This window comes from Alkalicoccus urumqiensis (assembly GCF_002993335.1).
GTDB lineage: Bacteria > Bacillota > Bacilli > Bacillales > Salisediminibacteriaceae > Alkalicoccus > Alkalicoccus urumqiensis.
The window spans coordinates 170,577-228,247 of record NZ_PVNS01000005.1 but is presented as its reverse complement, the minus strand read 5'-3'; the positions used below and the strand labels follow the sequence as shown (position 1 = coordinate 228,247).

Annotated in this window: 49 protein-coding genes (2 of these 49 cut by a window edge); 25 read left to right on the top strand and 24 right to left on the bottom strand. The window is 55.2% G+C overall.

Annotated elements, in window-relative coordinates; translation table 11 throughout:
* Positions 1 to 375: the 5' portion of a response regulator transcription factor gene (locus C6I21_RS07240; protein ID WP_105958772.1), read on the bottom strand. Its footprint begins 267 nt before the window's first position; only the first 375 of its 642 coding nucleotides appear in the window; its start codon is at positions 373 to 375; the stop codon falls past the left edge of the window.
* 407 nt (positions 376 to 782) lie between these two features.
* Complete coding sequence (locus tag C6I21_RS07235) at positions 783 to 1,895, bottom strand: hypothetical protein (RefSeq protein ID WP_105958771.1); 1,113 nt, start codon at positions 1,893 to 1,895, stop codon at positions 783 to 785.
* 237 nt (positions 1,896 to 2,132) lie between these two features.
* Here C6I21_RS07235 and C6I21_RS07230 point away from each other — a divergent pair, with 237 nt between their 5' ends.
* The 5 genes from C6I21_RS07230 to C6I21_RS07210 all read left to right on the top strand — a co-directional run bounded on the left by C6I21_RS07230 (position 2,133) and on the right by C6I21_RS07210 (position 6,171).
* Entirely contained in the window at positions 2,133 to 2,906 is a 774-nt protein-coding gene (locus C6I21_RS07230; protein ID WP_105958770.1) for a hypothetical protein, read from the top strand.
* Positions 2,907 to 4,142, top strand: a complete 1,236-nt coding sequence (locus C6I21_RS07225) for a glycosyltransferase family 2 protein (protein WP_105958769.1) — start codon at positions 2,907 to 2,909, stop codon at positions 4,140 to 4,142.
* A gap of 89 nt (positions 4,143 to 4,231) precedes the next feature.
* Positions 4,232 to 5,089 carry a hypothetical protein gene (locus C6I21_RS07220; protein WP_142393227.1) on the top strand — a complete coding sequence of 286 codons (858 nt, stop codon included), beginning with the start codon at positions 4,232 to 4,234 and terminating at the stop codon, positions 5,087 to 5,089.
* Positions 5,090 to 5,663: 574 nt separating this feature from the next.
* Positions 5,664 to 5,912 (top strand): type II toxin-antitoxin system Phd/YefM family antitoxin, encoded by a 249-nt coding sequence (locus C6I21_RS07215; RefSeq protein ID WP_105958767.1) that lies wholly within the window; start codon positions 5,664 to 5,666, stop codon positions 5,910 to 5,912.
* Positions 5,905 to 6,171 carry a Txe/YoeB family addiction module toxin gene (locus C6I21_RS07210; protein WP_105958766.1) on the top strand — a complete coding sequence of 89 codons (267 nt, stop codon included), beginning with the start codon at positions 5,905 to 5,907 and terminating at the stop codon, positions 6,169 to 6,171. The genes C6I21_RS07215 and C6I21_RS07210 overlap by 8 nt, the downstream gene beginning before the upstream one ends.
* A gap of 190 nt (positions 6,172 to 6,361) precedes the next feature.
* On the opposite strand, the gene C6I21_RS07205 is transcribed toward C6I21_RS07210, so the two are convergent.
* A complete protein-coding gene (locus tag C6I21_RS07205; RefSeq protein WP_105958765.1) occupies positions 6,362 to 7,285 on the bottom strand; it encodes a YusW family protein in 924 nt (307 codons plus the stop codon).
* 160 nt (positions 7,286 to 7,445) lie between these two features.
* Between C6I21_RS07205 and C6I21_RS07200 the strand changes: the two genes are divergently transcribed.
* The 9 genes from C6I21_RS07200 (at position 7,446) to C6I21_RS07160 (ending at position 20,928) form a co-directional block, all read left to right on the top strand.
* On the top strand, positions 7,446 to 8,372 hold the full coding sequence (locus tag C6I21_RS07200) for an AEC family transporter (protein WP_105958764.1): 927 nt from the start codon (positions 7,446 to 7,448) through the stop codon (positions 8,370 to 8,372).
* Between the two features lie 133 nt (positions 8,373 to 8,505).
* Complete coding sequence (locus C6I21_RS07195; protein WP_105958763.1) at positions 8,506 to 9,870, top strand: hypothetical protein; 1,365 nt, start codon at positions 8,506 to 8,508, stop codon at positions 9,868 to 9,870.
* A gap of 87 nt (positions 9,871 to 9,957) precedes the next feature.
* Complete coding sequence (locus tag C6I21_RS07190) at positions 9,958 to 10,998, top strand: helix-turn-helix transcriptional regulator (protein WP_105958762.1); 1,041 nt, start codon at positions 9,958 to 9,960, stop codon at positions 10,996 to 10,998.
* A 506-nt stretch (positions 10,999 to 11,504) separates the two neighbouring features.
* Complete coding sequence (locus tag C6I21_RS07185) at positions 11,505 to 12,692, top strand: cation:proton antiporter (RefSeq protein WP_181186147.1); 1,188 nt, start codon at positions 11,505 to 11,507, stop codon at positions 12,690 to 12,692.
* A 68-nt stretch (positions 12,693 to 12,760) separates the two neighbouring features.
* Positions 12,761 to 13,864 carry an ABC transporter substrate-binding protein gene (locus C6I21_RS07180; RefSeq protein ID WP_245411562.1) on the top strand — a complete coding sequence of 368 codons (1,104 nt, stop codon included), beginning with the start codon at positions 12,761 to 12,763 and terminating at the stop codon, positions 13,862 to 13,864.
* 3 nt (positions 13,865 to 13,867) lie between these two features.
* Complete coding sequence (locus C6I21_RS07175) at positions 13,868 to 15,883, top strand: iron ABC transporter permease (protein WP_105958760.1); 2,016 nt, start codon at positions 13,868 to 13,870, stop codon at positions 15,881 to 15,883.
* Between the two features lie 512 nt (positions 15,884 to 16,395).
* Positions 16,396 to 17,769: a copper amine oxidase gene (locus C6I21_RS07170; RefSeq protein ID WP_105958797.1), complete on the top strand. Its 1,374-nt coding sequence runs from the start codon at positions 16,396 to 16,398 to the stop codon at positions 17,767 to 17,769.
* A 64-nt stretch (positions 17,770 to 17,833) separates the two neighbouring features.
* Entirely contained in the window at positions 17,834 to 18,523 is a 690-nt protein-coding gene (locus C6I21_RS07165) for a class F sortase (RefSeq protein ID WP_105958759.1), read from the top strand.
* A 1,430-nt stretch (positions 18,524 to 19,953) separates the two neighbouring features.
* Positions 19,954 to 20,928 (top strand): nuclease-related domain-containing protein, encoded by a 975-nt coding sequence (locus C6I21_RS07160; RefSeq protein WP_105958758.1) that lies wholly within the window; start codon positions 19,954 to 19,956, stop codon positions 20,926 to 20,928.
* 350 nt (positions 20,929 to 21,278) lie between these two features.
* On the opposite strand, the gene C6I21_RS07155 is transcribed toward C6I21_RS07160, so the two are convergent.
* The 4 genes from C6I21_RS07155 to C6I21_RS07135 all read right to left on the bottom strand — a co-directional run bounded on the left by C6I21_RS07155 (position 21,279) and on the right by C6I21_RS07135 (position 25,721).
* Positions 21,279 to 22,274, bottom strand: a complete 996-nt coding sequence (locus C6I21_RS07155; RefSeq protein ID WP_105958757.1) for a FecCD family ABC transporter permease — start codon at positions 22,272 to 22,274, stop codon at positions 21,279 to 21,281.
* The gene (locus tag C6I21_RS07150) at positions 22,271 to 23,287 is read right to left on the bottom strand and encodes a FecCD family ABC transporter permease (protein WP_105958756.1); all 1,017 of its coding nucleotides are present in this window, start codon (positions 23,285 to 23,287) and stop codon (positions 22,271 to 22,273) included. Before C6I21_RS07150 ends, C6I21_RS07155 begins: the two co-directional genes overlap by 4 nt.
* Positions 23,288 to 23,788: 501 nt before the next feature.
* Entirely contained in the window at positions 23,789 to 24,868 is a 1,080-nt protein-coding gene (locus C6I21_RS07140; RefSeq protein WP_245411561.1) for an iron-hydroxamate ABC transporter substrate-binding protein, read from the bottom strand.
* A gap of 28 nt (positions 24,869 to 24,896) precedes the next feature.
* The gene (locus C6I21_RS07135) at positions 24,897 to 25,721 is read right to left on the bottom strand and encodes an ABC transporter ATP-binding protein (protein ID WP_425352479.1); all 825 of its coding nucleotides are present in this window, start codon (positions 25,719 to 25,721) and stop codon (positions 24,897 to 24,899) included.
* Positions 25,722 to 25,878: 157 nt separating this feature from the next.
* On the opposite strand from C6I21_RS07135, the gene C6I21_RS07130 reads away from it, so the two are divergent.
* Positions 25,879 to 26,922, top strand: a complete 1,044-nt coding sequence (locus C6I21_RS07130; protein ID WP_105958754.1) for an NAD(P)/FAD-dependent oxidoreductase — start codon at positions 25,879 to 25,881, stop codon at positions 26,920 to 26,922.
* A gap of 668 nt (positions 26,923 to 27,590) precedes the next feature.
* Here C6I21_RS07130 and C6I21_RS07125 read toward each other — a convergent pair.
* The 3 genes from C6I21_RS07125 to C6I21_RS07115 all read right to left on the bottom strand — a co-directional run bounded on the left by C6I21_RS07125 (position 27,591) and on the right by C6I21_RS07115 (position 30,254).
* Positions 27,591 to 28,757, bottom strand: a complete 1,167-nt coding sequence (locus C6I21_RS07125; RefSeq protein ID WP_105958753.1) for a PstS family phosphate ABC transporter substrate-binding protein — start codon at positions 28,755 to 28,757, stop codon at positions 27,591 to 27,593.
* 6 nt (positions 28,758 to 28,763) lie between these two features.
* Positions 28,764 to 29,738 carry a DUF4003 family protein gene (locus C6I21_RS07120; protein ID WP_105958752.1) on the bottom strand — a complete coding sequence of 325 codons (975 nt, stop codon included), beginning with the start codon at positions 29,736 to 29,738 and terminating at the stop codon, positions 28,764 to 28,766.
* Positions 29,739 to 29,867: 129 nt separating this feature from the next.
* Positions 29,868 to 30,254, bottom strand: a complete 387-nt coding sequence (locus C6I21_RS07115; protein WP_105958751.1) for a hypothetical protein — start codon at positions 30,252 to 30,254, stop codon at positions 29,868 to 29,870.
* 183 nt (positions 30,255 to 30,437) lie between these two features.
* On the opposite strand from C6I21_RS07115, the gene C6I21_RS07110 reads away from it, so the two are divergent.
* Positions 30,438 to 31,085: a lytic transglycosylase domain-containing protein gene (locus tag C6I21_RS07110; RefSeq protein ID WP_181186146.1), complete on the top strand. Its 648-nt coding sequence runs from the start codon at positions 30,438 to 30,440 to the stop codon at positions 31,083 to 31,085.
* Positions 31,086 to 31,087: 2 nt separating this feature from the next.
* Here C6I21_RS07110 and C6I21_RS07105 read toward each other — a convergent pair whose 3' ends face one another.
* Positions 31,088 to 31,741, bottom strand: a complete 654-nt coding sequence (locus tag C6I21_RS07105; protein WP_105958750.1) for an HAD family hydrolase — start codon at positions 31,739 to 31,741, stop codon at positions 31,088 to 31,090.
* Positions 31,741 to 32,250 (bottom strand): MogA/MoaB family molybdenum cofactor biosynthesis protein, encoded by a 510-nt coding sequence (locus C6I21_RS07100; RefSeq protein ID WP_105958749.1) that lies wholly within the window; start codon positions 32,248 to 32,250, stop codon positions 31,741 to 31,743. Before C6I21_RS07100 ends, C6I21_RS07105 begins: the two co-directional genes overlap by 1 nt.
* A 97-nt stretch (positions 32,251 to 32,347) precedes the next feature.
* On the opposite strand from C6I21_RS07100, the gene pepF reads away from it, so the two are divergent.
* From pepF to C6I21_RS07075, 4 genes are all read left to right on the top strand, one after another.
* Entirely contained in the window at positions 32,348 to 34,153 is a 1,806-nt protein-coding gene (pepF, locus tag C6I21_RS07095) for an oligoendopeptidase F (RefSeq protein WP_105958748.1), read from the top strand.
* Positions 34,154 to 34,492, top strand: coding sequence for a hypothetical protein (locus C6I21_RS07090; RefSeq protein WP_105958747.1), 339 nt, complete (start codon positions 34,154 to 34,156; stop codon positions 34,490 to 34,492). It begins immediately after the preceding gene.
* A gap of 845 nt (positions 34,493 to 35,337) precedes the next feature.
* Complete coding sequence (locus tag C6I21_RS07080; protein ID WP_105958745.1) at positions 35,338 to 36,657, top strand: TrkH family potassium uptake protein; 1,320 nt, start codon at positions 35,338 to 35,340, stop codon at positions 36,655 to 36,657.
* Between the two features lie 77 nt (positions 36,658 to 36,734).
* The gene (locus C6I21_RS07075; RefSeq protein ID WP_105958744.1) at positions 36,735 to 37,571 is read left to right on the top strand and encodes a hypothetical protein; all 837 of its coding nucleotides are present in this window, start codon (positions 36,735 to 36,737) and stop codon (positions 37,569 to 37,571) included.
* A 135-nt stretch (positions 37,572 to 37,706) separates the two neighbouring features.
* On the opposite strand, the gene C6I21_RS07070 is transcribed toward C6I21_RS07075, so the two are convergent.
* The 4 genes from C6I21_RS07070 to C6I21_RS07055 all read right to left on the bottom strand — a co-directional run bounded on the left by C6I21_RS07070 (position 37,707) and on the right by C6I21_RS07055 (position 43,301).
* Positions 37,707 to 39,062, bottom strand: coding sequence for a sensor histidine kinase (locus C6I21_RS07070; protein ID WP_105958743.1), 1,356 nt, complete (start codon positions 39,060 to 39,062; stop codon positions 37,707 to 37,709).
* Entirely contained in the window at positions 39,059 to 39,736 is a 678-nt protein-coding gene (locus C6I21_RS07065; RefSeq protein ID WP_105958742.1) for a response regulator transcription factor, read from the bottom strand. Before C6I21_RS07065 ends, C6I21_RS07070 begins: the two co-directional genes overlap by 4 nt.
* A gap of 69 nt (positions 39,737 to 39,805) precedes the next feature.
* On the bottom strand, positions 39,806 to 41,185 hold the full coding sequence (locus C6I21_RS07060) for a cell wall-binding repeat-containing protein (protein ID WP_105958741.1): 1,380 nt from the start codon (positions 41,183 to 41,185) through the stop codon (positions 39,806 to 39,808).
* Positions 41,186 to 41,258: 73 nt separating this feature from the next.
* Complete coding sequence (locus C6I21_RS07055; RefSeq protein WP_105958740.1) at positions 41,259 to 43,301, bottom strand: heavy metal translocating P-type ATPase; 2,043 nt, start codon at positions 43,299 to 43,301, stop codon at positions 41,259 to 41,261.
* Positions 43,302 to 43,448: 147 nt separating this feature from the next.
* Between C6I21_RS07055 and arcA the strand changes: the two genes are divergently transcribed.
* Positions 43,449 to 44,666: an arginine deiminase gene (gene arcA / locus C6I21_RS07050; protein ID WP_105958739.1), complete on the top strand. Its 1,218-nt coding sequence runs from the start codon at positions 43,449 to 43,451 to the stop codon at positions 44,664 to 44,666.
* A gap of 274 nt (positions 44,667 to 44,940) precedes the next feature.
* On the opposite strand, the gene C6I21_RS07045 is transcribed toward arcA, so the two are convergent.
* The 3 genes from C6I21_RS07045 to C6I21_RS07035 form a co-directional block, all read right to left on the bottom strand.
* The gene (locus tag C6I21_RS07045) at positions 44,941 to 45,156 is read right to left on the bottom strand and encodes a hypothetical protein (RefSeq protein ID WP_105958738.1); all 216 of its coding nucleotides are present in this window, start codon (positions 45,154 to 45,156) and stop codon (positions 44,941 to 44,943) included.
* Positions 45,157 to 45,371: 215 nt separating this feature from the next.
* Complete coding sequence (locus C6I21_RS07040; protein ID WP_245411560.1) at positions 45,372 to 46,622, bottom strand: hemolysin family protein; 1,251 nt, start codon at positions 46,620 to 46,622, stop codon at positions 45,372 to 45,374.
* 156 nt (positions 46,623 to 46,778) lie between these two features.
* Positions 46,779 to 47,501 carry a 3-ketoacyl-ACP reductase gene (locus C6I21_RS07035; RefSeq protein WP_105958736.1) on the bottom strand — a complete coding sequence of 241 codons (723 nt, stop codon included), beginning with the start codon at positions 47,499 to 47,501 and terminating at the stop codon, positions 46,779 to 46,781.
* Positions 47,502 to 47,619: 118 nt separating this feature from the next.
* On the opposite strand from C6I21_RS07035, the gene C6I21_RS07030 reads away from it, so the two are divergent.
* Positions 47,620 to 49,020, top strand: a complete 1,401-nt coding sequence (locus C6I21_RS07030; protein ID WP_105958735.1) for an MBL fold metallo-hydrolase — start codon at positions 47,620 to 47,622, stop codon at positions 49,018 to 49,020.
* A 108-nt stretch (positions 49,021 to 49,128) separates the two neighbouring features.
* Here the strand turns inward: C6I21_RS07030 and C6I21_RS16435 are convergent, their stop codons facing one another.
* Together C6I21_RS16435 and C6I21_RS07020 are read right to left on the bottom strand one after the other, a co-directional pair.
* Entirely contained in the window at positions 49,129 to 49,353 is a 225-nt protein-coding gene (locus C6I21_RS16435; RefSeq protein ID WP_105958734.1) for a hypothetical protein, read from the bottom strand.
* A gap of 205 nt (positions 49,354 to 49,558) precedes the next feature.
* Positions 49,559 to 49,855, bottom strand: coding sequence for a hypothetical protein (locus tag C6I21_RS07020; protein ID WP_105958733.1), 297 nt, complete (start codon positions 49,853 to 49,855; stop codon positions 49,559 to 49,561).
* A 178-nt stretch (positions 49,856 to 50,033) separates the two neighbouring features.
* Between C6I21_RS07020 and C6I21_RS07015 the strand changes: the two genes are divergently transcribed.
* The 3 genes from C6I21_RS07015 (at position 50,034) to htpX (ending at position 53,454) form a co-directional block, all read left to right on the top strand.
* A complete protein-coding gene (locus C6I21_RS07015; protein ID WP_105958732.1) occupies positions 50,034 to 51,017 on the top strand; it encodes a ring-cleaving dioxygenase in 984 nt (327 codons plus the stop codon).
* Positions 51,018 to 51,703: 686 nt separating this feature from the next.
* Complete coding sequence (locus tag C6I21_RS07010) at positions 51,704 to 52,450, top strand: DUF2087 domain-containing protein (RefSeq protein ID WP_105958731.1); 747 nt, start codon at positions 51,704 to 51,706, stop codon at positions 52,448 to 52,450.
* Positions 52,451 to 52,539: 89 nt separating this feature from the next.
* On the top strand, positions 52,540 to 53,454 hold the full coding sequence (htpX, locus tag C6I21_RS07005; protein WP_105958730.1) for a protease HtpX: 915 nt from the start codon (positions 52,540 to 52,542) through the stop codon (positions 53,452 to 53,454).
* A 499-nt stretch (positions 53,455 to 53,953) separates the two neighbouring features.
* On the opposite strand, the gene C6I21_RS06995 is transcribed toward htpX, so the two are convergent.
* From C6I21_RS06995 to C6I21_RS06985, 3 genes are all read right to left on the bottom strand, one after another.
* Entirely contained in the window at positions 53,954 to 54,358 is a 405-nt protein-coding gene (locus C6I21_RS06995; protein ID WP_105958794.1) for a carboxymuconolactone decarboxylase family protein, read from the bottom strand.
* A gap of 128 nt (positions 54,359 to 54,486) precedes the next feature.
* Positions 54,487 to 56,094, bottom strand: coding sequence for a thiamine pyrophosphate-binding protein (locus C6I21_RS06990; protein ID WP_105958793.1), 1,608 nt, complete (start codon positions 56,092 to 56,094; stop codon positions 54,487 to 54,489).
* 5 nt (positions 56,095 to 56,099) lie between these two features.
* Positions 56,100 to 57,671, bottom strand: partial view of a putative bifunctional diguanylate cyclase/phosphodiesterase gene (locus tag C6I21_RS06985; protein ID WP_105958728.1) — the 3' portion only. It continues 681 nt past the right edge of the window; the window shows 1,572 of its 2,253 coding nt (coding positions 682-2,253); its start codon lies off the right edge, out of view — the gene reads right to left on this strand; its stop codon occupies positions 56,100 to 56,102.

Below are 57,671 nucleotides of genomic sequence, written 5' to 3'. Positions count from 1 at the left end.
AAGCCGGGCCATTTCGTAGTGCATTTCCGGTTCGACAAGTATGTAATTTCTAAATAACGCTGCAAAACACTGCTGTTTATACTGAATGAATGTTTCCCAGCTGATCAGCCCGGCGATTTCTTTCATAAGAAGCGCGCTGCTCTGTTCGATCTGCTCCTTTGCAGGCAGGTACACAAAGCAGAATGCGGAATCCAGGCCGTCCTTATACAGAAGATACTGTTTCATCGGTGAATCGGTCTGCCACAATACCAGTCCTGGAGGATGATTGTACAATTCTGCTGGCTCGGCCAGCAGGTGCAGTTCGCAGGAGGTGGGGAGGGTGACAGAATCAAGCGTTTTCGTCCGGTCGTCTGCTATAAAATAAACGTGCTTCATAAAACATCCTCCTGATCAACGTCGTGTAAATGATTGGTTTCCATGCTCTTCATGGATACGTGCAGGTTTAGAACCTGCATAGAAACGTGCGGAGAGGAAAGTGCGGGGAAGCTGTGATTATCTGGAGGGGAAACTTCTTATGAGTAAAATGATGAAACGTAAATGGAATGAAAACTTACGAACGATCCTTATACATACCAAATGTGTAGGCAGATTATTTACCGAGAAGTATATAAAGAAGTGCACATATTGTCTATCGCTTATCAAAAGATATTAACAATAGAACAGAACAGCCTAGTTAATTTGTTTTACTTATTTCCAATATTTATAAAACAAGTGGGTTTGAGCTAATTTGATATGAAGAGAACCAGCTTCTAGTTAACTAAAAGCTGGTTCTATCCGGCGTATTATTTCCCGGGAAATATCCATTCCTGGACGAGAGGTGCCTTTGGGGGAGTGTCGTTAAGAAGGTTTTGGTGATGGGAGAGGTGCCAGGTTTTTGTAAGAAGGTGCATCCGCCGGATGGAGCGGCGCTGTTCCCGGGAAACCTGCTTCAGCTCATTGCGGAGGTCTGTGATTTTCTGCAGAAGCTGCTGCTCTTTTTTCAGCAGTACAGTCAGGCGCTCAAGCGCAGGCAGGTTTCTGCCGAACTGTCCGGCGAGCATCTTTTCTGTCAGCTGCTTGCGGAGCCGCTCGTTTTCCAACGGTGCCGCGCTCTGTACAAGCTCTTCTTCAAGGCTTTGTGCTTCTACTGTGTATGGATCCAGAAAGCCGGCCTTCTGAATTGCTGCTTCATACAGGCGGAACTGTGCAGCTGTGACGGCTTTTGCGAGCATTTCTTTCTGCAGCAGGAGTCGTTTTTCTTCTTCCTGGAGGTCTGTCACCATGTCAGATGCAGTTTCTGCCACCGTGCTGTGGACGTTCAGGCTTACTGCAAGCATACGGCTTTTTTCCAGCCGGCCGCGCCATTCTTCCAGGAATGCATACAGCTGATAATTTCTGCTGGAGCATGAATGAATAAGCGTTCTCGCTATCGAGAGAACGGCCTTCTGAGTGTCCGTCATCGGTTCTGAATGATCTGCATGAAGAAGAGGACGTACGGTTTCAGGAGATTCGCCGGCAAGTACATCGGCTAAGGCATTCAGCACGTTTTCATTCGCCATATCCGGATAAACACCCGGTATGATCCGCTGAACTTCCCCTTGGTTTCGGAAGGCAGCTTCCCGCAGACCGGTTTGATACAGCGCAGTGAGCGGTTCGTTTATGGACCACTGCCGCTCCCCGCAGGCATGAAGCAGATTATGTACCAGGAGATAGCAGTTTTTCTCCAGCTGTTTCCGATCTGCGCAGTACTCCCAGGAAACCTCCGCAGCTCTGCACCAGAAAAGAAATAAATCGACCTGTAAATACGCATCCGGATGCGCCGGGTCTATCTCCTTCTGATAGAGACGTTCCCATTCCTCACAAAGTGCCTCTCCGGATAATGTCCAGACCTTTTCTGCCAGCAGGGGAGTGTCCATTGCTCCACCGCCTTTCTCTAAGATGTAGTTAAGTCCTAGTATATAAGAATGGAAGGTAAATTGCCAGAATCATTAGTTAATTTATGTCAGGAATTAAAAATAAAGGCTGAGCCTTTTTACGCACTTTTACACAGATAAAAATAACTTCTAAAGGGTATACTAAGAAAAAAGACATGTTAAGACAAAAAACGACAAAAATGAACGTTCTTTTGTCTTAGAGGAAGGTGGCTGTCTGTTATGAATGTCAAGCGACTGTCGATGGTTCTGGCTCTGTTTAGTTTCTCCCTTCTGATTCACCTGACGCTGCCTTCCGTTTATACGGTAATTCACCTTGTCGTCCTGACCACAGCCGTCGTTTTAATGAGCGTCCTCCGGTCCGTCTGGAATTTCCTGCTGCTTCTCACCATTTCGCTGACCTACGGCTTCGGGCTGACGATTTTTGCTCTCCAGATGGCCTACTTCGACAGCCAGCAGTATCTGCTGATCCAGGCCCATCTGGCGCTCACGGCGTCGCTTCTCCTGTTATGGGTGCTCATGCATGAAGTAAAGAAAGGAGCGGAGGCTTATTCAGCTCTCCAGCTGCGCGTAAAAGAATTGGAAAAATTTGATGTGGATACCCGGGCCCTTTCCATGACGGAGTTTTTGGAACGCGGGGAGGCAGTAGAGGCCGGAATGAAACGCCGCGGAGAGATGAGCCGTCTCGTCCGTCTGACGCTTTCCGATCATATCCCTCCAACGACGCAGCGGGAAGTGCTGCAGAAAATTGTGCAGGAGGCGCTTTTAAGCGTCCGGGACTCCTACGATCTCGTCACCCGTCCGTCGGAAAACAGCGTTCTCCTCTGCCTGCAGAATACGAACGAAGAAGGGGAGCGGATTGTGCTGAAGCGGCTGGAAAAAAGACTGCACCGGCAGCTGAACTTCGTGCGTATGCCGGTCGAGGTCCACAGTGAAGCGGTCGTCGATTTCGCCGCGCAGGTGGATGCACTTCTGGCTGGACAGGAAGTGTCGTAGATGAACGTCATTCTGATCTTCATCATGTCGTTTTTCTGGCTGCTGCTCGTCTATTATTCGCTCGTCACGCTCGCCGGGGTGACGTACCGGATACGGAAACGCCCCCAAGCGGAAATGGCGTCGTATCCGTCGGTATCGGTGCTTATTCCGGCGCACAACGAGGGTGTGGTGATGACGGATACGCTTACGGCCATGAGCCGCCTTTCCTATCCCGGTGAGCTTCAGGTATTTCTGCTTGATGATCAGTCGAGTGACGACACAGGGGAGATCGGCCGTTCCTTTGCAGAAGCCTTCAGCCGCATTCATTATATTGCGGTCCCGGACGGATCGCCGAAGGGGAAATCCCGCGTCCTGAACTACGGGCTCTCCATCACGGATACCGAGTACTTTGTCGTCTTTGACGCGGACAACCAGCCGGAACCGGATGCGGTGAAACGTCTCGTGGAGAAAGCGGAAACGACAGACCGTGCGGCCGGAGCCGTCGGCTACGTGAAAACGCGGAATGCCGATACGAACTGGCTCACGCGGATGATCACGCTGGAGTTCCAGGTGTTCCAGCTTCTCATGCAGTGCGGGCGCTGGCAGATGATGAAAACCGGCTCGCTTGCCGGAACGAACATGCTTCTCCGCAGAAGCGTCGTCGAAGACATCGGCGGTTATGACATGAACGCACTTGCAGAAGATGCCGAGCTCACCATCCGTCTGACCGCTGCCGGCTGGCTTCTGCCGGTGGAGCCCGAATCACGCACGTGGGAGCAGGAGCCTGAAACCCTCCGCACCTTCATCAAACAGCGCACCCGCTGGCTCATCGGCAACCTGTACCTGCTGGAAAAAGTCTTTTTCACGAAAACCTTCTGGAAAAAACGCGCCTTTTACCACTCGATCCAGCACGTAACCGTCTATCTCTTTTTCGCCGTTCTGCTCCTGTTTTCGCACCTCTTCTTCATCGGAAGCCTGTTCGACCTGTTTGAACCCGTCTTCGCCGCACCCGTTCTCATGCTCTGGTTCATGAGCTACATCGTCTACACTTCCCAGCTCATCGGCGCACTTGTCATCGACCGCACCGTCACCCCGGTGAACGTTCTGACCGCACTCATCATGTACTTCACTTACGCCCAGCTCTTCGTCCTCCTGCTCGGACGCAGCGCCGCCATCTACCTGTGGAAGCGCCTCATCAAAAAGCAGGTCATCGGCTGGGACAAAACACGCCGCTTTAAAAATCGGCCGGTCGCCTGATGAAAACGACGCTGCTGTGTGCTGGCCTTCTGCTCACCGCTTTGGCTGTGTGGTTCTGGGTGACGCCGTCCGGGTGGGAGGCACGTGAAGTGGATAAGGTGATTCAGGATCATTATATGGAAGAAGACGGCCGCATCCGCTCTTACGGCACCCCGGATTCCGACGAATACCTGTCCGAATCCGCCGGTCTCTACCTGCAGTGGAAGCACGAGCGTGGAGACAGGAGCGGGCAGGCGGAAGTCGAAGAGATGATCCGCCGCGTTTTTCTGGTCGAAACAGAAGAATCGGCGTTTCTTCACTGGCGGATCGAAGGGGAGGAGAAGATTCCGGTCAACGCGTGGATCGATGACCGCCGCATCGCAGACTATACCGCAGATGAAGCGCTCCGCAGCGCGCTGCGGCAGACCGCCCGCGAGCATCAGCTCGCAGACGGCCTGCCGCTTGATTTCTATGACTGGGAGCAGGAGGCAGCGAGCGCCCGCGTCGTCCTGAGCTACGGGCCGTTTCCGGGAGAGGAGGAGGCGATGCGCCAAGTATATGAAGACGCGGCCATCGATCCGTTCTTTCCCGAGCGGTTTCTGCCGGAGAGCGGAGAATACGAACGGGAAGAGGAAGTGCACCTCGTCGATCAGATGCTCGCCGGCGCAGAAAGCGAAGCACTCGGCGTTTCCGCCGATCCGCTCTGGAACTGGACCGTGCAGATGTGGGAAGAGGAAGACAAGCTCCCCGGCCGCGCCATCCGTGCCACCGGAGCGCCCGCCTCCGAGGTGGAATCCGCCTCCGTATACGGCACCGCCGCCGTCTGGGCCGCGGCGCGCGGTGAGCAGGACCTCGCCCGCAGCTGGCAGGAGCGCGCGGAAGCCCTCGTCCGCGCTCCCGGAAGCTACGAAGACGTCCACTTCTTCGACCTCATCTGGAGCCAGCTCGCGAAAAAGGCACTGGAGTAGTGGGGGATGGCTTTGGCTGTTCCGGGACTGTGAAAAACGTCCGCTTCGACCGGAAGGGACGCTGGACGATACTGGTCAAAATGAAAAAGGAAACCTGGCCGGCTTTTACAGCCACTGAATCAGTATCGCCCATCGGCTTGTATATACCGTAGATGAGTATCCATAGAATGTGAGACCCTGCCGCTATCATTATTCGATTCGACTATCGACAAAAGGCGTCCCGGAAAATTCCGGAACGCCTTTTGTCATAGTGGGGAGACTCGGCGGCAGGAGGAGAGTCCCACAATGAAGGTGCGGAGTCCCATAACGGGAGCTCCGAGTCCGATAAGTCAGCGGTGCATTCCCATAAGAAAGGGGTGCGTTCCCACAAGGTCTGAAAATTCCCGTTTCGGCAGGGAATAGTCCCACTTCTCAGCCGATTTTCCTACAACGCACCGGCACATTCCCACTTCCCCATCCACCGGCAGCCAAGTCCGCTGCCCCCTATGCTGGGGCATTGCAGGCTTGTTTTTCTGCAGATATGTAGACGAATTGTACAATTAAATGTACAATCAAAGAAGAGGGGCTGATCACAATAAGTGTCATGAATTACTCCAACGCACGGAAGAATTTTAAGCAGCTGATCGAGAAAGTCAACGATGACAAGGAAGCCATTACGATTACGACCAAAGAGCGGAATGCCGTTCTGATTTCAGAGGAGGAATACAACCAGTATATGGAAACTATTTATCTGATAAGCAATCCGAGCAATGCGGACCGCTTATCCGAATCGATTCAACAATTAAACGATCAGAATACGACGACTGTGGATATCGATGAGTAAACTCAATGTTTTGTTTACGCATCATGCGTTTCAGGATTATCAATATTGGCAGACGAAAGATAGAAAAATGCTTACACGCATCAATCAACTGCTGAAACGCATCGAGCGGGACGGAGCGCTTGAGGGTATCGGAAAACCGGAAAAATTAAAAGGAAACCTGGCCGGCTTTTACAGCCGGCGGATCGATATCGAACATCGGCTGGTGTATACCGTTGATAAACAGCAGATCTGTGTGATTGCGTGCCGCTACCATTATTAGAATACCCCTGCTCCAAAAGGCTTTCCGGAATCTGCCGGAAAGCCTTTTGAAATCTGTAGAGGCAGATGGCTGCGGCAGAATGTGCCGCAGCGGTCATTCAGTGACTGCCTGAAAAAACGTCCGCTGCTCTCTAAACCCGCGCCCAAAACAAAAAAACAGCCCGCTTATCCGCGGGCTGCGTTGTTCGAACTTACTGCCATTCGTGCTTAAACTGAATGCTTTCGCTGCTGTCAAACTCGACGTCGAGATCCACCTTCTGCACCTCATCGGCATCGAGATCGAGCGCGCTGTAAAGCTGCTCCTTCAGCTCATCGATCGAGTGATCCATCGTTACATCAAGCGCACCAATCAGCGCCTCTACTTCTGAAAGGGCCTCGGCGCCTTCCACTTCACTGTCATCCCGGCGCTCGATTTCCGCCTCATTGTCGTCCGCTTCAAACTCATACTCCACGTCCTCGCCGTTCGTGAAATCAATGTCCAGATCCAGCTCGCGGATCGTGCCGCCGCCGCTGTACTCATGATCCACATCGATCTCCTCCCCGGAAGCCGTCTTCACATCGAGATCAAACTCCTCGACCTCCGACGGATCCGCGCCTGCCGCTTCAATCACTTCCTGCTTGATCTCCGCCATCGGACGGTCTGCCGCCACGTTTACATCCGCAAACAGCGACTCGATCTCCTGCGCTGCCGCATCCCCTGTCAGGCTCTCGCCGTCGTCACGTTCAATCTCCGAATCCCCGCGCTCATACTCAAACTCCCACTCGCGGTCATCGGTAAACTCCAGCTGCAGATCAAATTCTTCATAGGAAAACGACCCTGCTTCATTGTCCCCGGCAGTCTCTTCTCCGTCCGCGGCTCCATTATCATCTTCCGCAGCCGCCTCTACCGGCGCGTTTTCTTCAGCGGACGGCTCATTGCCGCCGGCGTCTGCCTCTGCATCTCCGGTGTTCTCTTCCGGTACGTCGTTTTCCCCGGATGTGCCTGCGGCTTCGTTTTCGGCCGTGTTGACGTTGGTGTCGATTGATTCGCTCTGGTTGTTCTCCGGCTCGACGTCGGCTGCTCCGCATGCGGCGAGCAGTGTGATGGCTGTGATTCCAGTGAGTACTTTTTTCATGTCAAATCATCCTTTCGTGATTGGTTCTAGGTTCACTGTACCTCCGGGGAGTGAGAGGACAATGAAGGGAAGATTAGAATTTGGTGAGAAAAGTCATCTGGAAAGAAACGGGAGGGAGGCGTAGAATAGAAGGAAATGTGTGTGGACGGGGAGTGGCGGTATGAATGCGTTAGGATTGATTCTTCTTGATATTCTGCTGCCGGTGTTTGTGATCATGCTGCTCGGGTACGTGATGCAGCTGAAATTTAAGATGGATCTGCAGACATTGGCGAAGCTGAATATTTATTTTGTTGTGCCGGCGTTTATTTTTGTGGAGCTGTACGACAATGACATTGCGCTCGGTCTGTTCGGACTCGTGCTGGTGTTTTTTATTGTGTATACCGTGCTGTTGTTTCTGGCGGGGCAGGGGCTGAGCCGCATGGCGGGGCTCACGCAGTCGCGCCGGATTACATTTACGAACAGCCTGATGTTTTATAATTCCGGAAACTACGGCGTGCCGGTCAATGACCTCGTGTTCCGCGGCGATCCGCTTGCGATGGGGGTGCAGGTCATCATGATGACGCTGCAGAATGTGTTTCTATTTTCGTACGGCGTCTTTTCGCTGCAGGCGGCGTCGATCGGGAAGCTGCGGGCGCTGCTCGGGTATTTGAAGATGCCGGTCATGTACGCGATGGTGCTCGGTGTGCTGCTCGGATGGCTCGAGGTGCCGCTCCCGGCGTTTGTCTGGACGCCGGCGGAGTATGTGGCCGATGCGATGATTGCGATCGCGCTGTTTACGCTCGGCGCGCAGGTCGCCTCATTTGAGTTTCTGCCGGTGCGGCTGTCGGTGTACGCAAGTGCCGCTGTCCGGCTGATTGCCGGTCCGGCGATTGCGCTCGTCATTCTGCTCGTTCTTCCAGTGCAGGGTATGCTTGCCCAGGCGCTGTTTATCGCGTCTGCGATGCCGACGTCGGTGAACAGTGCAATCATCGCGCAGGAATACCGCATGCACCCGAAGTACGCCGCACAGATTGTGCTGTTCTCGACGATATTCAGCGCAGCGACGGTGACGGTCGTCATTTACCTGTCCCGGGTGCTGTTTGCATAGCCGTGCACGCGGGTGTATACTTATATAGGAAATTTGTTGAAGAAGTGTGGGAAAACGGCGGTCCATTTACGTGGGCCGCTTTATGATGAGGGGCCGAAATCGGTTTCGGCACTGAAGGAAAGAAGGGACGTTTGTGTCATCGTGGAGAGATCGTCTGTACCTGATATACACCCCGGTGCTCGGGCTGTATATGATCAATGTGTTTATCGGACTGCCGCAGCTGGATGCGTTTCTTGCCGGCGCGGCCGTCATTCTGCTGGTGCTCTCGTTTCCGGGAGCGCCGCGTCTGTTTAAAGTGCTCGGCACGGGGTTTCTCGCTGCCGGTTTTTTGTTTCATTTTTCTGCAGGAGGCGGCATCACGGAGATTCCGTGGATGCTGACGGACAACTACAGCCTGCTGGCGCTCATTCTCATGCTGCCGTGGATGAAGAGCGTGTTTGAAAGCGGCCGCTTCGATAAGCGGATTTCGATGCTTCTGGAAGCAGGGGCTGCGGACCTCGGCCGGATGTACCCGCGCAGTCTGTTTACGTCGCTTCTGTTGACGTCGTTTCTGAATTTATCGGCTGCTCCGATCGCCCAGGGGCTGCTCCGGAAAAACTTAAAGGAGCTGCCGACAAAAGTGCGCAACGCGTTTATCAGTAAAGCGACGCTCCGCGGCAATGCGCTCGCGCTCGTCTGGAGTCCGCTGGAAGTGCTGATCGCACTCACGATCTCCATTACCGGCGTCTCGTACGTCGGCCTGCTGCCGTGGCTCATGCTGACGGCGGGGCTGACGTTTATGATCGATGTGTTCTGGGGCCGCTTCAAGTGGCAGCGCGAGACGCTTCCGCACGCCGGAGAAGCGCTGACAGATCAGAATCGGCGGCTGATGGTGCGGAAAATGGCGCACATGCTGACCGCACTGAGTGCGTTTCTTGCAGCGGTCATCACCGTCGGGAACGTGAGCGGCCTCGACTTTATTTTGACCGTCACGCTCGTCATTTTTCCATTTGCGATCGGCTGGGCGTTGGTCCTCGGCCGGACACGCCGTTTTCTTACGCTCGGCTGGACGAACTGGAAAGAAAAGACGAACCGGATGGAGCACTTTTTCGTGCTGTTTCTGACGCTGTCGTTTTTCGCGGAGGCGCTCGGGGAAAGCGGCGTGCTGGAGCTGCTGCGTGCGCCGATTGAAGGGTCGGCGGATATGCCGCTCGTCTTGTTTGCGCTCATTATGGGGAGCTTTATTTTCATGAGTCTGTTCGGGGTGCACCCGATTGCGACGATCGGTATTTTAAGCGGGGTGGCGCCGCTTATTATGGAATTCATCAGCCCGATGAGTTTCTCGGTGCTTTTAATTACGGCGTCGATTGCAACGCTGACGGTGAATACGTACGGGCTGTTTGCACAGATGACGGCGATGAATCTGAGTGAGAATCCGTACCGGATTTCGATGTACAACCTGCGTTTTGCGGCGGTGTACTGTCTTGTCGGTATGGGTGTGGCATTTTTATTGCTGTAAATTTCATCTGGGACTTTAATCTGCGCAGATGTATGCCGATATGAGTAATAATGTGCTACGTTTCAAGTAGATGGGGGTTTTTCCGGTATGCATCAATGGTTGTTAAAAGAGTGCGAGGAAGTGTTTCAATGGGCGTCAGGGACGGAAATTACAACCGGGATGGAAGGAAGAACGGTACTTCCGGCTCATGAAGGGGCGGAGTCATCCGGAATGCTGTGGCACCGGGCGTCGTCTTACTATATTTCGGCGGCGCTCCGTGCGGGCTATATTTTGATTGGGCCGATTGCGGTTGTCGGCGAGAAGCCGGAGGCGGTGCCGCTGGAATTGGTTCCGGACGGACATGCGGTGCCGGTGGAGATGGTGCTTACGGATGCGGAGCAGCTTCCGGCACTGTTCGCCGGTTTTCTGGAGTTGTATACCGGTTCCTATCCAGAGGAAGCGGAGGTGTTTCCCGGCCGGAAGCTGCTGGAAGAGCTGCGCCGGCTGCACCGCGAGTTTATCGAGTCCTACTACGTGCGTGCCTGCCAGTTTGATGAGAAAACGCTGGAGCTGCTTCAGGCGCTGTACCAGCATACGGACCGGACGGGAAGCCGTCTGTTTCACGCAAAAAACCGCGTCCGGACAGCCGGTGCGCTCTTAAGCCGCGCGGCATTGGAGAACGGTGCGGAGGCAGAGACGATGCTCGGCATTCTCGATACGGTGGCGGAGGATCTTGAAAAGGCGCGTGCGGAAGGGGAAGTGCTGCTTCTGGAAAAGCAGATGTATGCGCAGTACTACCAGCGGATGCATGAGGAGACGGAAGCAGACAATCCGGCGTTTATCGCCCGGATCCGCCGCTACATTGAGGAGCATTTAAACGAGCCGATTACGACGAGCAGCATTGCGGAGCAGATGAACCTGCATCCGAATTATTTATCGTCGAAGTTCCGTGCGCACAGCGATATGACGCTGATGCAGTTTATCCACCAGCAGCGGATCGAACGGGCGAAGCAGGAGCTTTTGGAAACGAACCGTCCGATTCAGGACATCGCGGTGTCGCTGCAGTACGGCAGCCAGCCGTACTTTACGGCAGTGTTCAAAAAACATACAGGAACGACACCGAAAAAATACCGAGCCCTGCAGGTGTAGGTGGGCGTTTGATGAGAGAGGAAGAAGCATACCGCTTCTTTCTTTTTTTATGTTCCGCGGTGCGTTCATGCGGAGACAGACAGGACGCTTATGCCACCGCGGGCTGGGAGACGCCCGCCATCTGATTGGATGCGGCGGGCGGTTTGGGCAGAGGGGCAGCGCCGGGTGCGGGCGCTGCCGGTGGATGGGGAAGTGGGAATGGGCCGGTGCGTAGTGGGAATACTCGCTGGGGAAGTGGGACTATTCTTTGCCGGAACGGGAATTTTCAGGCCTTTTGGGAACGCACTCCTTCCTTATGGGAATACACCGCCGGCTTATGAGACTCGGCGCTGCCGTTATGGGACTCCGCCCCTTCATTGTGGGACTCCATTGACCACCCCCTCACCCCGAACAACCGCTGCGGCCGGAACCGCCGCAGCCATCTGCTTCGGACGGCCGCCGGTTTCCTCCCCGCCTTTTCAGGGAAAGCTTCACGTAGAATCTTTCTTTCTGTGGAGGGACCGCCCGTGGATATCGTTCCGTACATTATTCTGCTTTTCATCGGATATCTCGTATTTACACTCGATAAACATAAGGAACTGCTTCCGGCGCCGCCCCTTCTGGCAGGCGTCGGTATTGTGCTCAGCTTTATTCCGGCGTTTTCCGGACTGTCGATTACGGCGGATACCATCTACCACGTGCTTCTTCCAGGGCTTTTATTCGTCGGGGCGTACCAGTTCCGCGCATCGCTTTTCCGCCGTTACGCAGGGAGCATTCTCTCGCTCAGTACGCTCGGGATCGTGCTGACGATCGGCCTCGCCGGAAGTGTGATTTATTTCATCGCCGGTCCGGCGGCGTCAGTGACGTTTTCCGGGGCGATGCTTCTTGCGGCAGTATTCATTCCGACCGATCCCGTCTCGGTCATTCAAATTCTCTCGCGCGACATGAACGACGAGCTCGTCGTCAGCGTCGTCGAGGGGGAAAGCATGATCAACGACGGAACGAGTATCGTCGCGTTCACGCTTCTGCTCGGCTGGTATACGAGCAGTGAGCAGACGATCATGACCGGACTGCTGGAACTGTTCCTCGCCACGATTGCAGCCACGGCGCTCGGCCTTGCCGCCGGCTGGCTTTTCAGTAAAGCCGTACATATTACGCACGACCGCCAGTATCAGATCATGCTGAGCATCGTCGTCGCGTACGCCGTTTTCCTCGGGGCGGAAGCACTTCACATGTCCGGGGTGATCGCTGTCGTGTGCGCGGGGCTCGTGCTGTCGCACACGTTTGAAGTGAGCGAAAAAGAGGATCACTTCCGCGAGGCGCTCGACGGATTCTGGGGGGTGGCCGAGGCGTCGATTCTGTCGATCCTGTTTTTGTTCATCGGCATCGCCGCCGCGCCGTTTTTAACCCACGGACTGTGGCTCATCTGCGCCGCCATTTTTCTCGTGACCGTCGCCGCGCGCTGGCTCGTCGCTGAAGGACTGCTGCGATTTCTGCCGATTACGCACCGGGCAGAGCCGATGGAGCGGTTTCTCATCAGCATCTCCGGCGTGAAGGGTGCGATTTCGATCTACCTCATCCTCAAGCTGCAGGAGGAGAGTGCCCCGAATATCGACATACTTACGTCGATCAGCTTCACCGTCGTCCTGCTGTCGCTGCTCGTGCAGAGCGTCGCCATCCACCCGGCCGCTGCGAAAATGGCAAAAAAAGATTGACGGATGCAGATTGGAATAGTACGATATAACGAGAATGAGAATCTTTATCAATGAGGGGATGACCAGTCGTGAAAAAATGGATGCTGCTTTCAACTGCTGCACTGCTCGCTGCATGCGGCGGAACGGACGAAGAATCGAACAACGGAGCGGAAAACGACGCGCCGGCCGAAGAAAATACGGCAGAGAATAACATGAACGAAGAGAACACCGGCGGCAATGAGAATGCCGATGAAGATGGCGGAGAAGAAGAGCCGTCGGAAAATAATACATCAGATGAAAACGAAGCGTCCAGTGACGGAATCACGATCAGTCACGCGCTCGGAGAAACCGAGCTTGAGGAAGAGCCGGAAACGATCGTGGCACTGGAGTGGACTTACGTGGAAGATCTGCTTGCACTCGGCGTCCAGCCGGCAGGTGTAGCGGATATTGAAGGCTACAACCAGTGGGTGAATATTGAGGAAGAGCTTAGTGGGGACGCAGTGGATGTCGGTACGCGCCAGGAGCCGAGTCTCGAGGAGATTGCGCGTCTGGAGCCGGACCTGATCATTACGGCGTCGTTCCGACATGAAGCGATCGCGGACAGCCTCGAGGAAATTGCGCCGACGGTGATGTTCAACCCGTACCCGGAAGAAGGGGAAGGCGGCCAGTATGAGGAAATGGAAACGACATTCAACGAAATCGCATCCGCTGTCGGCCGCGAAGACGAAGCGGAAACGGTGCTGAGTGATCTGGAAGATACGTATGCGGAAGCAGAAGAAGCACTTTCCGGCGTGGAGGCAGCAGAGAACGAGTTTGTCGTTTCCCAGGCATTCAGTGCCAACGAGCAGGCGACGCTCCGTCTCTTTAATGATAACTCGATGCTCATGTCGATCCTCGACCGCATCGGTATCTCCAACGCGTTTGAAGAGGACGAATTCCAGGTGTACGGCTACACGGAAACGTCTGTCGAAGCGCTTGAGCCTTACGGTGACGCCAATTTCATGCATATCGTTCAGGAAGATGACAACGTATTTGAAAACCAGCTCGCCGGCAACCCGGTCTGGGAAGGTCTTGATTTTGTAGAAAACGACCGTGTCTATGCGCTGCCGGGCGATACGTGGACGTTCGGCGGGCCGCTCTCTGCAGAGGTCATTGCAGATGAAGTGGTGAACGCGCTGACTGAGGAAGAGTAAACGATGCAGAAACAGGCAAAAGGGAGAGCTGCTCTGATCTTAGCGGTCGGGGCAGCTCTGCTGTCTGTTCTCGGAGCGGTTCATGTCCTCCAGGGAAACAATGCCGTTCCATTTTCCGTTGTGCTTGATGTCCTCGGCGGAAGCGGAGATACCGTGAATCATGAAATTGTCCGCGGCGTAAGGCTGCCCCGCCTCGTGGTCGGTATTCTGGCGGGCGCCGCGTTCGGCGCTGCCGGGGTGCTGTTTCAGACGCTGACGAAAAACCCGCTTGCGTCTCCCGCGACGCTCGGAGTGAATGCCGGGGCGTATTTTGTTGTTGTGGCAGGATCGGTGTTTCTTCCGTTTGCTGTAAATGGGTTTGTGCTGGCGCTTGCCGGCGGACTTTTTGCGGCGGTGATTACGTTCGCGCTCGCCGGCGGTATTTCCGTTTCGCCGGTGCGAATGGCACTTTCCGGCATGATTTTAACGCTCGCGTTTTCCGCCTTTACGTCAGTCATCCAGATTTTTTATGAGTACGAAACGGCCGGTCTCTTTTTATGGGGGAACGGCACACTGCTGCAGCAGAACTGGAACGGCACGCTGTTTATGCTGCCGTGGATCGTCGTTTCCGCCGTCGTGCTCGCTCTGTTTGCTCCGAAGTTTGATGTGCTTCTTCTCGGCGAAGAGACGGCGCGTGCGCTTGGCGAAAACTTAGTCTTTTTAAAGGTGCTCGTCTTTTTAGGGGCAACGCTTCTGACCGCGGCCGCCGTCAGCGTCGTCGGGCCGATCGGCTTCATCGGTCTGATCGCGCCGCACCTGCTCCGCATACTCGGGCTGTACATGCACCGCTGGCTTCTTCTCGGGTCGATGATCTGGGGTGCGGCCATTCTCATCGGTGCAGACGTTCTTGCGAGAATCATCGATCAGTCTGCCCGGGAACTTCCGGTCGGGGCGGTGACGGCGTTTATCGGCGCACCGTGGCTCATATGGCTGATCTGGAAGTACCGCGGCACATTTTTTGCCGGTGCCTCCAGGCGCTCCTCGCAGACGATGGCAAACCGGCCGTGGCCGTTTGCTGTAGTGCTGCCGCTTGCTGCGGCTGCACTTCTAGCGTCGTTTTTCTTCAGTACGGCGGTGAGCAGTCAGGGCTTCGCCATCGTGGAAACGTGGCGCGCGTTTACCGATCCGGAAGCGGAAAGTCTCCGTTTTCTCGTGTTTGATCTGCGTCTTTCCAGGGTGCTCGTCGCGGCGGTAGCCGGAGCGATGCTTGCCGCAGCAGGTCTGTTTCTGCAGAGCGTGCTGCGTAACCCGCTTGCTGATCCGTCCGTTATCGGAATTTCCTCCGGTGCCGGCGTCGGGGCAATGCTGATCCTGTTTGCGTTCCCGGCCGTTTCCGCCGTCTGGATTCCGGTCGGCGCTGTTCTCGGCGGGTGTGCGGCGGTTGCGGTCGTGCTTTTCCTCGCCTGGAGGATGCAGTTTCAGCCGGCGGTGCTTGCACTTCTCGGTATTGCCGTGTCGGCACTCGGCACAGCGGTGATCCAGCTGTTCGTCGTCCGCTACAACTTGAATGCAGCGACTGCCCTGACGTGGCTTTCCGGAAGCACGTACGCGCGCGGCTGGAGTGAACTGTATACGTATCTGCTGCCGCCGCTCATTTTGTTCGTACCGCTTGCAGTCTTTTATCTGAAAAAACTCGATCTGCTCGCATTTGGCGATGAGACGGCGACAAGCCTCGGGCTGGCGCCGCAGCAGACGCGGTGGACGGTGACGATTCTCGGCACGCTGCTTGCCGCTTTCGCCGTGTCCGCGGTCGGCACGATCGGCTTCGTCGGCCTCGTCGCACCGCATCTGGCACGGCTTCTCGCCGGAACGGACCACCGGCGGCTCCTGCCGCTCGCTATGGTGCTCGGCGCAACGCTTCTCATGGCCGCCGACGGACTCGGCCGGCTCGTGCTGGCGCCGAAAGAAATCCCGTCCGGCATCGTCGTCGCCCTCATCGGCGCACCGTTTTTCTTATGGCTGATGCGAAAACAGAAATAGCTGTATCCCGGTTTCTTCTATAAAAAGAAGAGCCGGGATTTTTTTGTTGGGGCAGATGTCGGCGGTCACCGGCGTGTGGAGGGGAGTCTCACAACGGAAGCGCGGAGTCTCATAACGGCAGCGCCGAGTCCCATAAGCCGGCGGTGCATTCCCATAAGCAGGGGGTGCGTTCCCACAAGGTCTGAGAATTCCCGCTTCGGCAGGGAATAGTCCCGTTTCCCCAGCGGGTATTCCCACTACGCACCGGCCCATTCCCACTTCCCCGTCCACCGGCAGCGCCCGCACCCGGCGCTGCCCCTCTGCCGGTTTTCAATCAGAGGGCGGGCGCTTCCCAGCCCGCGGTATTATTATGATAAATTTTTCATAGTGGAAAAACCGCTCTACACCGGCGTTTAGACCACTATTAATAAAAAAGAGAAAAAAGTTTTTTCGAAAAAAGTGATCCATTCGGACATCCGTCTCGTTAGCTTGGGTGAAAACAAATTAAATGAGGATGGTGTTCGAACATGAAAATGAATTGGAAGCGTACCCTGACAGTAGTACCACTGAGTGCGGCACTGCTTTTGCCGACAGCGACAGCATTTGCTGATGATCACGGCGATCACGGCGGAGACGGAAACAGCATGGAAAACGCACCGACGGTATCGTCACCGGCTGCGGACCTCCGCGCCACGCTTGATCAGTATCTTTCCGAACACGCCTACCTGGCCGTATTTACAATGCAGAAAGGCATCGACGGCTCTGAAGATTTTGATCAGATTGCCGGCGCCCTGCAGCAGAACACAGAAGACTTAACCGCAGCGATTGAGAGCGTCTACGGTGAAGAAGCCGGCAGCATGTTCCAGGAAATGTGGGAAAACCATATCGGCTTCTTCGTTGACTACGTGACTGCAACAGCCGAAGGCGATGAAGCCGGACGCGAAGAAGCACTGACACAGCTTGACGGCTACCGCGCCGATTTCTCCGAGTTTCTTGAAGGCGCTACCGATGAGCGGCTTGAAGCAGGCGCCCTCGCCGAAGGACTGCAGATGCACGTCGACCAGCTCGTCTGGGCATTCGACCAGTACAATGAAGGGGACTTCGACTCCGCCTATGACAACATCCGCGAGTCCATCCACCACATGTACGGCGTCAGCAAAGGCCTCTCGACCGCCATCGTCGACCAGTTTGACGAAGACTTCGAAGGCTCCATGGCAGACACACCAGCCGCCGACCTGCGCTCCGACCTGAACTACCTGTTCTCCGAGCACGCAGGCCTTGCCGTAACCACGATGCAAAAAGGCATTGACGGCGCGGAGGATTTCGAAGCAGCTGCCGGCGCGCTGAATGACAACACCGAAGGACTGACGGAAGCGATCAGCGGCGTTTACGGGGAAGAAGCAGGCGATGCCTTCAATGAACAGTGGAGTGAACATATCGACTTCTTCGTTGACTATGTAACAGCAACCGCTGAAGAAGACGAAGCGGGACAGCAGGAAGCGCTCGATAACCTCGCCGGTTACCGTGACACGTTCTCCCAGTTCCTGTCTGATGCAACAGAGAACCGTCTGGAAGCAGGCGCACTGGCCGACGGTCTGCAGATGCACGTGGACCAGCTCGTAGCAGCGTTTGACAGCTACGAAGCAGGCGACTATGAAACAACGTATGAGAACGTCCGTGAAGCTTACGGCCACATGTTCGGTGTCGGCGAAATGATGTCCGGCGCAATCGTGGATCAGTTCCCGGAAAACTTTGAGTCCGGGATGCCTTCTGAAATGCCGCGTACCGGTCTCGGCGGAACGAGTGAAGCAGCAGGCCAGACACCTTGGTACCTGTACAGCATCGCTGTGATCCTTCTCGCATCTGCGGTAGTCTTCATGACACGCCGTCCAAAAGTACAGCAGTAATTTTCCAATAACGACAGAGGGGGCGTTCCCTCTCTGTCTTTTTAAAAAATGGCAGGTGATAACGATGAAACGCTGGCTGTGGGCTGTGATGATCCTTTTTCTTGGAGCATGTGCAGCAGAAACGAATAACGAAACACAAGTGGAGAATACAGCAGAAGTAGACGAATCAGCGCCGGAGGAGGAGACTCTTTCAACTGGATCGGAGGACCAGTCAGCTGAAACGTCGTTTTCGCTCCCGCGTCCCAGTGAGCTCGCGGGCGCATCATCAGAGAGTGACATCATGAGTTACGAGCGTACCGGCATCGAGCCGCACCGTATCGAGATACCGGCGATCGGGGTGGACGCGGAGATTGAGGATGTTGGTCTGCTGCCGGGCGGGCAGATGGATGAGCCGTCGACGATGGACGGCGTTGCCTGGTATGAAGGCGGCTATCAGCCGGGCGAACAGGGCAGCTCGGTGATGGCAGGTCATATCGACAGCAGAACCGGCCCTGCGGTGTTTTTCGACTTGGAGGATCTGGAGGAGGGCGATGAGATTATCGTCACGGATGAGTCTGGGGAAGCCCGTGTGTTCGTCGTTCAGACGAGTGAAGCATACGACCGTGAAGACGCTCCCCTTCAGAAAATCTTCGGTTATTCGTACCGCAGCCAGCTCAATCTCATTACCTGCACCGGAGAATTCAACTCCGAAGCGGGCACCCATGATCAGCGGCTCGTCGTATATACCGTTCTCAAAGAAGACCTTCCATCCTGACGGGTGGAAGGCTTCTTTTTTGGATGAGGAGAGACTGCGGGCTGAGGAGCGCCCGCCATCTGCCAACCCCTTAAGGACCGCGGGCCGAACTGCCCGGCCCGCCATCTGCCGGAACGGGGAACGGGTTGGAGCAGAGGGGCCGCCGCGGGTTTTCGGCGGCCGGTGGTCCGAAGGGCTGGAAAGTTGGTCCGGTTTGGTGCGGAAGGTGTTCCGATTTTGGCTGGAGATGGTCCGTTACAAAGTGCTTGGTCCGATAAAGGTCGATCCTGTTCCGCTGCAGGGCCGCCGTGGTCCGATAGCGAGCCGTGCTGGTCCGCGGGCGGCAGTTTTTGGTCCGGCGTTTTCCAAATGACATGAAACTGCTGCTTCTATAAACCCAACTGCTTAATAACCACGGGCCGAACTGCCCGGCCCGCCATCTGCTTGAACGGGGAACGGGTTGGAGCAGAGGGGCCGCCGTGGGTTATCGGCGGCCGGTGGTCCGAGGGACTGGAAAGTTGGTCCGGTTTGGTGCGGAAGGTGTTCCGATTTTGGTTGGAGGTGGTCCGTTACGAAGTGCTTGGTCCGATAAAGGCTGATCCTGTTCCGCTGCAGGGCTGCTGTGGTCCGATAGTGAGCCATGCTGGTCCGCGGGCGGCAGTTTTTGGTCCGGTGTTTTCCGAATGACATGAAACTGCTGCTTCCGTAAACCCAACTGCTTAATAACCACGGGCCGAACTGCCCGGCCCGCCATCTGCCGGAGCGGAGAACGGTTTGGAGCAGAGGGGCCGCCGTGTGGTTTTCGGCGGCCGGTGGTCCGAAGGGCTGGAAAGTTGGTCCGATTTGGTGCGGAAGGTGTTCCGATTTTGGTTGGAGGTGGTCCGTTACGAAGTGCTTGGTCCGATAAAGGCTGATCCTGTTCCGCTGCAGGGCTGCTGTGGTCCGATAGTGAGCCATGCTGGTCCGCGGGCGGCAGTTTTTGGTCCGGTGTTTTCCGAATGACATGAAACTGCTGCTTCCGTAAACCCAACTGCTTAATAACCACGGGCCGAACTGCCCGGCCCGCCATCTGCCGGAGCGGAGAACGGTTTGGAGCAGAGGGGCCGCCGTGTGGTTTTCGGCGGCCGGTGGTCCGGGGGACTGGAAAGTTGGTCCGGTTTGGTGCGGAAGGTGTTCCGATTTTGGCTGGGGATGGTCCGTTACGAAGTGCTTGGTCCGATAAAGGCTGATCCTGTTCCGCTGCAGGGCTGCTGTGGTTCGATAGTGAGCCATGCTGGTCCGCGGGCGGCAGTTTTTGGTCCGGCGTTTTCCGAATGACTGCAGGCGCAAAGAAATTTAATTAAAAGTCACTGAAAAAAGAGGTGAGGAAAACAAGCAAAAGGCGAATGAACGTTTGCTTTTTGAGGTAATTTCTGTAAAATGAATATATCTACTTTAGAAAGGGGATTACTATGCAGCATACAATTCAGCACCGTCCCTTTATTCTTGATCAATTGAGAGCTTTGCTCCGGCGACTTCCTGTACATCATCCAAAGTATGAGGAAGTGCTCCAATTCTACAAAAGATTTGATGCAGGTTTTGCAGGTGAACAGTCTATCGGGTATCACTTGAATTTCTTGCGGGATCAGGCTTTTATTTATCAAGGACTTTCTCTGGAACTAAAAGAGAAGAACATAAAGTTTCAAGTCGATCTTATCCTGGTCACCCCCTATTTTCTGTATATAGGTGAGGTAAAAAATTATTCTGGAGCATTGCAGTTTGATTTGGAGCGTAGTCAACTCATTCGAACAATAGAAAATCGGTCTGAAGTTTTCGCATGTCCGGTGGCGCAGGTAGATCGCCATGCAAGACTTATAAAGCTTTGGCTGCAACAGCACAAAATTCCTTCTCTACCGATCATTCCCCATGTCATTGTTTCAAATAGACGAGCACAGATTGCTGCTCCCCCTCATCATCCCGGCATTTATCATAGTGATGGACTGCTAAAGCAGTTCGATAGATTAATTCAGACGTACCCTAAGCGAGTACTATCAAAAAATCAGCTAGCGAGGCTGGACAAGCAGATTCAATTAAGTCATGTTGATACCGGAACAAATCTACTGCAACGATTTGATCTTCACGTAAATGATATTTTAGGACCGCCGCGCTGCTCCTCATGCAGAAGCAGCCGATTTATTCCTGGTTACCAGACATGGTCCTGTCAAGATTGCCGAATAACCACTAGAAATGCTCATGTCTCATGTCTATATGATATTAGTTTATTAATAAATGAACCTCTAAAGCGTAAAGCCTTCAACCACCTTCTTGAACATCTGTCAAAACAGTCTATTTTACGATTGCTGCGTCAATATGCCGTTTATGATGGTAAAGGGTATGTGCTTTCACCAGAAAAATTTCCTGCTTCGGCAGGCAATACTAAAGTCTAGCGTGATGTAAAAAAGTTGAATTAAAGCGGATGGGCCGCCGTGTGGTTTTCGGCGGCCGGTGGTCCGAGGGGCTGGAAAGTTGGTCCGGTTTGGTGCGGAAGGTGTTCCGATATTGGCTGGAGATGGTCCGTTACGAGGTGCTTGGTCCGATAAAGGCTGATCCTGTTCCGCTGCAGGGCTGCCGTGGTCCGATAGTGAGCCATGCTGGTCCGCGGGCGGCAGTTTTTGGTCCGGCGTTTTGCGAACGACATGAAACTGCTGCTCCCATACCCCCAACACCTTAACTACCGCGGGCCGAACTGCCCGGCCCGCCATCTGCGAAACGAAAAAAGCCGCCCGGGGAGGCGGCTTTACGTGCGTTTTAACAGCAGGTAGACGAAGTACGGGGCGCCGATGAGGGAGACGACGACGCCTGCGGGGACGCCTTCTGGCGCGGGGGTATTGCGGCCGATGGTGTCCGCGGTGACGAGAAGCAGCGCGCCGATGAGCATGGCCGCCGGAATCATCCGGCGGTGGTCGACGCCGGTGAGCGAGCGCGCGATATGCGGTGCCATGAGACCGACGAACGCGATGCCGCCGGTAACCGATACGGCGGCAGCGGCGAGCGCAACCGCAGTTACAAGCAGGGTCACCTGCGTGCGGCCGACGGCGACGCCGGTTCCGACAGCGACACCTGTATCCAGGTAAAGCAGGTTCAGCTGCCGCGCCGCGTACAGTGTAAACGGCACGAGCAGCAGAAGCCACGGAGCGAGCGCCAGAACGAACGGCCAGTCCGTGCCCCAGATGCTCCCGGCGAGCCACTGGGCGATAAAGTCCACCTTCATCCGGTCTCCGCCGGAAATCAGAACGATCATCAGCCCCGACAGCGCAAGCGAGAAACCGACGCCCGTTAAAATGAACCGTACCGGCTCGAGTCCGGTGCGGCGGTCCCACGACGCCGCATAGATCAGAACCGCCGTGAGCAGCGCCCCGGAAAAAGCGATGACCGGTAGCACATACACAAAATTCCCGGGATCGAGCGGCATAAAGAGAAAGTAGACCGCGACGGCAGCGCCGGCTCCGGCATTGATACCGATTATGCCCGGGTCGGCAAGGTCGTTTTTCGTCAGGCCCTGCAGCACGGCACCCGCGACGGCGAGCGCGGCACCGGCGAGGATGGTGACGACGATGCGGGGCAGCCGCAGGTTGAAGAGAATAAAGTTTTCCTCAAACGTTCCCTGGCCGAGCAGCACCGGCACCATGCGGTCGAAGCTGAAGCTCGACGTGCCGAGCCCCATGCCGGCGAGCGTCATACCGAGGAGGAGGGCAGTAAGGACGAGCATGAGCGGAAGAAAACGACGTTTCATGCGGGTGTGCCTCCTTTCCTGCGGACGACCCAGAGGAAAAAGGGCAGTCCGAGGACGGCGACGAGCGCCGCCACGGGGGTTTCATAGGGTGCGTTGATGGTGCGGCCGGCGGTGTCGGTCAACAGCAGGAAGGCCGCTCCGGTAACGGCGGAAACGGGCAGCACGGTCCGGTAGTCGCGGCCGGTGAATGGACGCACGAGGTGCGGGATCATGAGACCGACGAAGGCGAGGTTTCCTGCAATGGCGACGGCGGTGCCGGCGAGAAGTACGACGATGAGAAACAGCATGGCTTTGACAACTTCGGTGCGCTGGCCGAGGCCGACCGCGACGTCTTCGTTGACGCTCAGCAGGGTGAGCTGGCGGGCAAGGAAGAGAGCTAGTACGAGCGCTGCGGCAATGACAGGCACGATAATCTGCAGCTGTGTCCAGTTCGTGCCGATCAGGCCGCCGGCGGTCCACATGGAAATGTCCTGTGAAATGCGGACAAGCAGGCCGAGGCCCTCTGCAGCCGCGGCAAAAAAAGCAGACACGGCTGCACCGGCGAGGACGATGCGGAACGGGGAGACCGGCCCGCGGGACGTATAGTTGATGCCGAAGACGATGCCGGCGGCGACGGCTGCACCGATCATGCAGACGAACATGATGCCGATATAATTGAGCTCCGGAAAGAAGGCAAGCGAGACCGCAAGCGCAAACGTGGCGCCGGAGGTGAGACCGAGCAGCCCCGGTTCGGCAAGCGGATTGCGCGTCATTCCCTGCATGATGGCGCCGGCGCAGGCGAGTGCGGCCCCGGTGACCGCGGCGCCGATTTCACGGGGAAGTCGGATCTCCTGAATGATGAGAGAGGCTTCCGTCTGCTCCTCTGCGAAAATGGCCCGGAAAATATCGGTGCTCGTTGTCGCTGCGGCTCCGAAGCGGAGCGATATGTAAAAGGATACGAGAAGGATGACGGCTGCGCCGGCAAAGGGAAGCAGCAGCCGGAGCACCGGCTTCTCAATGGATAATTTCGGCATACAGTCACCTCCAGAAACAAAAGTTAAAAGCCGCGGAACGGCGTGGAAGCATATGTCCACGGGTTTTCGGCAGCCGGTGGCTCAGGATTTCCGCTGTGGAGGAAGCACATCTGTGAAGATCGCAACGCCGGCAGAAAAAATCGCCATACGGACGCCGAAGACCGCCACAATAGGGGCAGACCGCCACGCCGGTGCCGAATATCGCCACACCAGAGGCGGACATCGCAACAGGAAGCGGAAACTCCGCCACACGAAGCGCAGAGACCGCAACGAAACCCATCAATCACCGCAGGCCGAACTGCCCGGCCCGCCATCTGCCGGAGCGGGGAACGGTTGAAGCAGAGGGGCCGCCGTGTGTCGGCGGGCGGTGGTCCGATCGGGTTAAATCTTGGTTCGCGGTTTTCGCAGCGGTGTTTTCAGGGAAGCATCATCCAGCAGAAAAGCCGCCGGCTCCACGCCAAAATCCCACGGCGCTTGTGCTGCCGTGGGATGGGAGAGGCCTTACTCGCTCAGGAATTCTTCTTCAAACACGCTCAGCTGGTGATCGAGGGAGGTGGCGTCGTTAAAGTAGAACGACTGTGCGTCGACTTCAATGACGTTGCCATCCTGGACCGCAGGAATGTTCTGGTACGTTTCGGTTTCCTGGAAGGAGTTGTCCTGGTCGGCTACTTTACTGACGACGATGTAATCACCGGCGTATTCCGACATGACTTCCGTAGAGAGGGCAAAGAATCCGTCGCTCTCAGAGACTTCCTGCACCGATTCCGGCATGCCGAGTTCCATTTCCTGATACAGAATTTCTGTACCGCGTGCCCAGTTATCGCCGAAGACATAAAGCTGTTTGTCAAAGTTTTCGAAGACGGTGACCGTGGCATCTTCACCGATCTCTGCTTTGATCTCCTCGCCGGTTTCAGAGGCGCGCTGCTGGAAGTCCTCCACCCAGTCGCGTGCTTCGTCTTCCTTGTTTACGAGTTTGCCGATTTCAATGTGCTGATCGAGGTAGTCGACCGCACCGTACGTAAACGTAACGGTCGGAGCGATTTCCTGAAGCTGATCGACGTTCTGGATGTTGGAAAGACCGACGATCAGATCCGGATCGAGCTCGATGATCTTTTCGAGATCTTCGTCTGTGACGGCTTCTGTATCTGCAAGCTCTTCTTCAAATACCGGGTTGTCCATCGACCATGTATCCGCGCCGACGACCGGTACGTCGAGTGCCAGCATGTCACCTACGTAAGAAGAGAGAACGACGACGCGCTGCGGATCCGCAGGTACTTCGACCGGACCGTTTTCCGATTCGTACGTAATCGTATCGCCGGAAGCATCGGCGCCGCTTTCGTCTGACTCATTATTTTCTTCCGTTTCTTCGCCGGTTTCCTCATTATCCGCGGCATTGTTTTCTTCTGCCGGTTCTTCCGCATCGTTATCCTCTGCAGGCTCGTTATTGGATGTATTTGTTTCTTCCGTTTCGTTCTGGCTGTTATTTTCCGCAGCGTTGGAGCTGTCGGTGTTTTCCTCCGCGCCGCATGCGGCAAGTGTTACCAGTGCCGCTGTGCCGGCAAGCATCATCATCTTTTTCATTGTCCCAAATCGTCCTTCCATTCGCTGATTAGTTGTTTACTGCCTGTTTCAGTGGAGCTGTCTGCTTCTGCTGCAGCAGGTGGTACGTCATGCACATCGGGCATCCGGTCATCGGATCTTCTCCGATAATCGCTTCGATTTCAAAGACGTGGCGGAGAATGTCACACTGGATGACTTCCTTGCTCGATCCGGCGTGGACAATTTCTCCCTCTTTCATCGCAATAATGTGATCTGAGAAGCGCGCTGCCTGATTCAAATCATGCAGCACCATGACGATCGTGCGTCCTTCTTCACGGTTCAGGCGCTGCAGAAGCTCGAGCACTTCCAGCTGATGCGCCATGTCGAGGTACGTCGTCGGCTCGTCGAGAAAAATCATCTCGGTATCCTGTGCGAGTGCCATGGCAATCCAGACGCGCTGGCGCTGACCGCCGGACAGTCCGTCCACCGGCTGGTCCGCAAAATCCGTCGTGCCGGTCATTTCCATCGCCCAGGCAATTTTCTCTTTATCGGTCCGCGTCAGCCGGCCGAAGCCGCGCTGGTGGGGAAAACGTCCATAGGAAACGAGCTCGTATACGGTCAGACCGCCGGCGCCCTGCTGCGTCTGCGGCAGAATCGCGAGCGTTTTCGCGAGCTCTTTTGTCGGCATCTGCGTGATTGAGCGGCCGTCGAGCGCCACGCCACCGGATTCCGGTGACAAAAGACGCGTACACGCCTTAAGGAGCGTCGATTTGCCACAGCCGTTGGAGCCGATGATGGTTGTGATTTTTCCTTCAGGAATGGAGGTCGTCAGTTCGTCGATGATCGGCGTCCCGCCGTAGCCTGCCTGAAGATTGCTCACCTGCATATGTGCCACGTGTGCGTCAGTCCTTTCTATGGATGAAAAGTTTATGTTGAAAATGATTCTCACTATCGTGTACAATAATTATAGTACGCTTGGTGAGAATGATTGTCAATGAGAATTTAAAATATAAAACGTCTTCCTATAGTTGATACGAAAGGGTGCGGCACACATGACGGTAACGGATATCACAGTGATCGGCGGCGGTCCGGCAGGGCTTTACGCCGCGTTTTACAGCGGAGTCAGACAAATGAGCGTGCGGCTGATCGAGGCCCAGGAGGAACTCGGCGGCAAAGTACGTCTCTATCCTGAAAAAATGATCTGGGACGTCGGCGGTGTTCCGCCCGCCCGCGGCAGCGAATTCCGAAAAAACCTCATTCAGCAGGGGCTCACCTTCGACCCCGAAGTCCACACCGGGACCACGGTCACCGACATCAAACGTCAGGAAAACGGGCAGTTTGAAATCATCACGCACGACGGCCGGTCTTTTGCATCGAAAACGGTCATTATCGCCGCAGGCAGCGGGATTATTAATCCGCAGCGGCTGACGATTGACGGAGCAGAACGGTTTGAGATTTCAAACCTTCATTATACAGTGCAGTCGCTTGAGACGTTCCGCGGGAAGAACGTGCTCATTTCCGGCGGCGGCAACGCAGCGATCGACTGGGCGAATGAGCTCGATGATATTGCAGGCCGCGTTATTTTATCGTGCCGCAGTGAAGTGATGAAGGGGCATGAATCGGAAGTAAATAAGGTGATGTGTTCCAACGTCGACTGCCAGTTCCGCACGTCGATTCACCGTCTGATCGCCAGCGAGGACGGGAGCCGCATCGCGCAGGTCGAGCTTCTCTGTGGGGAGGACGAGTACCGCACCGTGGACGTGGATCACGTTATCGTCAACCACGGCTACGAGCGGGAGCTCACGTTTTTAAATGATTCGACAATCGCACTGGAGCAGACCGGGCATCAGCGGATTGCGGCCGATGCCGACGGACGGACGTCGATTGACGGGCTGTACGCTGCAGGCGACGTCGTCGATTACAGCGGCAAGCTGAACCTTCTTGCCGGCGCGTTTCAGGACGCGGCCAACGCCGTGAACGCCGCCAAGCAGTTCGTCGACCCGGAAGCCGGCGCCAAAGGCATGGTCAGCTCCCACAACGAAGTATTTAAAAAACGAAACGAAGAAATGAAAAAACAGGAAGCTGCTTCAAAATAAGATGAAGCTTCTGTAAGAGTGCCCCCGGAAGACCGTTTACTGCGGTTCTTTCGGGGGCTTTTGTGTGGTTGTGGGGGAGGGAGGGCGCGGTCCGGGGTGATTGGAACGGGGAGAGGGAAGTTTCGCTGCGGTCTCCGACGATGGTGTGGCGGTGTTCTTCCTGCACAGCGGAAATCCTGAACTACCGGCCGTCGCTAAAACCAGCGGCGGCCCATCTGCCGCAGACCGTTCTCCGCTTCGGCAGATGGCGGGCGGGTTTGGCCCGCGGTGATTAAGGTGTTGGGTTTATGGAAGAAGAAGTTTCATGTCATTCGGAAAAAGCCGGACCAAAAGCTGCCGCCCGCGGACCAGCATGGCTCACTATCGGACCACGGCAGCCCTGCCGCGGAACAGGATCAGCCTATATCGGACCAAGCACTTCGTAACGGACCACTTCCAGCCAAAATCGGACCCCCTTCCGCACCAAACCGGACCAACTTTCCAGCCCCTCGGACCACCCGTCGCCGCCAAACCCGCGGCGGCCAATCTGCTCCAACCCGTTCCCCGCTCTGACAGATGGCGGGCGCTGCCCAGCCCGCGGTTAATAGAGCTTTTTGCTGCCGTCTGCGTCTGCCGTACAATCTCCACGTAAAAAAGCCGCCGGGCTTTCACCGGCGGCGGGAGGCACTTTAAGATTGTTCGTTTATCGGGACGTATCCACTCTGTTCGACGAGGGACTGGCCTTCTTCGGAGAGAATCCAGTCGAGGAGTTCGTCGATTTCCGGAGCGTCGTTTTCCGCGAGGCGGATCGCGTAAAATTCGCTCGTAATCGGATAGGCGCCGGATCGGATCGTGTCGTGCGACGGCGGTACACCGTTTACGTGCACCGGCTTCAGCGCATGATCCTCGGTCATGGAAAGCGCAAAGTGACGGAAGGAAAAGCCGATGGCACTCCGTTCACTTCTAAGAGACGCCGTTTCTTCCAGAATGCCGCCCATGCCGGCCGGGGTCCGGTCCTGCGGCGCTTCGGCGATCGGCGTTTCTCCCATAAAAGACTGCAGCGCTGTCTGGCTGCCGCTGCCCTCGGGACGCTGGAACGCGGTAATCGCTGCAGGAAGTCCGCCGAGTTCGCTCCAGCGGGAAATCTCCCCGCTGTAGATGCTGCGGATTTCTTCCTCGGACAGAGCTGTCACCGGATTACTCTTATGCACGAGAAACACAAACGCCTCGAGGCCGATGGGTGTCCGCTCCATCGTCACACCGGCTTCTGCCGCAGCTTCTTCCTGAGCCGCGGACGGAGCGGCTGTAAAAATGATATCCGTATTCCCGGCGATGAGCCGCTCGAAGGCGTCCGGCGTCTGCGTGGAAACGACAGTGCTCCGCGCGGGACTGTAAGGCATGTAGTCCCCTTTCGGATACACGGCCTCCACAAACGCCGCATACACCGGATAAAGCGCCGTCGCACCGTCGAGAGCGGGAGCATTTTCCTCGAGCTGCAGCGACGCTTCCGTGCCGAGCTGCGCCGGACGCCCTGTCTCAGAAAACGGCTCGTATTCGGTCAGTTCCACGCCGCGGGATTCGGCATCCACGTCCAAAGACACATCCAGAAGCGAAACCGACGCTGCATACAGAAACACAGCCGCGGAAGCACTGATCCAGACGACTGCAAGCTGCCGGCCGGATTCTGCCGTGAAAATAGAGAAAGCTGCTGCTGCCGTCACCGCGAATACCGCAAACAACACGGTGCCGCTCTCTGCGGTCTGTGGAAACAAAAGCATGGAGAACGGTATGATGAAATAGGAAAAGAACAAAATAACGAACAGGACACCTGTAAAAAGAAGCAGCTGGTTTCTCATCGCTGCCTAGCTGTTCGACGAGGCTGCTGCGGAGGCGGCGGCCATCGAAGAGATCATTGCAGCGTTCTGCGCCTGAATGACCGTATCCATCGCAGCATAAAGTCCGGCGTGAAGCGTCGAATCATCTTCAAGCATCCGGGATGTGACAAATGCGGCGGCTGTCCGTTCGTTCCAGTCACGATGCCAGCGGAAGCCCTGCAGTTTCTGGATGGCTTTCGCTGTATCATGAACTTCCTGGAAGGTGCCTTCCTCCATCGACGTAAGCGCCAGCATACCGGCTGCCGGATAGTGCAGGCGGCGGAACTTCAGACCGGTGTTTTTCCAGCGCTCCCGCGCGTCCACTGTCCGGCGGATGAGCTCCTCTGCTTCATGATCCGTGTCGAGAGAGAGAATATGACTCAAAAACTGAAGATCGTTGCCTTTCATAAACGATTCTTCTGCAAGGCGGGTGTAAAAATGTTCGACGCGTTTCATGATTTCCTCCGTCGATTCCGACCGGTGGGATAACAGCGTCGCAAGCGGGTAGTCCTGCTCGGACGTAATAAACGGATGTTCACTCTGCATCGCTTTGTACGTTTCCCGTACGGCTTCCGCCTGTTCGGAGAACGGCATTTTCCGGTCCGCCGTGGAAAGAAGCGTAAGGGCCGTGACATAGGTCATCTCGCCGCGCTTCAGCTTGTGCTCCACGAGCGCATCGTATACCTGCTTCATATGCTCTGCAGATTCCTTCGGTTCGTCAAACGTCGTATTCAGCACAGCAGCAAGCGTAAAGCGGCTGTTGGACCGCAGCGTGGAGAACATTCCTTTCCCCTCTTTCAGCTGCTCCGCCGTTTCGTTCAGTTCCTCATAGGAAAATGGCTTCTGTTTCATGACATACGTGCCGGCAATGTACATCAGCTGGGTGTCGCCGGCGACTTTCCAGCGCAGTTCTTTTTTCAATTCCTGAAAAATGGTTTCGTATTGTTCCAGCCAATCATTCATTCAGATCACGCTCCTGTACAAAGGTGGTGGTTATTTCTACGAAGCTTTCTTAAAAATGTTTCAGAAAAAGGAAATGCGGAACCAGTATAACATAAAAAAACCGCACCGCCGGGGGAGGGGCGGTACGGATTAAAACGATTCCGATGTCATTTCAGTTAAGCGGGTCATTTCCGTTTCCAGTTCGTAGAGAATGTTTTCCGGCTGTTCATCCGAATCCAGGTGGAGTCGGATTTCACCCTCCTGGTAAACGATCAGACATGGAAAGCTTTCAGCACCGAAGTGCTTCACGGATGCGGGTGCGTCGGATGCTTCGACGATGTGCGTCTGCATATCGCTCCGCTTTACGTCGAGAAGCGCATCATAGTATGGACGGTTCGTTTCATCGTGCTGATCTTCCACAACAACGATCGCATGAAGCTCACTCGACTCCTCGAGTTCGGGGATCTCATCATAGACAGTTTCATTTCCACAAGCAGCAAGCAGCAGTATCAGTAGTCCCGGGAGCCATTGCTTCATGTTGTTCACCTCGCCTCGTATTCCTTACTCTCTATCCTACTCCCTTTGAAAGGAATTTAAAGGGATGTTATCGATTTATCATCAAGATGTCATCGTATTGATATAATTCGGGACCAAATACGATGGGGGACCGGGACAAAATCTGCTATGCTTGAGAGTAGAAACATACGAAGGAGCCAACCAATGAATAAACGACGATCATTTACAGGAACCATTCTGATGGCAGCAGCTGTGATTCTACTTCTTGCCGGCATCGCCGCTGCGGCCGGTCTTTTCGATCAGGAAGAGGAACTCCGCCCGCTCGGACTGGAAGATGTACCGGAAGAATTCATTCCGGTTTATGAAGAGGCAGCGGAGGCGTACGATATTCCGTGGGAACTTCTCGCAGCAGTCCACCGCGTGGAAACGATCTTTTCTACGATGGACCCGCTGGAAAGCCCGGTCGGCGCCGAAGGTCACCTGCAGTTTATGCCGTGTACGTGGACCGGCTGGGGGCATCCGACGTGCGAAGATGAACTTGGGGAAGGAAACATCCCCGAACAAGAGAAGATGGACCCCGACGTCATTGCCCAGTACGGCGGCTACGGCGTCGATGCCTCCGGAAACGGCACGGCGGATCCTTACAATTTAGAAGATGCCGTCCACAGCGCGGCGAATTATCTGGCCGGCTCAGGTGCCGCCGAAGGCCGCTATGAAGATGCGATTTATGATTATAACCGCGCCTCCTGGTACGTCGAGGATGTCATGCACTACTTCCGGACGTTTGAAGCCGGCTACACCGCTGTTGAATTTGACGAGGTGGCGGTCGAACCGGTGGATATCGACAGCTGATTCTAGCCGTCGAGCGGATTCTCCTGACGGTAGAGCCAGAAGCGCAGCTCCTCCGGCGAGCGGAACACCGCGTCCGGCGTCAGGGTGAGCGGCTTCGGCGTAAAGCCGGGAAGCCAGTTGACCGCGCACGCCGTTATGCCGGCATTCTGACCGGCACCGATGTCCGCGTCGGTATCTCCGAGAATCATCGTCTCTTCTTTGGACGTCCGGAACTGCTGAAGCGCCCGGTCCACACATTCCGGGTCCGGCTTGGCACGCTCTGTTTCATCTCCGGCAATCGTCCAGTCGACGACGCCTTCCATATTCAGCTGCCGCAGCGAATAATCGAGGCCGCGGCGCGCCTTCCCGGTAATGATGCCGAGGAAAAAGCCAGCTTCCCGCAGCGCCGAGAGCATCTCTAGAATCGCCGGATCTGCCGTCACTTTCGGGTGAAGCGATGCGTACGTCTCATAAAAGCACTCCACGGCTTCTTCCGGATCCCCGTGCTTCGTATACGTCCGCAGAATCTCCGTCTCCGGCGGTCCGAGAATGTCCTCAATCTCCTCCTCCGACCACTCCACACCGTCCACCTGCAGAAACGCCTCCTGAAACGACGCAATACAGATCGGCAGCGTGTCGGCAAGCGTCCCGTCAAAATCAAACAGAAGCAGCTTCATCAGGAACGATCCTTTCTTACTTCACGAACCATGTGCGCCGCTTCCGGCAGAATCAATTTCGTCATGCCGAGGCGCACCGCCCCCCTCGAACCTGGAAGCGAAAACACGACCGTGCCGTTTACGACTCCGGCAGCCGCCCGGCTCAGTACGGCCGCAGATCCAATATCCTCCGTGTAGCTGAGCATCCGGAAAATTTCCCCGAATCCGGGAATTTCCTTCGTAAACAGCGGAACGACCGTTTCAATCGTCACATCCCGCGCCGCGATGCCCGTCCCCCCGTTTAAAATCACGACATCCTGCGTCCCGCACGTGGATAAAACGGCGTTCTCAATCGACGCTTTCTCATCGGTGACAACGGTCCGTGATTCCACCTGGTGTCCGTTCTCTTCGAGCAGTGTTTCGATCAGCTGTCCGCTCTTGTCCGTCTCCTTTGTACGCGTATCACTGACGGTGATCACCGCCGCCGTGACCTGGGACGGGGCTTCCTGTTTATGGGCTTCCACACTCATGAAAAATCCTCCTTTGATGATTGCGTATGTATAGAATAGGGTATTATCTTATAATAACCATTTTTACACAAAAGGGACAGAGAAAGGAAGGGTACATATGACAGTCAGACAGCGGCACGAGGTGGCAGAAGCGGAAACGTGGGACCTGCGGGATCTGTTCCGGACGCCTTCGAACTGGGAGGCGGCAGTGGAAGAGATTCCGGAGATTCTCCCGGAAGTGACGAAGTGGAAAGGATTCGTGACTGAAAGCGGCCAGAGCCTGCGGGCCGCGCTTACGGCGAGAGAGGCAGTGATGGTCCGCCTGCAGCGGATCACGCACTATGCGATGCTCGGGGAAGCAGGAGATGCGGCGGATCCCGAAAACCAGGAGCGCGCCGCACGGGCGTCATCGCTTGCTGCGTCGGTGCATGCCGAACTGCAGTTTATCGATAATGAGATCATGACGCTCGATGAAGATACGCTTGATGAATTCCTCCTGGAAGACAGGCAGCTGAGAACATTTGAACGGTATCTCCGGCACCAGATGCAGAAAAGAGCCTATCAGTTACCGGACGCGGCGGAAGCCGTTTTCGCAGGGATGGGGGAAGTGCTGGATGCGCCGTACGGCATTTACGAACGGAGCCGGACGTCGGACCTTGTGTTTCCGGATATTCCGCTGGAAACGGGCGGAACGCACCCGCTGACGTACAATTCGTTCCCGGAGGTGGAAGCGTCGCAGGATACGGCGTTCCGGCGCACAGGAACCGATGTGTTTTACGGGGCGCTCGGCGGATACGAGTCCACGTATGCGGCGGTGTATCAGACGGAGGTGCGCAGGCAGGTGCTGGAGGCGCGCATGAGAGGATATGATTCGGTGACGGAGATGCTTCTCATGCCGCAGCAGGTGACGCCGGAGCTGTATCACCGCCAGCTGGATACGATTTTTACGGAGCTTGCGCCACATATGCGCCGGTTTGCGCGTTTGAAAAAAGAGGTGCTCGGGCTGGAGGCGATGACGTTTGCGGACTTAAAGGCGCCGCTTGATCCGGATTATGCGCCGAAGATGTCGTTTGAGGAGGCATCGCGGACAATCGTGGAAGCGCTCCGTCCGCTCGGTCCGGACTACGGGGCGTTGATGGAGCGCGCGGTGTCGGAGCGCTGGGTGGATTATGCGGATAATGCAGGCAAGCGTTCCGGGGCGTTCTGTGCGAATCCGTACGGCGTGCATCCATATCTGCTGCTGACGTGGCACCAGTCGATGCAGGATGCGTTTACGCTTGCGCATGAGCTCGGCCACGCAGGGCATTTTGCGCTTGCATCCGAGCATCAGCGGGCGGCGAACGTGCAGTCTTCGCTGTATTTCATCGAGGCGCCGTCGACGCTGAATGAGCTTCTTTTGAGCCGGTATCTGCTGGATCACGCCGAAGATGAGCGGATGAAGCGCTGGGTGCTGCTTCAGTCGCTCGGCACGTATTACCACAATTTCGTGACACACTTATTGGAAGGCGAATTTCAGCGCCGCGTGTATGCGCTGGCGGAGAAGGATACGCCGCTTACAGCCGTCCGTTTAAATGAGGTGAAGCTCACTGTGCTCCGCGAATTCTGGGGGGACGAGGTGGAGATCCCCGACTATGCCGGCCGGACGTGGATGCGGCAGCCGCACTACTACATGGGGCTGTATCCGTACACGTATTCTGCAGGCCTCAGCATTTCCACGGCAGTGATGAAGCGGATGCAGGAGGATCCGGATACCGCAGAACAATGGCTGGAAGTATTGAAAACCGGAGGGTCGAAAACGCCGCTCGAGCTCGTGGAAGACGCCGGTCTCGATATGGCGGCAGGCACTCCGATTCAGGAGGCGGTCGACTATGTCGGCTCCGTCATTGAACAGCTGGAACATGCGTTTACAGGAAAGGATGAGTAGATGAAGCAACTAGGAAAAGCAGCACTTATCGGCGCGGGAATCGCCGCGGTACTTCTTACCGCCGGCGCAGCAGCAGGTATCATTAATGTCGTGCTCATCGTTCTCGCTGTCGCAGCAGTGGCTGCGTTCATACCATTGATCGTGCTTGCCTTTACGTCCAAGTCGATGCCGAAACCGACAGTGTACGGAACAGGGAAGCCGAACAGCATGACGACGGTCAGCCGGGCCGAGGCGTCCGGGGAGGACCCGAAAAAGCTGGAGCGTGCCGGCTTCTGGGCCGTCATCGGCGGCGCCCTGCTTCTCGGTATGTTTGCCGGCATGATTATGATCTTAGCGTAAGAACGGACCGCCTTCGAACGAGGAGGCGGTTTTTTCAGAGTACAAGAAAGTATAAAATTCGAAGCCTCTTCCGAGCTGGGACGCCAAGGGTTATAGTATTTCAACGTTCTGTTCTATGTGCCGTTTGTTTTTGTTAATGGAGCTTCTCCGCTTTTCGGCAGAAGCTTGCCGTGGGCTTGTCTTCAGCTATTTCTCATGGCCTGCGCCCTGAGAAAGGATCTTCAGACTGCGCTTGATCCCACCGGCGTCTCTGCCGAACGCTTCGAAGCGTAGTAAAATAAAGGTGAAATACAAATGATCCGCAGCGGGATCGATGTCTATAAGGCCAGGATGACCTCGTACAATTCGATTGAATGACAGTATTCGCTGTGCAAAAGGGATCGCTTCTAGCAAGTGTTTTTTTCTACCTGCCGAAACCGGAGGCCGTCGACTCCGGGAGGATCCGAACGAGGCGAAAATCCATGCCGCGTCAAGCGGCTGAAAGCGCGAGCGGAGCCGGCCTATGGTTTAAGGCGCAGGGCAGCGAACTTCTGCCATGCGGCGCGGACGCGCGGAGCCGTGCTGCTTGTAATAAAAGCGTTGTACGGCTGCAGGTGCACACAGGAAGCGGGAACCTATTCAACAAATCTCTCTTTTCTTTTAAGACCAGGCGGTTTCTGCCTGATTTATTTAAGTTTCTGCAGCAGCGTTCGTTTCGGCCTCCGGAAGAGCACGTTCTCGGAACGTCCGCTGCAGCCATCTTCCTGCAAAAAGTAAGGAAAGCAGACAATTTCCGCAGAAAAAAGATAGACAGCTGGAAGAAACAGGAGTACATTGAGTAAAACATAGAGAAAGAAGGCGTCGTCATGCTGAAAAAGCGCCGTCCCATAAATCCGCCGCAGGTATTGGCTGCAGGGTTTATTCTAAGTCTTTTCGCCGGCTCTCTGCTATTGTGGCTTCCTGTTTCGGTCACCGGATCCATTGCTTACATCGACGCCTTGTTTATGGCTGCCTCCGCCGTTACTGTAACAGGGCTCGGCGTGGTGGATCCGGGGACGACGTTTACACGGTTTGGACAGATTGTGCTGATGGTGCTCATTCAGCTTGGAGGACTTGGATTCATGTCTTTTGCGGTCCTTCTCGTGCTGGCTCTCGGCAAAAAGCTCGGTTTACGGGAGCGGATGCTGGTGAAGGAATCGTTCAATCAGCCGACGATCGGGGGCATGGTCCGCCTGGCGAAAATGCTTCTTCTGTTTACAGCCGTGCTGGAAGGGGCAGGAACGGTCCTTCTGGCCATCCGCTGGGTACCGGAGTATGGCCTTGCAGACGGCTTGTTTTTCAGCATGTTTCACGCAGTCTCTGCATTTAATAACGCCGGGTTTTCGTTGTGGGTGGAAAATTTAACCGGTTATCCGGCAGACCCTTTGATTAACAGTGTGATTTCCATTCTTTTTATATCCGGTGGAATCGGATTTACTGTTGTTTATGACCTGCTTCATACGAAAAAATTCCGGTTTCTTTCCCTGCATACGAAATTAATGCTGTCCGGGACGCTCGTTCTGAATGCCGGAGCGGCTCTGCTCTTTTTTGCGCTGGAATACAGCAATCCGGAAACGATCGGAAACCTGTCGGCATCAGGGAAAATGTGGGCATCGTATTTTCAGGCCGTCACACCACGGACCGCGGGCTTTAATACGATTGATATATCAGGACTCGGGATGCCCGCCATGACGATGATGCTGGTGTTGATGTTTATTGGCGCCGGCAGTGCCTCCACCGGGAGCGGGATCAAACTCACGACATTTCTTGTGATTATTCTGGCTGTACAGGCATATCTCCGCGGGAAAAAGGAAGCCGTGGCGTTTGAACGGCGGATAAGTGAAGCAGCCGTGACACGGGCGCTCGCGGTGGCTGTTACGAGCCTCCTCATTGTCATCGCCGGCGTCTTTCTGCTGTCAGTCACGGAACAGGCGCCGTATCATGTCCTTGTGTTTGAAGTATTTTCTGCTTTTGGAACGGTCGGCTTATCCATGGGACTGACGCCGGAGCTCAGTTCTTTCGGAAAAGCAGTGGTGATGCTTCTCATGTTTATCGGCAGACTCGGTCCGCTGACGCTCGCGTTTGCGCTCGCCCGGACAGAAGTGGATGTCGTCCGGTATCCAAAGGGAGAGGTGTTTACCGGCTGAGTGGAGCAGGAGCCGTTTCTGCTCCGGTGAAACTTTTCAGCGCAGCTTTCGTACGGAAAAAGGAAGGAGGTTTTTGGATGAAGGAAGAAGAAACAAAGCGGACGCTTTCGGATTTAATCCAGGAGGCGGTCGTTTTATTAAAATCACGCTACATACCGCTTTTAAAGCTGGGCTTTTTGATTGCCGGGCCGATTTTCGTCCTGCAGCTGTTGTTCGGTCTCGTGCTTGATACGCCGTTTTTGTTCGGGGAGGAATCGGGGAGAACGTGGATCGAAGTCTTTTTGTCCCAGCAGGAGGAAGAGGCTGCGTTTCTCGCATCGGTTCCGCTTCTGCTGCTGGATCTGCTTCTGATTGTCACGTACCCGCTTATTTTCGGTGCGGGCCTGTATTTCCTCGTATGGGAATCGGATGCGAAGGAGGCATTCCGCGCGGCAGGAAAACGGTATTTTGCATTGATCGGAGCGTGGATCGGATTTAGTCTCGTTATGATCGGTATCTCCATCGGCGGCGTGCTTATGGTTGTGGTGACAGCTTTTACAAACGTCCTGATCCTGTCGTTTATCGGGCTGATTATTATGGCCGGTCTGCTCATTTATATGACGGCACGGCTGTCGCTGTTCCTCGGCTTTTCTATGATTGATAAAAAAGCACCCGGCATCTCGCGGAGCTGGGAATACACGAAGGGGCGGGGCTGGTGGATGGCTGCCTACTTAGCGGTGTTTATTATTTCGACGTCGCTCATCGATCAGGCCGTCGGCGCAACGCTCGAAGTGACGATCGGCGTCAGTATCACGGCGCTCGTGATCCAGAGTATCGTCTATGTCGCCACGTCGCTCATCGTCCTCACCGCCTATGTCCCGCTCTTCAAGGAAATGAAGCGCCGGAACTACTCCCGTCTCGGGGTGGATGCATAAACAGACCGAAAAGCACCTTTTTCCCCTGTGGAAAGAAGGTGCTTTTTGTGGAGAAAGGCAGCTTTTGTATCCTGCCGGAGCGCTCCCCGTCCCGGCAGATGGCGGGCGGGTCCGGCCCGCGGTTCTTTCTGGTTTTCACTGCTTCTTTCCCGGGCGGAACACAGGGAAGCACAGCAGAAACCGTGCGCCGCCGGAGGCCTGATTTTCTGCGTGCACCGTGCCGCGCTGGGATTCGGTCAGCTGTTTGACAATCGCAAGACCGAGCCCCGAGCCGGACGTTCTGCTTTCCCCGCGGTAGAAACGGTCCCATACATGAAGCATGTCCTCCTCCGAAAGGCCGGGGCCGTCGTCTTCCACAACCAGGCACAGCCGCTCCTTCCGATGGCGGACACCGAGTGTAATTTCTGAGCCTTCCGGCGTGTACAGAACAGCGTTTCGAAGCAGGTTGTACACCGCCTGCTCCAGCCGCTCCCGATCCACGAGCAGCATATCATCCACGTCCGGCACCACGACGTGCAGCCGGTGCCCCGACGCCTGCACGAACGGCAAATACTGCTCCTCCATCATTCCGAGAAAATCGACGATGGATTCCGGTGTCAGGTGAAACGTCCGCAGTCCTTCATCCATATGATTTAATTCGAATAAATCCTGCACGAGCCGCTCCATCCGGACCGCTTCCTGATGAATGACAGACGTCTGCTCCAGCACATCGGGATCGCCTGAGAACCGGTCTTTCAGCAGCGCAGCGTATCCTTTTACGTACGTAAGCGGCGTGCGGAGATCATGGGAAATGCTTGCTAACAGCTGTTTCCGCGACTGCCTGTAATGGTCCAGCTGTGCTGCCATGGAATCAATCCGCCGGCTCAGTTCACCGAGTTCATCGCGGCGCTTCCAGTTCATCCTTGCTTGAAAATCCCCCCGTGCGATCCCGGCTGCGGCTTCTGAGAGGCGGGTGATCGGTCGGGTGAGCGTCCGGATGAGGAGAATAATTAAAAAGAAAGCGAGCGGCAGGCTCGCCGCAGCTGTAACGAGAGTCCAGCGGAGCAGGCTCCCGGCTGCTTCGTCAAACCGTTCCGGAGACTGATCGATAAACAAATACCCATCTCCACCGCCGTACGGATGGGCCGCGTAGGCTCTGCCGTCAACAAATGACGCGCGGGGGAGGGGGTTCCGATCGATCCACGCGGCATATTCCGCCCGCAGCGATTCATTGAACGTGCCGGAGCTCCGAAGCACGCTGCCATCTGCAGCAAACTGCACGTAGACCGTTCCCGGCTCCCGCTCCTCCATCGTGACGATATGGTCAAATGTCCCTTCATGATAATTCTGCTCAATGACATCGGCATGGGCAGCAAGCCGCTGGGAGGCGTCGCGGAGCAGTTCTTCATCAAAGAATGATTTCGAGCTGACATAAAAGCTGATGCTGAGAAGGGAGACGAGCGTCAGTGCCATGAGGAAACTGAACAGTGCGATGAGAGAAGGCAGCTTCATCGCTCTTCCTTCCAGCGGTAGCCGATGCCCCACACTGTTTCAATCCATGCCGTGTCCGGGTCCGCCGTTTTCAGCTTTTCCCGCAGGTTTTTAATATGGGTATCGATCGTCCGGTCATAGCGCTCGTGCCCGGGCACATCAATATGATCGAGCATCTGGCTTCGTGTAAATACCTGGCCGGGCCGTCCGGAAAGCAGGCGGAGCAGCTCAAACTCTGTCTGCGTGAGCAGCAGGTCGTTTCCGTGAAGCGAGGCGGTGTGGCGCTTTGTACTTAAGGAGAGGCCTTCCGGACGCGCGCGCTGCGACGTACGCCGGAGAACTGCATCCACCCGAGCGGTCAGTTCCGACGGTTCAAATGGTTTGATGATATAGTCATCTGCGCCGGAATGAAGGCCGCGGACGACATCTTCTTTGTCCCCGAGAGCGGTAAGCATAATGACGGCAGGTGGTTCTTCAAGTGTCTTAAGCCGTTCCAGAAACGTCCATCCATCCTCTCCGGGCATCATGATATCCAGAAGAATTAAATCACACGGTTTTCCTTCCAGCAGCGCGTCCCAGGCGCGTGCCGGCATGTCGAATTCGGTAATATGTAACGGGCTGTGTTTGAGACACTGTTTCAGCAGGGCAAGCATCTGCTCTTCATCATCAATGAGCCAGACCTCTGCTTCCGGCATATGCAGCACCTTCTTTCGTAAAAAGATCCCGCCTGCGGCAGTGCAGGCGGGGGCGGGGTATCCGGCGGATCAGTGCCCGCCGTGGCCGCCGCCGTCAACGGCTTCTATTTCCATCATAGCATCAATGACGCCCTGCGTGGAGAAGGAAATGTCCGATTCACCACCGAGCATGTAGCTGTGATTGTAAGGACCTTCCATCGGACTTTCCATGTATCCCGGTTTGACAGTGGCAAGGTAGTCGGCATGTTCCTGCGTAAGCTCTCCACCTTCGAGCCAGAGAAGCGGAGCGTGTTTGCCGAGGTGCGCAAACGGTGCGCCGGCAAGCGCAAGGTCTGGTGTGTCCGAAGAGGTGAAGACGAAGCCATGACCCGGCGAGTTGATATTCCAGCCGAAGCCGTCATGCTCATACTGTGCGAAGGCAATGGAAAGTTCCTGCGGCGTGCTGCCTTCAATCCGCTCCACAGTACCGTATTCAGAAAGCTCTTCCTCCACGTCGGAGGAAATGACATCCTCTCCGCCGAGAAGATACATCACGGCCTCCTCTCTTGTTTCCAGCGCGTCGATCGTTTCCTGCGGCACTTCGTCATCGACATACAGAAGCGGCTCATTCATGTGGGCAATCCAGCTTCCTGCCACCTGGGAAAACAACCGGTTCTCATCGGCGGAAGAGCCGATCAGCACTGCTTCCGGTGTTTCACCCATCGCTTCGGCAAACATCGCGTCTGCTTCCCGGGCGAAACCGGCGTCCGTTTCCGCTTCGATGGATTGAATCGAATAATCCGACAGCATCTCTTCTTCCTCGGAAGACAGCGTGCCGGCAGTGAGGATTTCGGTGCCGTCCTCCGTTCCAAGCGGATTCAGCCGCTCAATTTCCGTCAGCAGTTCTTCGGAGAGGCCATCCTCCATCAGCAGAAGCGGCCCATCATTCGGATGGTGAACGAGCGTTAAAATGCTGAGCGCTTCCTGCCATTCCTCCGGGTCGGCAAGGAGCACCGCTCCCGGCCGGTTAGCCTCGTGAGTCGCCGGCCAGATCGTCTGTGCGGCTTCGATGGAGGCGGATTCCGGGTCAGCGGATGTGAGGCGTGTGACGTTTTTCGTGTTCAGCGACATCCGGTTTTCTGACGCACCTTCCTGAAACGAATCCGGTAAAGACGCGGCTTCCTCTTCATAGTCGGCTCTTGCTTCCTCATCCATCGGCATGTCTTCATCGTCATGCATGTTATTCTCATCCATCGGCATATCTTCGTTGTCGTGCATGTTTTCTTCGTTCATCGGCATGTTCTCATTATCCTGCATGTCCTCGTCGTCCATCGGCATATCTTCCTCGTCTGCCGGCATGTTATTTTCGTCCATCATGCCATTTTCGTCATTCATCGGCATCTCGTCATTGTCCGAGCATGCTGCGAGAACGAAAACGGCCGCAAGGGATAAACCTAATGTTTTTTTCATCGATGTCAGCCTCCTTCAAATTCTTGTACTCTGCAAGCATAATCAGAAAGTGTGAAGAAACCATGAAGAGAATTTAAGCTTTTAACAGCTTGGCATTAATTGCGACGATGATTGTACTCAGACTCATGAGCACAGCGCCGACGGCAGGGCTCAGCAGGATGCCGATCGGTGCGAGAATACCTGCTGCAATCGGCAGCGCCGCCAGGTTGTAGCCGGTGGCCCACCAGAGATTCTGCACCATTTTGCGGTACGTTTTCCTGGACAGTTCGATGACAACGACAACATCTTCCGGATCGCTCCGTACAAGGACGACGTCTGCCGTTTCCATCGCCACATCGGTGCCGCTGCCGATGGCGATACCGAGATCCGCCGTGGCAAGCGCCGGCGCGTCATTGACACCATCTCCGGTCATAGCCGTCCGCTTTCCCTGGTCCTGGATTTTTTTCACTTCATCTGCTTTATGGTGTGGCAGTACTTCAGCATGCACGTTGTCTATTCCGAGCTGACGGGCGGTCCAGTCCGCGGTCCGCTGGTTGTCGCCGGTCATCATAATCGGCTCGATGCCCATTTCTTTTAAGCGGGAGACAGCGCGCGCTGCAGAGTCGCGCACCATGTCCGCGAGGGCGATCATGCCGTACAGCTCCTCATCAACAAGGATAAAAATGACCGTTTTCCCTTCGTCGGAGAGCCGGGAGAACGCTTCTTCGTCGTAGGAGTATCCATTCTCCTGCATGTAGCCGGGACTCACTGCATGAACCGTCCGTCCCTGAATCTGTGCGGTAAGCCCGCGGCCGCGGAGGTTCTCAAAGTCTTCCACGCGGTAGAGATCCAGGGACTTCTCTTCTGCTTTTTTCAGGATACCGGAAGCGAGCGGATGCTCGGAATGCTGCTCTGCGCCTGCGCCCCATAAAAGGACGTCGTTTTCTTCGTGCCCTTCTGCTGGAAGAATGTCGGTGACGCCGAATTCGCCTTTGGTCAACGTTCCGGTTTTATCAAACACGACGGCGTCGAGATGTCTGGCCTGCTCGAACTGCGGTCTGTTTTTAATCAACAGTCCTTTTTTGGCGGAAATGGACGTGGAGACCGCGGTGACAAGCGGCGCGGCAAGGCCTAGTGCGTGCGGGCAGGCAATGACCATGACGGTGACCATCCGTTCGACGGCCATGTCAAAGGACGGCCCCACGACGAGCCAGATGATAAACGTCGTGATTCCGGCGGAGAGGGCCAGGTAGAACAGCCAGCCGGCGGCACGGTTAGCCAAATCCTGCGTTTTGGAGCGGGAGGACTGGGCATCCTGGACGAGCGTGATGACCTGGGATAAGTAAGTGTCCTCCCCGGTTTTTTTCACTTCGATGGTAAGCGATCCGTCCTGATTGACCGCCCCGCCGATGACGTCGTCGCCTTTTTCCCTGGTGACCGGCACGGATTCACCCGTCAGCATGGATTCATCCACCGCGGAACGGCCTTCAGTAATTGTTCCGTCGACCGGCAGCTTTTCGCCCGGTTTCACGAGGACGAGGTCTCCCGTCTGAAGCGTGGAAATTGACACTTCTTCGGTGGAGCCATCCTCCATCATGCGGTGGGCGGTGTCCGGCATAAGGCGGACGAGTTCCTCGAGCGCGCTGGAGGCACCGGCGATGGAGCGCATTTCCACCCAGTGGCCGAGGAGCATGATCACGATGAGCGTCGCAAGCTCCCAGAACAGATTGCTGCCTTCCCAGCCGAAAACGACGATCATGCTGTAGCCATAGGCGACGACAATGGCGAGCGCAATCAGCGTCATCATGGCAGGTGTTTTCTCCTTCAGTTCGGAGACTGCCCCGGTTAAAAACGGCCAGCCGCCGTAGAAAAAGACGACCGAGGATAAGCCGGCAAGAATGGCCATGCTTCCCGGAAAGCTCCAGTCCACTCCGAGAAAGGACTGAATCATTGGGGAGAGGAGAAGGATCGGCACCGTTAAGATGAGAGATACGAAAAAGCGGCGTTTGAAATCGGCAATCATGCTGCCGTGATCGTGTCCGCCGTGTCCGTGACTGTGGCCGGACGAGGCATTTTCGTGATGATCGTGCTCCTGATGTTCATGGTTGTGATGATGGTCGTGGTTATTGTGAGCCATAGGGCTCCCTCCTTTCGCTGCAGGACGTGTACCCATCCTTTGCTTCAGTCAATCAAATGAGTGTGAAGAAAGTATGAAGCAGTTCGACGTGTCGTTTTCAGAGGAAGAGGGAATAGAACGTCATTCACAAAAAAAGGGGAGAGTGCCGTGTATCCATTACATATTCAATCAGAGATCGGGCAGCTGACGTCGGTGCTCGTCCACCGGCCGGGAAGAGAGATCGAGCGGGTCACGCCGGAGGCAATGAAACAGCTTTTGTTCGATGACATCCCGTATCTCCCGGCTATGCAGAAAGAACACGATGCGTTTGTGCAGGTGCTCCGGAACGAAGGGGCGCACGTGTTTTACGTAGAGGATCTATTAAAAGACGTTTTCGCAGCTCCGGAAATGCGGCGTCAGTTTCTGGACGAGGTGTTAAAGGAGTCGCACCTCACCGCGGAGAGTACAGCGGATTCACTCCGGGAATACCTGCTCGCCAAATCGGCGCCGGAATTCGTGGAGAGCATGATCGCAGGAGTGCGGAAAGAAGAGCTGCCGCCGCAGAAGCGGAAGCACCTCCATGAGATGATGGAGCGGCATTACCCGTTCTACCTGGATCCGATGCCGAACGCGTATTTCACACGTGATGCCGCTGCGGTGATCGGACGCGGCCTGTCTATCAATCCGATGAGCCAGACAGCGCGTAAACGGGAGTCGATGTTTTCCGATTACGTGTTTACGTACCATCCGAAGTTTGACAGTGCGGATGTGCCGCGCTTTATGACGAGAGACTACACGTTCCCGATCGAAGGCGGTGACCAGCTCGTGCTGAGTGATACGGTGCTTGCGGTCGGTGTGAGCGAACGCACGTCGGCGCATGCAGTGGAGGAGCTTGCCCGCAGAATGTTTGCGGAAGGGGAGACAATTGAGAAAATCATCGCCGTCGAAATCCCGAAAAAACGCTCTTCAATGCATCTGGACACCGTATTCACGATGGTGTCGCACGACCAGTTTACAACACATGCCGAAGTCGTCGATAAAGACGGCACGATGCCGATCTTCCTGCTCGAACGGGGCGATCCGATCCGTATCCAGCGCCGCGACAGCCTGCGTACCGCGCTTATGGAGACGCTCAATCTGCCGGAAGTGCAGCTCATTCCGTGCGGCGGGGAGGACCGCATCGCCTCCGCGCGCGAGCAGTGGAACGACGGCTCCAATACGCTCGCAACGGCGCCCGGGCGCGTTATTACGTATGAGCGGAATTACGTTTCCAATGAGCTGCTCCGGGAGAACGGCATCACCGTACTCGAAGTACCGAGCTCCGAACTCGTCCGCGGCCGCGGCGGCCCGCGCTGCATGAGCATGCCGCTGTCGAGGGAGACCTGATACAAACATAAAAAAGGCTGCAGCGGCAGATAATGTACCGGCCGCAGCCTTTTCGGTTTGTCTGGATGAGCAGGCATATGCTTCTGTAAGCGGAATTCGTTTGATTCATAAAAAGGCGGACCAGCATCGGCTGCCCGCGGACCAGAATGAAGGCTGGGCGGAACACGATGGCCGCGTATCGAAACAGAAATTGCTTTTTCCGGACCATCTGCGTTCTGCCGGACCATATCCGGCCGAAATCGGACCACGTTCCGCACCGTAACGAACCAACTTTTCAGCCGGTCGGACCACCTGCCGCCGACGCCCCGCGGCGGCCCCTCTGCTTCCGGGCTGTATGCCGCTCCGGCAGATGGCGGGCCGGGCGGTTCGGCCCGCGGTAGTTGAAGGGTTTCGTGGCGGTCTCTGTGCTTCGTATGGCGGAGTTTCCGTTTCCCGTTGCGATGTTCGCTTCTGGTGTGGCGATGTTCAGCACCGGCGTTGCGATCTGCAACCCGCGTGGCGGTGTCCTCTGCCCGCATGGCGGTCTTTTCCGCCGGCGTTGCGATCCTGGCGGCCACTGTGGCGATCTCCTTCGTACACAGCGGAAATCCTGAGCTGCCGGCCGCCAGCGCCGCAGCCTTCTTCCGTCATTGGTTCCTCTTTCAAGAACAGCATTTCTATTCTGAAATAGACGAAAAAGCTGCCGGAAGCCCGGCAGCTTTTTCGTTATGCTTCCTGATTTTCGATTTCTTCGGGAGGGAGCGGTGTGACGAGGACGGAATGGACGCGCCGTTCGTCGGAGTGGGTGATTTCGAACTGATACTGTTCGTACGTGACGATCTCCCCGGTTTCCGGAACGCGCTCGAACTGCTCGGACAGCCAGCCGCCGAGCGACTGATGGACGGATTCCGGTTCCGTCAGCTCCAGCAGTTCCATCGTTTCATCGAGTGGAAAATCAGCGTGGATCTGATAAGATCCATCCGGTGTTTTTTTATAAAAGCGGATCGCTTCATCGTGTTCGTCGTAAATTTCTCCGACGAGCTCTTCAATAATATCTTCCAGCGTCACGATGGCAGACGTATCCCCGTACTCATCAATGACGACAGCCATATGTGTTTTTTCCCGCTGCAGTTTCGGCATGAGCCGGGAAATTTTCATCGTTTCGACGACGAACACCGGCGGACGCATAAGCTCTGTTATATCAGTCTGCCCCTGCAGGTAGGCACGGTAGAAGTCCCGTTCATGAAGTACACCGACGATATGGTCAATCGACTCCCGGTACACCGGGATCCGCGAGTAGCGTTCCCGCATAAAGACGTCTTTGACAAATTCCGCATCGTCCGTTTCGTTTACAGCTACGATGTTTTTACGCGGCCGTGAAATTTCCACGACCGATATGTCGTTAAAATCAAAGGAACGCTGGACGAGATCCTTTTCGTGTTCATCGATAACGCCTTCTACTTCGCTTCGGTCGACGAGCATTTTCAGCTCTTCTTCCGTCACCGACGGTTCATCATTTTTACTGCCGACAATGCGCGTTACGCCGCGGCGCAGGTAGATGAAGCCGAGGTTCGCGGGGTAGAGAATTTTCATCAAGAAAAGAATAATCCCGGAAATTCGCATGGAAAACGTTTCTGCGTACTCTTTGGCGAGGGATTTCGGCATGATCTCACCAAAAATAAGCACGAGCAGCGTCACACCGAACGTACTGACAAACACACCGATGCTGGGGCCGAAAATCTGCACGGCAAGCTGACCGGAAATGGTCGCAGCTGCGATATTGACGAGGTTGTTTCCGATCAGAATCGTCGACAGCGCCTCATCAAACGAATCGAGAATTTTCAGTGTCCGGTCTGCTTTTTTATTGCCCGCTTCACTCAGCGACTGGATCCGGATCCGGTTTGCGCTGGAGTAGGCCGTTTCACTGGACGAAAAAAACGCCGACAGTGCAAGCAGCACGAAAAAGATCACGAGCATAGATAAAGGAATTTCTTCCAACTTACAGTCACATCCTTCTTAGAAATAAGCGATTTCCTTCAGTATACCTGTTCCGGCATATATTAGCATCTATTTTCTGCGGATAAGCCAGAATGGAAGCCCGCCGAAGGCCGGCAGGCTTCCATATAAAAATTATCAACTGTCTTCAAATGGATTCGTCGCCCAGATGGCGGACGTTTTAATGAACGTTCGCTGCTCGAGTTTTAAGAGCGACGTCATATACTCGGCAAGGTCTTCCGCCTGGGTGAATTTTTCCGGATTCCGTTCACCGCCTGGGCGGGTCATTTCGGTTTCCACGAGGCTCGGTGTGAGCACCATGACGCGGATATTGTCGCGGCGTACTTCCTGCATCAGGCTCTCGCTCATACCGATAACGGCGAATTTCGAAGCGCTGTAGGCGCTCGATCCGGGTGTTCCTTTCAATCCGGACATCGAGGAAATATTAATAATATCTCCGTGCCCGCGTGCCTTCATGCCGGGAAGGACCGCCTGGGTGACGTGGACGATCCCCATCACATTCGTGTCCCACACTTTCTGCCATTCAGACGGCGGGATATCGAGAAATTCCCCTTTTGTGCCGACACCTGCATTGTTAATTAAAATATCGATCGAGCCGAATCCTTCTTCGATTTCTCTGACAGCCGCATGGGCTTCCTCTTCACTGCGGAGATCTGCGGCGTAGGGGATGACTTCGACGCCATCCGCGCGGAGCTCTTCAGCCGCTTCATTCAGCTGCCGCTCCGACCGTGCTGTCAGACCGATGCGGCATCCTTCCTTCGCCAGTTCCCGCGCAGCAGCAAGACCGATGCCGCGGCCGCCGCCGGTAATCAGTACGTTTTTTCCCTGTAAAGACTGCATGGAATCCCTCCTCGTGCATAGATGTTCCCGAAAGCGGGTACATTCAATCCACAGGTTTAATGGGTTGAAAAACCGGATATACCCATAGTAGTATATTAAATACACAGGAGGGTATTCTATGTTACTCAAATATTTTTATGATGATGCACTTGCACAGGCGTCCTATATGGTCGGCTGTCAGAAAACAGGCGAGGCGGCGGTCATTGATCCGTCCCGCGACATTGATTCATATGTCAAAACAGCAGAAGATCAGGGGCTTAGAATCACGCATGCCCTGGAAACACACATTCATGCAGACTATATTTCCGGAAGCCGGGAGCTTGCGGCAGAAACCGGCGCGGTCATTTATCATTCCGCAGAAGGCGCGGAAAATGGCGGCTATCAGTTCCCGGATAGTGTAAAAACGAAAGCAGTAAAGGACGGCGACCGGATCACGATCGGCAACACGTGGGTTGACGTGATGCATACACCGGGGCATACGCCGGAGCATATTTCGTTTCTATTAACAGACGGGGCCAATCCGGAAAAGCCGCTCGGACTATTTACCGGCGATTTCGTTTTCGTTGGGGATGTCGGCCGTCCCGATCTGCTCGAGAAAGCAGCCGGCGTGAAAGACACGGCGGACAAAGGGGCGCGCCAGATGTTTGCGTCACTGAAAAAAGTACGGAATCTGGACGACTATCTTCAGATCTGGCCCGGACACGGTGCAGGAAGCTCGTGCGGAAAAGCGCTCGGTGCTGTACCGACAACGACGGTCGGCTATGAGAAAATGATGAACCCGGCGCTTCAGTATGATGAAGAAGAAGCGTTCGTCGACTTTCTCCTGGACGGCCAGCCGGAGCCGCCGACCTATTTCGGTGAAATGAAGCGGCTGAACACAGGAATTATTGCGCCGCTTTCCGACGTGAAGCGTGCAGAAGAGCTGTCCGCATCGGTGGAGGAGATCGAGAAAAAGGCGAAAGAGGACGGCGTTGTCGTCTACGACACTCGCCCTCTCCAGCAGTATAAGCAGGGAAGCGTGGACGGAACAATCAACGTTCCGTTATCGCCGGCATTTCTCACTTGGCTCGGCTGGATTGCCGACTATGAGAAAGATATTTATATTATTGCCGATGAAGACAACCAGCAGACGATCGCCTCCCAGCTGAGACGGATCGGGCTCGACCGGCTGCGCGGATTTTATCCGGCATCGGTTGTGAACGAAGCATCCGGCCTGCGTACGTATGTTTCCAAAGCGCCGGAGGATGTGAACCTGGACGACGTGCAGCCGCTCGATGTCCGTCTGGACGACGAGTATGAAGAAGAGCACCTGCCGCACGCCGAGCACATTAAAATGCATGAGCTTGAGAAGGCAGAGGAGAAGCTCGATCAGGAGAAACCGGCGGCCGTTTACTGCCTCACCGGTATCCGCGCAGCAACTGCGGCGAGCATTCTGCTCAACCAGGGACAGGAAGTCATTCACCTTCAGGGCGGCATCACCGCCTGGAAAAACAACGGACGGGATCTCGTCCAGGCATAAGAGAACGCCCGCTTCCGCATCAACTGCGGAGCGGGCGTTTTTTAGACTAATAAGAATGTATAAAATCCAAAGCCTCTTCCAAGCAGGCATGCCAAGGGCTGCAGCATTTCAACGTTTTGCTGCATTTACCGTTTGTTTCTGTTGGTAGAGCTTCTCCGCTACTCGGCAGAAGCTTGCCGTGGGCTTGTCTTCCAGCCGGGCGCTGTCTGCACGGCTGCAGCGCATGAGCGGAGCCGGCCTTTGGTCTGAGCCGCCGGGCAGTGATCTTCTGACCTGCGGCGCGGCCGCGCGGAGCCATGCTTCTTCAATCGAAGCATTGTCCAGCTGCAGCACCCACTCGCTCGAGGTTCCTTCACCCCTGCCGAAGAAAGCAAAGAGCAGCTTTCGTCGTCAGGGCTTCCAGGACTGGTCGCTCGTGACCAGGGCGCTTCCGCTTTTCAAACGGAACGCGTACGGCTGCAGGTGCAGGCAGAAAGCGGGAACCTATTCAATAAACCTCCCTTTTCTTTTAAGACCAGGCGGGTTCTGCCTGGTTTATTTAAAGGAAAAAGGCGAGCGGCAGGCTGAGAAGCACGTGGATGCAGGCCGCGATAAACGTCGGACTGACATTCATTGCTTCCTCCCGTTCCCTGTACAGCGGGGCCCCGTTGCTCAACAGGCGGAGCGCACCAGTACGGAACGTGCCTGCGCTGCTCGTATAGGTGAAAAAGCCGGCGAGCGCACCGCCGACAAGCATGACGTTCACGAGAAGTGTATCCAAGAAAAGTGAGGCGGCAGCAAATACCGCAAGCAGCACAGCGAAGCGGATCGAGACTGCTGTGATAATCTGTTTCATCGTTGTTCCCTCCTGAAGCCAGTATAGCAGAATCACCAGTCTTCATATTGTTTACTTTTTGTAAGTTACTTATATTGACACACTAAGTGTACGTACGGTATGCTGAAACTGGCTGAAACAAGACGTGTAACCACACGTCGAAACAGGAATACGTAAACAGAATGAGGAGGTTGTTTTCATGGAAGGATTAAAAGGGCTCCACCACGTCACTGCGATCACGAGCAGTGCTGAAAAAAACTATGAATTTTTCACGTATGTCCTCGGCATGCGTCTCGTCAAAAAAACCGTCAACCAGGATGATATCCAGACCTATCACCTGTTCTTTGCCGACGACAAAGGAAGCGCCGGCACCGACATGACCTTTTTCGATTTCCCCGGAATTCCAAAAGGCACCCACGGCACGAACGAATTATACAAAACAGGCTTCCGCGTCCCGGGGGACGAAGCCCTCGATTACTGGGTGAAACGCTTCGACCGTCTCGATGTACGGCACCATGGTATCAAGACGGTGTTCGGAAGAAAGACATTGTCGTTTGAAGACTTCGACGAACAGCAGTACATGCTCATTTCGGATGAAGGAAACGAAGGCGTACCCGCCGGCACACCGTGGCAGGACGGCCCGATTCCGTTAGAGTATGCAATTACCGGTCTCGGGCCGATGCATATCCGCATCGAACCGTTCGACGGATTTAAGGAAATTCTCGAGAAAGCGTACGGCTTCCGTGAAATCGATGCCGATGGCTCCCTTCACCTGTTCGAAGTAGGCGAAGGCGGAAACGGCGCCCGCCTTATCGTAGAGAAAAACGTGGTTCTGCCTCCTGCACAGCAGGGATACGGCACCGTCCATCACATGGCTTTCCGCGTCTCAGACCGGAACGTGCTTGAGCAGTGGATCGAACACCTGACGAACCTCGGTTTCCAGACATCCGGTTACGTCAACCGCTTCTACTTTGAATCGCTTTATGCACGAAGCGGCCCGCAGATTCTGTTTGAGCTCGCGACCGACGGGCCCGGCTTCATGGACGATGAGCCGTATGAAACGCTCGGAGAAAAGCTTGCGCTGCCGCCGAAGCTCGAACCGCAGCGGGAGGAAATTGAAAATCACGTCCGCCCGATCGACACCGTGCGGAGCACGAAAACATTCGAAAAAGAATACGAGTAAAGCAGCAGTCCGGAAAGTGCCAAGAGCGCTTTCCGGGCTTTTTTTATAGGAATGTCCATCATGCGAAGGTCTGTTACCTGTACCATTTGTTTCTGTTGTTGGAGTTTCTCCGCTTCCAGACAGAAGCAGCCGTGCTTCTTACAAGAGAAGTATTGTACGGCCGGAGGTGCAGACAGGAAGCGGCAATCCATTTTATCTAAAAAACCAGGCGGGTTCTGCCTGGTTTTTTAGGGTGAAAACGTGTAGTTTTCATGCCGGGTGTCAGCTGTACGGCCGCGTATGCAGTCAGAAAGTGGAAAAGCATTTACTATCTTTTTAAGGCAATGTGGCTCAGAAATCCACCGCAGGGAAGTGGGAATAGGCAGGAGCTTAGTGGGACTGACTGCGGGGGAAGTGGGACTGACTGGGGGAGAAGTTGGAATGTTAAAGAGAAATGGGAATCGGACAGCTCGTTGTGGGACTGAACCTGCGAAAAGTTGGAATGAGCCCCGCCAAAATAGGACTCTGGAGGCTGTTTATGAGAATCTTCCGGCGCCGGGGAAGGAGCTCGTCCTGGAATCTGTCCGCTCCTTTTGTGATTCCTCAGGACTGCCCCTCCTATAATTTAAAACAAAAACATAATTTGTTTTATTAATTGAAAACGAAATTGATTTATGTTTAAATAAATTCCAGAGGAGGGGTTGAGTATGAACGAGCGGTTTCTTCAATCAGACGAAACAGAACGGTACCGCGGCTTCAGCCGGACGATCCGGCCGGGGACCATCAGCTGCCTGCTCTGCAGTCAGGAGTATGAGCAGGGGATCATTTATCCGTATGAGAATGTCCTTATGGATGCGGACAAGCGGATGGAAAAGCATATTCAGGAGGCGCATGGCAGTGTGTTTCAAGCGCTTCTTGAAGCGGACAAACGCCATACAGGACTCACCGATGTGCAGAAGCAGGTGATCCGGGAGACGGCCGGCGGCAGAAAAGACAAGGATGCAGCCGCGGTGCTCGGAGTCAGCGAAGCAACGGTGCGCGGACACCGGTTTAAGCTGAAGGAAAAAGAAAAGCAGGCGAAAGCCTTTTTGACGATGATGCAGGAATGGGAGGGAGAAGCGATGACGGACGTGCACAGCAGTGCGACGATGGTGGATGAACGATATGCCGTGACGAAAAAAGAAGAAGAAAAAATCATCCAGACCTATTTTCCGGAAGGCACCGGAGGAAGGATTTCGTCTTTTCCACGAAAGGAAAAGCGGAAACTTGTTGTCCTCCGTACGATCATGGCGGATTTTCCAGAACAAAAAACGTTCACCGAAAAAGAGGTGAACGAAAAGCTGAAACAGCGGTGGGATGATTTCGTGACGCTGCGCCGGTATTTAGTGGAATACGGCTTTCTTGACCGCAGCAGAAACGGAAGTGAGTACTGGGTAAAGAAGTCCGACACGTAATTTTCTTATTTTTTGCATGAAACCTTTTGAGCCATGGCTCGTACCTCATGTATAATAGAGTAAGATTGATGAAAAATGGAGGCTGAATCATGGGCAAACGAATTTTCTTATTTATTTTGACCAACATCCTTGTCCTGACAACGATCCTTGTTGTCTGGTCACTGATTGTACGGTTTACAGGGGTGAGTGGTCAGTTTGATACCGGCGGCCCGGGACTCGGCATTGACCTTGTCTCACTCGGTGTCTTCTCGATACTCGTCGGCTTCATCGGCTCGTTCTTCTCGCTTGCGATTTCACGCTGGGTAGCGAAGAAGATGATGAAAGTAAAGGTCATCGACCCGGATGGCAGCATGAGTCAGCGCGAGCGCGACGTAGTGGAGAAAGTACACAAGTTTTCCCGTGCGGCCGGGCTGATGCATATGCCGGAGGTTGGTATTTACAATTCACCGGAAGTGAACGCGTTTGCGACAGGACCTTCCAAAAAACGCTCGCTCGTTGCCGTATCCCAGGGACTTCTCGATTCGATGGATGACGATGCGGTGGAAGGCGTTATCGCACACGAAGTGGCGCACGTAGCGAACGGTGACATGGTTACCATGACGCTCCTGCAGGGTGTCGTCAACACGTTCGTCGTCTTTTTCTCCCGGATCGCGGCGATTATCGTTTCCCGCTTTGTCCGTCCGGAGCTGGAAATGATCGTCCGCTTTGCAGCGATTCTCATTTTCCAGATTCTCTTTTCGATTCTCGGAAGTATTGTCGTTATGGCGTACTCCCGTTACCGCGAATTTCATGCGGACCGCGGCGGAGCCGATCTGGCCGGGAAAGACAAAATGGCGCATGCGCTGCGTTCCCTGAAGGCGCACGTCCAGCGGGCTTCGGTCGATGACCGGACCGATGACTCTGCCGTTCAGACGATGAAAATTAACGGGAAGGGCGGCATGGCGAAGCTGTTCTCGTCCCACCCGGATCTGGATGAGCGTATCGCCCGTCTGGAAGAGCGCTAATTTGAAACTTCATTGATAGAATGAAGGTAAGCCCGTCTCCACCGGTTTGTTCCGGAGAGACGGGCTTTTTCGTGTGATAAGAATGGATGTAATTCGAATACTCTTTTATGAAGGCAGCGCATGGATGGAGCCGGCCTTTGGCTTAAAGCGCAGTGCAGCGCTCTTCTTGCGGCACGGCCGCGCGGTTCTTGACTACACAGAAGAAAGATCGCAACGGCAGCGCTTAAGACCGCAATGCCGGTATTTCAGACCGCCATGGGGCGGAAAAAGACAGCCATACAAAGGGAACATCGCAACGCGGCAGCAAAAGATCGCCACAGTGAGAAGAAAGACCGCAGCAGTAAGCTGAAACACCGCCACGTGTTGGGCGAAGACCGCAATGAAAAAGGCACTGTCAAAAAAACGCCGGCTCTTCAGGGCTGCAGCCGGACGTTTCCAGCGCTGTAAAAAACAAAGAAGGAAGCTCCGGAGGTGAGCTTCCTTCGTAGTTCCTATACGTTCAATCGTTCCGGCTTTCTTCCGGCACGGCGGAGACGCCTAGTTCGTCAAAAATTTCTCCGGCGATGCGGATCGCGCTTGCTGCTTTGGGAAAGCCTGCGTAGGCTGCACACTGTAGCATTACTTCGACGATTTCTTCAGGGGTCAGTCCTGCTTTGAGCGCAGCGCGGATATGGAAATTCAGCTGCTCGTAAGCGCCCTGCGTAATCAGTGAAGACAGCGTAATCAATGTGCGCTGCTTTTGGGAGAGCACGTCGCGGTCGTATACTTCACCGAAGCCGAAGCCGATCATCATCTCGACAAACCTTGGGGAAATATTGCCGTAGCTCTCGATCATTTTTATGCCTTCTTCGTCCGTCATCGTGCGGAGTTTGGCAAGGCCTTTCTGGTAGGACTCATCCTGCATATTCAATGGGGAAGCGCTCCTTTCACGTCCGGCGGACTGCCGTATGGATTCGAAAATACCATTATAGTTTAGCACAATCCAGCGGTCCGCGGACAGAAGTCCTGGAAAAAAGAGCGGGCCGCATCAAACTATCCGCGCCGCATCGTCGGCGGTATCTCTTCTGTATCCACGCAGAGTTCAACAACAAGCGGCTCTGTGAGAGGGAAACGGCCGTCGAGTGCCCGGCGCAGTTCCTCTTCGGAATACACGCGGACGGCATCTGCACCAAGTCCCTGTGCAAACATGGCTGCGTTCACCGGATTTTTGTATACCGTGCCGACCGAACGTCCGACGTGCCGCTTCATTCCTTTATCGACCATGTCGAGTGCTTCGTTGTTCACGACGATAAACAGCACCGCTGCTCCGTGCTCGACGGCTGTGGCAATTTCTGTTCCGTGCATGAAGAGGCAGCCGTCTCCCGTGAGGCAGACCGTCGTCTGTTCCGGAGCGGCAAGCTTGGCACCGATGGCGAGCCCGAGACCGTGGCCCATTGCTCCGAAAACATCATCGAAGTAAAACGATCCCGGCTGTGTAATAGGATACTGCTGAATCGCATAAAACGTGTGGCTTCCGTCGTCCCCGTAGAGAACAGCGTCGTCCGGCACAAGCTCCTTTAAAAGCCTTACAGCGGCAGCGGTGGAGAGGGTGCGGCCTCCACCGTCCGGGACGGGTTCTTCCACATCGGGAAGCGGACGGAGCCCGGGCTTTGTTTCCGGCAGTGGAAAATGGTGCAGGTTTTCCTTTAGATCTCCTTCTATGGCTGTGACCGGTATATCGAATGTACGGCCGATGACCGAGCCGTCAATATCGACATGAATGATGTGCGATGGCAGTTTTTCCTGCGGCCAGCCGGCCACGCTCATGTCACTCAGCTTGGAGCCGAGAACGACGAGGACGTCCACGCCTTCTTCGACATACGCATGCGGGCGGTCATTGCCGCCGAGGCCGAATGCACCGAGAGAGAGCGGGTGACCGGTAAGAAAACAGCCTTTGCCGCCCGGCGTCGTACTCACAGGTATCTGCCATGCTTCCGCAAATGCTGTAAGCTCATCATAGCAGCCGGCAGCGTCGATCCCTTTTCCGGCTAAAATCATCGGTTTTTCCGCAGTGGAAAGGAGCTGTGCCGCTTCTTCCAGCCTGCCGGAACGGAGCGGGGAATCTACGGGCAGCGGCAGCTGGAACGGTTCGATTTCCGCCGTCAGTACATCTGCCGGGATGGAAAGGTGGACAGGCCCTTTTTTGCCGGTGAGTGCTTTATGTAGTGCGTAGTCAAGCACCTGTCTGACATTGTCCGGCCGCTCGATGCGGGCACTGAATTTGGTCACCGGTTCAAACAGCCTGGTCAGATCCGTGCCATACATTGAAGAATCCTGGCCCTGTGGTTTCGTCGAAGCCTGGATCGAAGGATGGCCGGTGATGAAAAGAACGGGGGCGTGGAGCGCTTTTGCCTGAGCGGCTGCCGTTATCATGTTTGTGCCGCCGGGGCCGGATGTACCGATGGCCACGGCCGGCAGCCCTGTGGCGAGTGCAGCACCGGCAGCCTGATAGCCGCCGCCGCATTCATGTTTGGCAAGAACGAACGGCAGTCCGGCATTATCGGCCGCCAGAATGAGCGGGACGACCGGTTTGCCGGGTATTCCAAATATATGCTTGATTCCCCAGGATAATAATTGATCAGCAAGGACGGCAGCGGTCATTTTTTTCAATGTAAATCGACTCCTTTTCCGGCTTTCCGTTTGATCGTGTCCGTGAGTTCTGTATACGTCCGCTGAATCGTTCCCGGTGAAAGCGGCGGCGAAAAGTAAAACCCTTGTATAAGCGGTGACCCTGCTTCCAGAAGCCGGTCCAGCTGCTCTTTGGATTCCACGCCTTCGGCAACAGCTTTCATTCCGAGTGTATCGGCCATGGCAAGCATTGTACTGATCAATACCGAATCGTTGCTCTCTCCGGCAAGATCATCGATAAACGTTTTATCAATTTTCAGCGTCTGAATGTTGAAGCGCTTTAAGTAGTACAGGGAACTGTATCCGGTCCCAAAATCATCCATGCTTAAGTGCAGACCGAGGCTTCTCAGCTCGCGGAGGACATTTTCGGCATAAGTAAAATCCATCGCCATGGATTCAGTGATTTCGATGTCAAGGTATTTCGGATTGATATCATATGCCTCCAGCGCTCCGGCAATCGTCTGGACGAAGTTCTTTTTCAAAAACTGCTGCGCGGAAATATTGACGCAGATCTGTGTAGGCGGAAGCCCCTGTCTTTTCCACTCCTGATGCTGGCGGCACGCTTCGCGGATGACCCATTCACCGATCGGCACGATCAGCCCGGTACGCTCGGCAAGCGGAATGAAACGGCCCGGGGAGAGCAGACCGGATTCGGGGTGCTTCCAGCGGATGAGTGCTTCAAAACAGGCAATGGAGCCGTCGGTCACATCCACGATCGGCTGATAGTACAGAATCAGTTCTTCCCGATCCATGGCGTTCCGGAGGTCGCTTTCCATCAGCAGGTCCTCGCGGGAATGAAGGTGCATTTCCGGAGAGAACATCCGGTAGTCGTTTTTCCCGAGGGACTTCGCTTTGTACATCGCAGCATCGACATGCACCATATAGGATTCGAGATCCGGCGGGTGGTGCTCATACACGGCGCCGCCGATGCTTGCGGTAATATGCAGGCTCCGGTCTTCAATAGAGAACGGACGCTGAAAGTCTTTTAAAATTTCCGTGGCAGCTTCGTTCAGGTGGCATTCTCCGCGGAGCTCCTGAATCATCACGAGAAATTCATCGCCGCTGATGCGGAAGAGGAGACCTCTCCCGGAAATGATTATCCGCAGACGCTGAGCGACAGCCTGCAGCAGCTGATCTCCGTTGCTGTGGCCGAACGTATCGTTGATATTTTTGAAACCGTCCAGATCAATGAGCAGGAGACCGATGTTTTTTTCATCCCGCTGAATCAGCTTTTCCAGTTCGTTCTGGAAGAAACGCCGGTTTGGCAGGCCGGTCAGTTCATCGTGGTAGGCCAGGTAGTTGTACTGCTCCTGGAGGCGGTGCCGCTCGGTGATATCCCGGAGCTGGGCGAAGCCGCCGATAATTTTTTCGTCTTTGGCGTCGTAAATCGGCTGGGCGTCAAACAGGCAGATGTATTCCGGCTGTCCGTCGTTGTTCACGTTAATTTCGGCATCTTTGAAAATTTTCCCCTTTGAGAGCACCTTGCGGAAGTAGTCTCCGGTGATGGGGGAGTCAAAAATACTCAGGCCGATTATCCGGTCTCTGGCAAA

Excerpts from the sequence above, each read along its gene's own strand:
- C6I21_RS07235 (WP_105958771.1), bottom strand. The coding sequence starts at position 1,895 with ATGGACACTCCCCTGCTGGCAGAAAAGGTCTGGACATTATCCGGAGAG.
- C6I21_RS07230 (WP_105958770.1), top strand. The coding sequence starts at position 2,133 with ATGAATGTCAAGCGACTGTCGATGGTTCTGGCTCTGTTTAGTTTCTCC.
- C6I21_RS07225 (WP_105958769.1), top strand. The coding sequence starts at position 2,907 with ATGAACGTCATTCTGATCTTCATCATGTCGTTTTTCTGGCTGCTGCTC.
- C6I21_RS07210 (WP_105958766.1), top strand. The coding sequence starts at position 5,905 with ATGAGTAAACTCAATGTTTTGTTTACGCATCATGCGTTTCAGGATTAT.
- C6I21_RS07205 (WP_105958765.1), bottom strand. The coding sequence starts at position 7,285 with ATGAAAAAAGTACTCACTGGAATCACAGCCATCACACTGCTCGCCGCA.
- C6I21_RS07200 (WP_105958764.1), top strand. The coding sequence starts at position 7,446 with ATGAATGCGTTAGGATTGATTCTTCTTGATATTCTGCTGCCGGTGTTT.
- C6I21_RS07190 (WP_105958762.1), top strand. The coding sequence starts at position 9,958 with ATGCATCAATGGTTGTTAAAAGAGTGCGAGGAAGTGTTTCAATGGGCG.
- C6I21_RS07175 (WP_105958760.1), top strand. The coding sequence starts at position 13,868 with ATGCAGAAACAGGCAAAAGGGAGAGCTGCTCTGATCTTAGCGGTCGGG.
- C6I21_RS07170 (WP_105958797.1), top strand. The coding sequence starts at position 16,396 with ATGAATTGGAAGCGTACCCTGACAGTAGTACCACTGAGTGCGGCACTG.
- C6I21_RS07165 (WP_105958759.1), top strand. The coding sequence starts at position 17,834 with ATGAAACGCTGGCTGTGGGCTGTGATGATCCTTTTTCTTGGAGCATGT.
- C6I21_RS07160 (WP_105958758.1), top strand. The coding sequence starts at position 19,954 with ATGCAGCATACAATTCAGCACCGTCCCTTTATTCTTGATCAATTGAGA.
- C6I21_RS07155 (WP_105958757.1), bottom strand. The coding sequence starts at position 22,274 with ATGAAACGTCGTTTTCTTCCGCTCATGCTCGTCCTTACTGCCCTCCTC.
- C6I21_RS07150 (WP_105958756.1), bottom strand. The coding sequence starts at position 23,287 with ATGCCGAAATTATCCATTGAGAAGCCGGTGCTCCGGCTGCTGCTTCCC.
- C6I21_RS07140 (WP_245411561.1), bottom strand. The coding sequence starts at position 24,868 with ATGAAAAAGATGATGATGCTTGCCGGCACAGCGGCACTGGTAACACTT.
- C6I21_RS07130 (WP_105958754.1), top strand. The coding sequence starts at position 25,879 with ATGACGGTAACGGATATCACAGTGATCGGCGGCGGTCCGGCAGGGCTT.
- C6I21_RS07125 (WP_105958753.1), bottom strand. The coding sequence starts at position 28,757 with ATGAGAAACCAGCTGCTTCTTTTTACAGGTGTCCTGTTCGTTATTTTG.
- C6I21_RS07120 (WP_105958752.1), bottom strand. The coding sequence starts at position 29,738 with ATGAATGATTGGCTGGAACAATACGAAACCATTTTTCAGGAATTGAAA.
- C6I21_RS07115 (WP_105958751.1), bottom strand. The coding sequence starts at position 30,254 with ATGAAGCAATGGCTCCCGGGACTACTGATACTGCTGCTTGCTGCTTGT.
- C6I21_RS07110 (WP_181186146.1), top strand. The coding sequence starts at position 30,438 with ATGAATAAACGACGATCATTTACAGGAACCATTCTGATGGCAGCAGCT.
- C6I21_RS07105 (WP_105958750.1), bottom strand. The coding sequence starts at position 31,741 with ATGAAGCTGCTTCTGTTTGATTTTGACGGGACGCTTGCCGACACGCTG.
- C6I21_RS07100 (WP_105958749.1), bottom strand. The coding sequence starts at position 32,250 with ATGAGTGTGGAAGCCCATAAACAGGAAGCCCCGTCCCAGGTCACGGCG.
- pepF (WP_105958748.1), top strand. The coding sequence starts at position 32,348 with ATGACAGTCAGACAGCGGCACGAGGTGGCAGAAGCGGAAACGTGGGAC.
- C6I21_RS07090 (WP_105958747.1), top strand. The coding sequence starts at position 34,154 with ATGAAGCAACTAGGAAAAGCAGCACTTATCGGCGCGGGAATCGCCGCG.
- C6I21_RS07080 (WP_105958745.1), top strand. The coding sequence starts at position 35,338 with ATGCTGAAAAAGCGCCGTCCCATAAATCCGCCGCAGGTATTGGCTGCA.
- C6I21_RS07075 (WP_105958744.1), top strand. The coding sequence starts at position 36,735 with ATGAAGGAAGAAGAAACAAAGCGGACGCTTTCGGATTTAATCCAGGAG.
- C6I21_RS07070 (WP_105958743.1), bottom strand. The coding sequence starts at position 39,062 with ATGAAGCTGCCTTCTCTCATCGCACTGTTCAGTTTCCTCATGGCACTG.
- C6I21_RS07065 (WP_105958742.1), bottom strand. The coding sequence starts at position 39,736 with ATGCCGGAAGCAGAGGTCTGGCTCATTGATGATGAAGAGCAGATGCTT.
- C6I21_RS07060 (WP_105958741.1), bottom strand. The coding sequence starts at position 41,185 with ATGAAAAAAACATTAGGTTTATCCCTTGCGGCCGTTTTCGTTCTCGCA.
- C6I21_RS07055 (WP_105958740.1), bottom strand. The coding sequence starts at position 43,301 with ATGGCTCACAATAACCACGACCATCATCACAACCATGAACATCAGGAG.
- C6I21_RS07040 (WP_245411560.1), bottom strand. The coding sequence starts at position 46,622 with ATGCTCGTGATCTTTTTCGTGCTGCTTGCACTGTCGGCGTTTTTTTCG.
- C6I21_RS07035 (WP_105958736.1), bottom strand. The coding sequence starts at position 47,501 with ATGCAGTCTTTACAGGGAAAAAACGTACTGATTACCGGCGGCGGCCGC.
- C6I21_RS07030 (WP_105958735.1), top strand. The coding sequence starts at position 47,620 with ATGTTACTCAAATATTTTTATGATGATGCACTTGCACAGGCGTCCTAT.
- C6I21_RS07020 (WP_105958733.1), bottom strand. The coding sequence starts at position 49,855 with ATGAAACAGATTATCACAGCAGTCTCGATCCGCTTCGCTGTGCTGCTT.
- C6I21_RS07015 (WP_105958732.1), top strand. The coding sequence starts at position 50,034 with ATGGAAGGATTAAAAGGGCTCCACCACGTCACTGCGATCACGAGCAGT.
- C6I21_RS07010 (WP_105958731.1), top strand. The coding sequence starts at position 51,704 with ATGAACGAGCGGTTTCTTCAATCAGACGAAACAGAACGGTACCGCGGC.
- htpX (WP_105958730.1), top strand. The coding sequence starts at position 52,540 with ATGGGCAAACGAATTTTCTTATTTATTTTGACCAACATCCTTGTCCTG.
- C6I21_RS06995 (WP_105958794.1), bottom strand. The coding sequence starts at position 54,358 with ATGCAGGATGAGTCCTACCAGAAAGGCCTTGCCAAACTCCGCACGATG.
- C6I21_RS06990 (WP_105958793.1), bottom strand. The coding sequence starts at position 56,094 with ATGACCGCTGCCGTCCTTGCTGATCAATTATTATCCTGGGGAATCAAG.